This is a genomic window from Flavobacterium sp. FlaQc-30 (assembly GCF_044005885.1).
Taxonomy (GTDB): Bacteria; Bacteroidota; Bacteroidia; order Flavobacteriales; family Flavobacteriaceae; genus Flavobacterium.
In genome coordinates this window covers 114,956-172,626 of record NZ_JBIPCO010000010.1, presented here as the reverse complement: position 1 = coordinate 172,626, position 57,671 = coordinate 114,956, and the positions used below count along the sequence as shown (strand labels likewise).

56 protein-coding genes (2 of these 56 running past the window's edge) are annotated in these 57,671 nt (G+C 32.8%); 27 read left to right on the top strand and 29 right to left on the bottom strand.

Going from position 1 to position 57,671, the window contains the following annotated elements; all coding sequences use genetic code 11:
• Positions 1-71: the end of a biopolymer transporter ExbD gene (locus ACHRV0_RS20325; protein ID WP_089055379.1), read on the top strand. 325 nt of this gene lie to the left of the window's left edge; 71 of the gene's 396 nt are visible here — the last part of the coding sequence; the start codon falls outside the window, past its left edge; it ends in the stop codon at positions 69-71.
• A gap of 404 nt (positions 72-475) precedes the next feature.
• Here the strand turns inward: ACHRV0_RS20325 and ACHRV0_RS20320 are convergent, their stop codons facing one another.
• From ACHRV0_RS20320 to ACHRV0_RS20310, 3 genes are all read right to left on the bottom strand, one after another.
• Complete coding sequence (locus tag ACHRV0_RS20320; protein WP_395442248.1) at positions 476-1,381, bottom strand: energy transducer TonB; 906 nt, start codon at positions 1,379-1,381, stop codon at positions 476-478.
• Positions 1,382-1,742: 361 nt separating this feature from the next.
• Complete coding sequence (locus ACHRV0_RS20315) at positions 1,743-2,969, bottom strand: Glu/Leu/Phe/Val dehydrogenase dimerization domain-containing protein (RefSeq protein ID WP_395442247.1); 1,227 nt, start codon at positions 2,967-2,969, stop codon at positions 1,743-1,745.
• A gap of 142 nt (positions 2,970-3,111) precedes the next feature.
• Entirely contained in the window at positions 3,112-3,687 is a 576-nt protein-coding gene (locus ACHRV0_RS20310; protein ID WP_089055376.1) for a chalcone isomerase family protein, read from the bottom strand.
• Positions 3,688-4,155: 468 nt separating this feature from the next.
• Here ACHRV0_RS20310 and ACHRV0_RS20305 point away from each other — a divergent pair, with 468 nt between their 5' ends.
• The 11 genes from ACHRV0_RS20305 (at position 4,156) to ACHRV0_RS20255 (ending at position 12,461) form a co-directional block, all read left to right on the top strand.
• Positions 4,156-5,298 carry an acyl-CoA dehydrogenase gene (locus ACHRV0_RS20305; protein ID WP_395442246.1) on the top strand — a complete coding sequence of 381 codons (1,143 nt, stop codon included), beginning with the start codon at positions 4,156-4,158 and terminating at the stop codon, positions 5,296-5,298.
• 96 nt (positions 5,299-5,394) lie between these two features.
• Positions 5,395-6,072, top strand: coding sequence for a Crp/Fnr family transcriptional regulator (locus tag ACHRV0_RS20300; RefSeq protein WP_395442245.1), 678 nt, complete (start codon positions 5,395-5,397; stop codon positions 6,070-6,072).
• Between the two features lie 91 nt (positions 6,073-6,163).
• The gene (locus tag ACHRV0_RS20295) at positions 6,164-6,760 is read left to right on the top strand and encodes a peroxiredoxin-like family protein (protein WP_395442244.1); all 597 of its coding nucleotides are present in this window, start codon (positions 6,164-6,166) and stop codon (positions 6,758-6,760) included.
• A gap of 7 nt (positions 6,761-6,767) precedes the next feature.
• Entirely contained in the window at positions 6,768-7,226 is a 459-nt protein-coding gene (locus ACHRV0_RS20290) for a YHS domain-containing (seleno)protein (RefSeq protein WP_395442243.1), read from the top strand.
• A 2-nt stretch (positions 7,227-7,228) separates the two neighbouring features.
• Complete coding sequence (locus tag ACHRV0_RS20285) at positions 7,229-7,603, top strand: DoxX family protein (RefSeq protein ID WP_395442242.1); 375 nt, start codon at positions 7,229-7,231, stop codon at positions 7,601-7,603.
• A 20-nt stretch (positions 7,604-7,623) separates the two neighbouring features.
• A complete protein-coding gene (locus ACHRV0_RS20280; RefSeq protein WP_395442241.1) occupies positions 7,624-8,112 on the top strand; it encodes a DinB family protein in 489 nt (162 codons plus the stop codon).
• Positions 8,100-8,810: an NRDE family protein gene (locus ACHRV0_RS20275; RefSeq protein ID WP_395442240.1), complete on the top strand. Its 711-nt coding sequence runs from the start codon at positions 8,100-8,102 to the stop codon at positions 8,808-8,810. The genes ACHRV0_RS20280 and ACHRV0_RS20275 overlap by 13 nt, the downstream gene beginning before the upstream one ends.
• 10 nt (positions 8,811-8,820) lie before the next feature.
• Positions 8,821-9,855: a D-alanine--D-alanine ligase gene (locus ACHRV0_RS20270; protein ID WP_395442239.1), complete on the top strand. Its 1,035-nt coding sequence runs from the start codon at positions 8,821-8,823 to the stop codon at positions 9,853-9,855.
• Positions 9,856-10,103: 248 nt separating this feature from the next.
• Positions 10,104-11,075, top strand: coding sequence for a M20/M25/M40 family metallo-hydrolase (locus ACHRV0_RS20265; RefSeq protein ID WP_129025201.1), 972 nt, complete (start codon positions 10,104-10,106; stop codon positions 11,073-11,075).
• A 35-nt stretch (positions 11,076-11,110) separates the two neighbouring features.
• Positions 11,111-11,788, top strand: coding sequence for an SDR family NAD(P)-dependent oxidoreductase (locus tag ACHRV0_RS20260; protein WP_395442238.1), 678 nt, complete (start codon positions 11,111-11,113; stop codon positions 11,786-11,788).
• Between the two features lie 76 nt (positions 11,789-11,864).
• Entirely contained in the window at positions 11,865-12,461 is a 597-nt protein-coding gene (locus tag ACHRV0_RS20255; protein WP_395442237.1) for a SprT-like domain-containing protein, read from the top strand.
• 85 nt (positions 12,462-12,546) lie between these two features.
• On the opposite strand, the gene ACHRV0_RS20250 is transcribed toward ACHRV0_RS20255, so the two are convergent.
• From ACHRV0_RS20250 to gcvP, 6 genes are all read right to left on the bottom strand, one after another.
• On the bottom strand, positions 12,547-13,308 hold the full coding sequence (locus ACHRV0_RS20250; RefSeq protein WP_129025205.1) for an ABC transporter ATP-binding protein: 762 nt from the start codon (positions 13,306-13,308) through the stop codon (positions 12,547-12,549).
• On the bottom strand, positions 13,308-14,054 hold the full coding sequence (locus tag ACHRV0_RS20245) for an ABC transporter permease (RefSeq protein ID WP_089056976.1): 747 nt from the start codon (positions 14,052-14,054) through the stop codon (positions 13,308-13,310). The genes ACHRV0_RS20250 and ACHRV0_RS20245 overlap by 1 nt, the downstream gene beginning before the upstream one ends.
• A 78-nt stretch (positions 14,055-14,132) precedes the next feature.
• Positions 14,133-14,981 (bottom strand): glycosyltransferase, encoded by an 849-nt coding sequence (locus ACHRV0_RS20240; RefSeq protein WP_395442236.1) that lies wholly within the window; start codon positions 14,979-14,981, stop codon positions 14,133-14,135.
• A gap of 94 nt (positions 14,982-15,075) precedes the next feature.
• Positions 15,076-15,603, bottom strand: a complete 528-nt coding sequence (locus ACHRV0_RS20235) for a methyltransferase (RefSeq protein ID WP_129025209.1) — start codon at positions 15,601-15,603, stop codon at positions 15,076-15,078.
• Positions 15,604-15,738: 135 nt separating this feature from the next.
• Positions 15,739-16,797, bottom strand: a complete 1,059-nt coding sequence (locus ACHRV0_RS20230) for a 3-oxoacyl-ACP synthase III family protein (RefSeq protein WP_129054189.1) — start codon at positions 16,795-16,797, stop codon at positions 15,739-15,741.
• Between the two features lie 309 nt (positions 16,798-17,106).
• On the bottom strand, positions 17,107-19,956 hold the full coding sequence (gene gcvP / locus ACHRV0_RS20225; RefSeq protein WP_395442235.1) for an aminomethyl-transferring glycine dehydrogenase: 2,850 nt from the start codon (positions 19,954-19,956) through the stop codon (positions 17,107-17,109).
• Between the two features lie 225 nt (positions 19,957-20,181).
• Here gcvP and ACHRV0_RS20220 point away from each other — a divergent pair, with 225 nt between their 5' ends.
• The gene (locus ACHRV0_RS20220; protein ID WP_395442234.1) at positions 20,182-20,994 is read left to right on the top strand and encodes a hypothetical protein; all 813 of its coding nucleotides are present in this window, start codon (positions 20,182-20,184) and stop codon (positions 20,992-20,994) included.
• Positions 20,995-21,030: 36 nt separating this feature from the next.
• Here ACHRV0_RS20220 and ACHRV0_RS20215 read toward each other — a convergent pair whose 3' ends face one another.
• The 8 genes from ACHRV0_RS20215 to ACHRV0_RS20180 form a co-directional block, all read right to left on the bottom strand.
• Positions 21,031-21,426, bottom strand: coding sequence for a DUF1090 family protein (locus ACHRV0_RS20215; protein WP_395442233.1), 396 nt, complete (start codon positions 21,424-21,426; stop codon positions 21,031-21,033).
• Positions 21,427-21,478: 52 nt separating this feature from the next.
• The gene (locus tag ACHRV0_RS20210) at positions 21,479-21,940 is read right to left on the bottom strand and encodes a cell division protein (RefSeq protein WP_395442232.1); all 462 of its coding nucleotides are present in this window, start codon (positions 21,938-21,940) and stop codon (positions 21,479-21,481) included.
• A gap of 63 nt (positions 21,941-22,003) precedes the next feature.
• A complete protein-coding gene (locus tag ACHRV0_RS20205) occupies positions 22,004-22,909 on the bottom strand; it encodes a TIGR01777 family oxidoreductase (RefSeq protein ID WP_395442231.1) in 906 nt (301 codons plus the stop codon).
• A 136-nt stretch (positions 22,910-23,045) separates the two neighbouring features.
• Positions 23,046-23,432, bottom strand: a complete 387-nt coding sequence (locus ACHRV0_RS20200; protein ID WP_129025221.1) for a hypothetical protein — start codon at positions 23,430-23,432, stop codon at positions 23,046-23,048.
• 18 nt (positions 23,433-23,450) lie between these two features.
• A complete protein-coding gene (locus ACHRV0_RS20195; protein ID WP_395442230.1) occupies positions 23,451-23,798 on the bottom strand; it encodes a hypothetical protein in 348 nt (115 codons plus the stop codon).
• A gap of 35 nt (positions 23,799-23,833) precedes the next feature.
• Complete coding sequence (locus ACHRV0_RS20190) at positions 23,834-24,571, bottom strand: YqjF family protein (RefSeq protein ID WP_395442229.1); 738 nt, start codon at positions 24,569-24,571, stop codon at positions 23,834-23,836.
• Positions 24,568-24,903, bottom strand: a complete 336-nt coding sequence (locus ACHRV0_RS20185) for a hypothetical protein (RefSeq protein WP_395442228.1) — start codon at positions 24,901-24,903, stop codon at positions 24,568-24,570. Before ACHRV0_RS20185 ends, ACHRV0_RS20190 begins: the two co-directional genes overlap by 4 nt.
• 55 nt (positions 24,904-24,958) lie before the next feature.
• Entirely contained in the window at positions 24,959-25,462 is a 504-nt protein-coding gene (locus tag ACHRV0_RS20180; protein ID WP_129025227.1) for a GbsR/MarR family transcriptional regulator, read from the bottom strand.
• Positions 25,463-25,599: 137 nt separating this feature from the next.
• On the opposite strand from ACHRV0_RS20180, the gene ACHRV0_RS20175 reads away from it, so the two are divergent.
• From ACHRV0_RS20175 to ACHRV0_RS20165, 3 genes are all read left to right on the top strand, one after another.
• Positions 25,600-26,862 (top strand): cation:proton antiporter, encoded by a 1,263-nt coding sequence (locus ACHRV0_RS20175; protein WP_395442227.1) that lies wholly within the window; start codon positions 25,600-25,602, stop codon positions 26,860-26,862.
• 216 nt (positions 26,863-27,078) lie between these two features.
• The gene (locus tag ACHRV0_RS20170; protein ID WP_395442226.1) at positions 27,079-27,321 is read left to right on the top strand and encodes a type II toxin-antitoxin system HicA family toxin; all 243 of its coding nucleotides are present in this window, start codon (positions 27,079-27,081) and stop codon (positions 27,319-27,321) included.
• A gap of 1 nt (position 27,322) precedes the next feature.
• Positions 27,323-27,673: a type II toxin-antitoxin system HicB family antitoxin gene (locus ACHRV0_RS20165; RefSeq protein ID WP_129023579.1), complete on the top strand. Its 351-nt coding sequence runs from the start codon at positions 27,323-27,325 to the stop codon at positions 27,671-27,673.
• A gap of 31 nt (positions 27,674-27,704) precedes the next feature.
• Here the strand turns inward: ACHRV0_RS20165 and ACHRV0_RS20160 are convergent, their stop codons facing one another.
• The 5 genes from ACHRV0_RS20160 to ACHRV0_RS20140 form a co-directional block, all read right to left on the bottom strand.
• Positions 27,705-28,364 (bottom strand): vancomycin high temperature exclusion protein, encoded by a 660-nt coding sequence (locus tag ACHRV0_RS20160; protein ID WP_395442225.1) that lies wholly within the window; start codon positions 28,362-28,364, stop codon positions 27,705-27,707.
• 132 nt (positions 28,365-28,496) lie between these two features.
• On the bottom strand, positions 28,497-30,524 hold the full coding sequence (locus ACHRV0_RS20155; protein WP_395442224.1) for a M3 family metallopeptidase: 2,028 nt from the start codon (positions 30,522-30,524) through the stop codon (positions 28,497-28,499).
• Positions 30,525-30,625: 101 nt separating this feature from the next.
• Positions 30,626-31,111, bottom strand: coding sequence for a 5-(carboxyamino)imidazole ribonucleotide mutase (gene purE, locus ACHRV0_RS20150; protein ID WP_068843754.1), 486 nt, complete (start codon positions 31,109-31,111; stop codon positions 30,626-30,628).
• A 103-nt stretch (positions 31,112-31,214) separates the two neighbouring features.
• On the bottom strand, positions 31,215-32,369 hold the full coding sequence (locus tag ACHRV0_RS20145) for a 5-(carboxyamino)imidazole ribonucleotide synthase (RefSeq protein ID WP_395442223.1): 1,155 nt from the start codon (positions 32,367-32,369) through the stop codon (positions 31,215-31,217).
• Positions 32,370-32,629: 260 nt separating this feature from the next.
• Positions 32,630-33,181 (bottom strand): hypothetical protein, encoded by a 552-nt coding sequence (locus ACHRV0_RS20140; protein WP_370433664.1) that lies wholly within the window; start codon positions 33,179-33,181, stop codon positions 32,630-32,632.
• A gap of 97 nt (positions 33,182-33,278) precedes the next feature.
• On the opposite strand from ACHRV0_RS20140, the gene hpt reads away from it, so the two are divergent.
• From hpt to ACHRV0_RS20115, 5 genes are all read left to right on the top strand, one after another.
• The gene (hpt, locus tag ACHRV0_RS20135) at positions 33,279-33,809 is read left to right on the top strand and encodes a hypoxanthine phosphoribosyltransferase (protein WP_089055345.1); all 531 of its coding nucleotides are present in this window, start codon (positions 33,279-33,281) and stop codon (positions 33,807-33,809) included.
• Between the two features lie 74 nt (positions 33,810-33,883).
• Complete coding sequence (locus ACHRV0_RS20130; RefSeq protein ID WP_089055344.1) at positions 33,884-34,456, top strand: adenylate kinase; 573 nt, start codon at positions 33,884-33,886, stop codon at positions 34,454-34,456.
• Between the two features lie 206 nt (positions 34,457-34,662).
• Positions 34,663-35,937, top strand: coding sequence for a hemolysin family protein (locus tag ACHRV0_RS20125; protein ID WP_395442222.1), 1,275 nt, complete (start codon positions 34,663-34,665; stop codon positions 35,935-35,937).
• A 212-nt stretch (positions 35,938-36,149) separates the two neighbouring features.
• Positions 36,150-37,151 carry a GTPase ObgE gene (gene obgE, locus ACHRV0_RS20120; protein ID WP_089055342.1) on the top strand — a complete coding sequence of 334 codons (1,002 nt, stop codon included), beginning with the start codon at positions 36,150-36,152 and terminating at the stop codon, positions 37,149-37,151.
• A 175-nt stretch (positions 37,152-37,326) separates the two neighbouring features.
• Positions 37,327-39,471 carry a S46 family peptidase gene (locus ACHRV0_RS20115; protein WP_395442221.1) on the top strand — a complete coding sequence of 715 codons (2,145 nt, stop codon included), beginning with the start codon at positions 37,327-37,329 and terminating at the stop codon, positions 39,469-39,471.
• Positions 39,472-39,547: 76 nt separating this feature from the next.
• Here ACHRV0_RS20115 and ACHRV0_RS20110 read toward each other — a convergent pair whose 3' ends face one another.
• A complete protein-coding gene (locus ACHRV0_RS20110; RefSeq protein WP_395442220.1) occupies positions 39,548-46,033 on the bottom strand; it encodes an MG2 domain-containing protein in 6,486 nt (2,161 codons plus the stop codon).
• Positions 46,034-46,247: 214 nt separating this feature from the next.
• On the opposite strand from ACHRV0_RS20110, the gene murC reads away from it, so the two are divergent.
• Entirely contained in the window at positions 46,248-47,603 is a 1,356-nt protein-coding gene (gene murC, locus ACHRV0_RS20105) for a UDP-N-acetylmuramate--L-alanine ligase (RefSeq protein ID WP_395442219.1), read from the top strand.
• A gap of 104 nt (positions 47,604-47,707) precedes the next feature.
• Here murC and ACHRV0_RS20100 read toward each other — a convergent pair whose 3' ends face one another.
• Positions 47,708-48,340 (bottom strand): DUF1287 domain-containing protein, encoded by a 633-nt coding sequence (locus tag ACHRV0_RS20100; protein ID WP_395442218.1) that lies wholly within the window; start codon positions 48,338-48,340, stop codon positions 47,708-47,710.
• Positions 48,341-48,496: 156 nt separating this feature from the next.
• Here ACHRV0_RS20100 and radC point away from each other — a divergent pair, with 156 nt between their 5' ends.
• The 3 genes from radC to ACHRV0_RS20085 are packed head-to-tail and all read left to right on the top strand — an operon-like array spanning position 48,497 to position 50,625.
• Positions 48,497-49,186, top strand: a complete 690-nt coding sequence (gene radC, locus ACHRV0_RS20095; RefSeq protein WP_129054155.1) for a DNA repair protein RadC — start codon at positions 48,497-48,499, stop codon at positions 49,184-49,186.
• A gap of 3 nt (positions 49,187-49,189) precedes the next feature.
• Positions 49,190-49,876, top strand: coding sequence for a YjjG family noncanonical pyrimidine nucleotidase (locus ACHRV0_RS20090; protein ID WP_395442216.1), 687 nt, complete (start codon positions 49,190-49,192; stop codon positions 49,874-49,876).
• Between the two features lie 2 nt (positions 49,877-49,878).
• Entirely contained in the window at positions 49,879-50,625 is a 747-nt protein-coding gene (locus ACHRV0_RS20085) for a hypothetical protein (protein WP_395442215.1), read from the top strand.
• A 13-nt stretch (positions 50,626-50,638) separates the two neighbouring features.
• On the opposite strand, the gene ACHRV0_RS20080 is transcribed toward ACHRV0_RS20085, so the two are convergent.
• Positions 50,639-51,916 (bottom strand): replication-associated recombination protein A, encoded by a 1,278-nt coding sequence (locus ACHRV0_RS20080; RefSeq protein ID WP_129054148.1) that lies wholly within the window; start codon positions 51,914-51,916, stop codon positions 50,639-50,641.
• A 159-nt stretch (positions 51,917-52,075) separates the two neighbouring features.
• On the opposite strand from ACHRV0_RS20080, the gene ACHRV0_RS20075 reads away from it, so the two are divergent.
• A complete protein-coding gene (locus ACHRV0_RS20075) occupies positions 52,076-52,852 on the top strand; it encodes a rhomboid family intramembrane serine protease (protein ID WP_395442214.1) in 777 nt (258 codons plus the stop codon).
• A gap of 52 nt (positions 52,853-52,904) precedes the next feature.
• Positions 52,905-53,408, top strand: coding sequence for a hypothetical protein (locus tag ACHRV0_RS20070; protein ID WP_395442213.1), 504 nt, complete (start codon positions 52,905-52,907; stop codon positions 53,406-53,408).
• A gap of 2 nt (positions 53,409-53,410) precedes the next feature.
• On the opposite strand, the gene ACHRV0_RS20065 is transcribed toward ACHRV0_RS20070, so the two are convergent.
• From ACHRV0_RS20065 to ACHRV0_RS20050, 4 genes are all read right to left on the bottom strand, one after another.
• Entirely contained in the window at positions 53,411-54,211 is an 801-nt protein-coding gene (locus ACHRV0_RS20065) for a DUF2490 domain-containing protein (RefSeq protein ID WP_395442212.1), read from the bottom strand.
• Between the two features lie 41 nt (positions 54,212-54,252).
• Positions 54,253-54,987, bottom strand: a complete 735-nt coding sequence (gene rlmB, locus ACHRV0_RS20060; protein ID WP_129023593.1) for a 23S rRNA (guanosine(2251)-2'-O)-methyltransferase RlmB — start codon at positions 54,985-54,987, stop codon at positions 54,253-54,255.
• 84 nt (positions 54,988-55,071) lie between these two features.
• A complete protein-coding gene (locus ACHRV0_RS20055) occupies positions 55,072-56,466 on the bottom strand; it encodes a SusD/RagB family nutrient-binding outer membrane lipoprotein (RefSeq protein WP_129023594.1) in 1,395 nt (464 codons plus the stop codon).
• Between the two features lie 17 nt (positions 56,467-56,483).
• A protein-coding gene (locus ACHRV0_RS20050; RefSeq protein WP_395442211.1) for a SusC/RagA family TonB-linked outer membrane protein crosses the window boundary here: on the bottom strand, positions 56,484-57,671 show its 3' end. Its footprint extends 1,878 nt past the window's final position; the window shows 1,188 of its 3,066 coding nt (coding positions 1,879-3,066); its start codon lies off the right edge, out of view — the gene reads right to left on this strand; it ends in the stop codon at positions 56,484-56,486.

The window sequence follows — 57,671 nt, the reverse complement described above, 5'->3', positions numbered from 1 at the left end:
ATTTAGTTGATGTTTTGCAAATAGGAGTAAAGAACAATTTGAAGTTTGTAATTGCTACTAGTCCGAAGTAGATTTAGTATTAGGGCGTGACCACAATAAAAAAATGGGCCAATCAGCATAACGTTGATTCGCCCATTTTTTTATTGCGGTCGGGCTATTCGCGCTACTTCGGTAGCCTGCTGCTATCCCTCACGCGAAAGATAAAAAACAAACTAATCATTGCGATGAGTCAAGAAATCTCACGTATAACACAATCTTGTCATTTCGACCGAGGGGAGAAATCTTCGTTAGTAGCTCCTCAAAGTAAATGCCAATCTTTGTAGAGTTTCTTGCGAAGATTTCTCCCCTCGGTCGAAATGACAAACTGGACGATAAAAAAGGCTTTCTGAAATCATCAGAAAGCCTTTTTTATATAAAAGTTATTCGTGTAAATCCGTGACTCGAGCGAAGCGAACAGACGAAGTAAATCCGTGTTTTAATTCAAACTGAAATTATAAATGATTTTTCCAACCTGCTTTACAGGGGCATCATTATCAGATTCCCATTTGGTATTCATTGCAGCAATTCGTGCTTGATCAAGTAAACATTTCGCTGTATTCGTTGTACCCTTAATTCCTGCAGTTGCACTTATTGTTTTTCCATTTTGATCAACACTTACTTCAACAACAACTTTTCCTTCTTCGTTACAAGTGTATTTTGGTGCAGGTTTAGATAAAGCTTTTCTGTTTCCGAGAGAATAACCAGATCCTCCTCCAGAACCGCCGCCGCTTCCTGCTCCGTAACCGCTTCCGGTTCCTATGCCGTTTCCAGTTCCGTTACCGCCTCCAGTTCCTCCGCCAGAACCACCAGTTCCGTAATATCCATTAGAACCTAAACTTCCGCCTGCTTTTCCTTTGTTTCCTGCAACTTTATCATCGCCGTCGCCTCCTTTATTAGATCCTTTTAAAATACTTGATAAAGCATCATTTGTAGAATTTGAAACTTTTGGTTTTTCAGGTACTGGTTTTTGTATTGGTTTTTCAACAGGAACAGGTTTCTTAGGTTTTTCTTTTGTTGGAATAATAACATCTGCTTTGTCAGATACTGAGTTTTCCTGAGTAATAATAGCTTCTTCTTCCGGAGTTGCTTTTGCAGGTGCCTGTTTTACATTATTTTTTACCTCAAGAACTTCACTTTTGTAATTAGCACCAGAACCTAAATCGCTGTCGCCAAAATTTACAGTAACACCGCCTCCGCCTCCGCCGCTGGCAAGAGCAACATTGTTATCTGGATTATAAGGAGGCCAAAAACGTATGAAAAACAGTAATATTAAAATTACCGCATATATAGCTGTCGTGAAGAGTAAGGATTTCTTTTGATCTGAAGAAATAGTGAAACTCATTTTAATTCTGAATTTTGAAATGTATAATTTTAAAAACGTTTAAAAGTAGTAAAAATTGTTTAGAATGAAAGAGAGAATTTAATGCAATCCCGATAGCGATCGGGAGTAAAGGTTTTATGTAAAGAATACAAATATTTTTTAAACATTGTTTAAAACCGTACTGTTTGTCATTTTGACGAAGGAGAAATCACACTAGAAGCTCGACAAAGATTGGAGATTCTGTTGTAGATTTACGAGTGTGATTTCTCCTTCGTCGAAATGACATAAAATGAGAGAAAGCTTCGTGAACTTTACGGTTAGATCTAAATAAAAAGCGAGCTAAGTAATTTAGCCCGCTTTAGAAATAAAGTATAAAATGAGATTATACTAATTGTTTCAATGCAATTTCAAAAGCCGTTGCACTAATATTTGTTTTAGACGAATTTAAAGCGTGAGCTTTTACAATCGCATTTTTTATAGTTTCAGAAGTATCGTTAAAGATCGCTTCATCTGTCATTTGAACTTTTTTCTCCATGAAGTAAGCAAAAACTCTTGCCATTCCGCAGTTTGAGATAAAATCTGGAATCAAACTTACTTTATGATCCACATCTTCCATAATAGGACCGAAGAAAATTGCTGCGTCGGCAAAAGGAACGTTTGCACCACACGAAATAACTTCAAGTCCGTTTGAAATTAAACTGTCAATTTGATTTTGAGTAACCAATCTTGAAGCCGCACAAGGTGTAAAAATTTCAGCACCAATTGTCCAGATTTTAGTGTTAATTTCCTCAAACGGAATCATATTTTCGGCAACTAATTTATTTCCGTCTTTATTTAAAAACAAAGTTCTGATTTCTTCAAAAGAAAAACCATCTTCTTTGATTAGTCCGCCATCGCGATCAATAATTCCAATTACTTTTGCGCCCATTTCGGCTAAATAAAAAGCAGCTGCAGAACCAACATTTCCAAAACCTTGTACAATTGCTTTTTTACCTTTTATTTCTCCGCCATAAGTTGCATAAAAATGACGAACAGCTTCAGCAACGCCAAAACCAGTAATCATATCCGCAACAGTATATTTTCTAGTTACGTCTGGAGAGAATTTTGGGTTTTCGATAACCTTGATAACACCCTGACGTAATTGCCCGATTCTATTAATTTTATCTGCTTCTGTTGGTTTAAAATGACCGTTGAAAACGCCTTCTTGCGGATGCCAAACACCACATTCTTCTGTCATTGGAATTACTTCATGAATTTCATCAACATTTAAATCGCCTCCAGTTCCATAATAACTTTTTAATAATGGAGAAACTGCTTTATACCAGCGTTGTAAAACTCCTTTTTTGCGAGGATCATTTGGATCAAAGTTTATTCCAGATTTAGCACCTCCAATAGCAGGGCCGGAAACAGAGAATTTTACCTCCATTGTTTTTGCCAATGATAAAACTTCGTTCATATCTAAGCCTTTTCTCATTCTAGTTCCTCCGCCGGCAGCTCCGCCTCGCAGTGAGTTAATCACGGTCCATCCTTCAGCCTCTGTTTCAGAATCTTTCCAGTTAAAAACAATTTCAGGTGCTTTATTTTCAAATTGCTGTAATAAATCTTTCATTTTGTTGAGATATGTTTAGTTTGCGTAAAAGTATAAAATAGAATAATGCGAATAATGTATTTTGTTTCAAATTTATTAAAACAAAAAAGAAAGCCGAAAACTATAAGGTTTTCGGCTTTCGAATATGGTAAAGAATTAAGAATTATATCCCTAATAAATGCTTTTTTAATGTTTCGTCAACCGGCTTGTCTGAAAGCCAAATGCCAAATAATGCTTTTTTGAAATCAAATCCTTGAATTTTTCCTTTTAAAACCTCATTTTTATAAACATTGATTGTTTGGTCAAGCGGATTATAAAATAAAATGAATACATCTTTTTCTGTAATTGCATCACTTAAGTATGTTTTAAACTGCTCAATTCGAGGGCGTAACTGCTCAAGGTTACTTCCAGCAGATTTTTCGAATCCAGTATTCATTGCTTTTGTTAATTTATTAGAAGAAACCATAGATGAGGTAATTTCAATTCTAATAGCCATTTCAGTATCACTGTCAATAATAAATTGTGGATCTTGGCTTAATTGCGATAAGTACAAAGCCTGCACATAAACTTCCAACCACATTTTTGATCTTCCGCCGGCACCGTTAAGCTGCAAGGATTTGCTTTGAAATTCTATTTTTCTTGGAACGGTAACACCATTTACTTCTAATTGAGTTTGTGCCGAAACTGTAGAAAATTGCAGACTTAAAAGGAGTGTAAGCAATAGTAAAATCTTTTTCATATTCTATCAATTATATATTTTTTGAGCAAAAATAATGTTAATTTATCAAAATTTTACGTTCTATTATGAACTTTTTTTCTGAGATTTTTTGCGTATTGTTTTAGAAATCAAATTAGTAGGACTAGTTTTACGTAGATTTATATCTTTTATAAGTAATATGACTTTTTTAGAGTAAGAATTGTGCTTAGAATTTAAATTCTCTTATTTTTTATCTGCATTTTTAATCTTAAAATTTAGAAAAAAAGCTGCATGATTATTGTTACTTCGTCAAAAAAGCTAAATATTAACGAAAACGTTATCGTAAATATTGCTGATCTCTCAAATTTATATGCGCGCATTGTAAATTTCACATTTAAAATTTATCTTTGAAAGCCTTTTTGCGTAAAAAAGGACTTCAAGAAAAACAAAAAAACAAACCAGCCACAGTGCGTTGTCATTTGATGGTAAAAAACAATAATTAAAAAAACTATGGATTTTAATCTTACCGAAGAACATTTAATGATTCAGCAAGCAGCAAGAGATTTCGCTCAGAATGAATTGTTACCAGGAGTTATTGAACGTGATGAAAAACAAATTTTTCCAACTGAACAAGTTAAGAAAATGGGTGAACTTGGATTCATGGGAATGATGGTTGATCCTAAATATGGCGGAAGCGGTCTTGATGCGATTTCGTACGTACTTGCAATGGAAGAAATTTCGAAAGTTGATGCTTCAGCTTCTGTGGTAATGTCGGTAAATAATTCTTTAGTTTGCTGGGGATTACAAGAATTTGGAACAGAAGAACAAAAACAAAAATATTTACCAGGTTTAGCTTCAGGTCAAATTCACGGTGCTTTTTGTCTAAGTGAACCAGAAGCGGGAAGTGACGCAACTTCGCAAAAAACTACCGCTATTGATATGGGCGACCACTATTTGGTAAACGGAACAAAAAACTGGATTACAAACGGAAATACGGCATCTGTATATTTAGTTATTGCTCAAACGCACCCAGAATTAAAGCACAAAGGAATTAATGCTTTGATTATGACTAAAGATATGCCAGGTTTTTCAATTGGCCCAAAAGAACAAAAAATGGGAATTCGTGGTTCAGATACACACTCTTTAATGTTTAGCGATGTAAAAGTTCCAAAAGAAAATAGAATTGGAGAAGATGGTTTCGGATTTAAATTTGCCATGAAAACACTTGCAGGAGGACGCATTGGTATTGCTTCTCAAGCATTAGGTATTGCTTCTGGAGCGTATGAATTGGCTTTAAAATACTCTAAAGAGCGTAAAGCTTTTGGAACTGAAATCTGCAATCATCAGGCAATTGCTTTCAAATTGGCAGATATGGCAGTTAATATCGAAGCAGCTCGTCATTTATGTATGAAAGCAGCTTGGGATAAAGATCAGCATAAAAACTATGATGTAAGCGGTGCAATGGCAAAATTATTTGCTTCGCAGGTTGCAATGGATACTGCGGTTGAAGCTGTTCAAATTCACGGTGGAAACGGTTATGTAAAAGAATACCATGTTGAACGTTTTATGCGTGATGCAAAAATCACTCAAATTTATGAAGGAACTTCTGAAATTCAGAAAATTGTAATTTCAAGATCAGTTATCGCAGGATAATAGATTTGTAATATTTTCAGTAAAACCCTTTTAGGCTTCTTGGTCTGAAAGGGTTTTCTTTTTTAATTGGTTATCTTTACTAAAAGAAAGTTTTTTATGTACGAAGATTTAAAATATTGGTATTTGCGAGATCATAAACTGTTTCGAACTTTGAGTTATGCTCAAATCAAACAGTTGTGCATTATTACCGGTTTTAAAAAAGCATCAAAAGGCGAAATTATTTATTTCTCGACTTCAGATCTGCCGCGTATATTTTTACTTAAAAAAGGCAATATTAAAATTGTTGCTGTTGATGATGAAGGCAATGAAACTATAAAAGACATTATTCAGAAAGGTGATTTGTTTGGCGAATTGACTTTGGAATCGGATGATAAAAATGAAGAATATGCAAAAGTCCTTTCAGACGATGTGACAATTTGCAGTTTTTTAATGTCTGACTTTGAAGATTTATTGCTTAAAAATCCCACGCTGGCACTCTCGTATACAAAATTCGTAGGCTTGAAAATGAAACGAATAAAAAACAGCTATGCCAATTTAATTTCTAAAGATGCAAAAACAAGGTTGTGTCAGTTTCTAAAAAACTGGGCAGAACAAGAAGGAAGTAAAAAAGGAAATGTTGTTACGATCGAAAATTATCTGACACAAAATGATATTGCACAAATTATTTGTACTTCTAGGCAGACCGCCACACAATTATTGAATGAAATGGAATCTAATAATTTATTAAGTTATAACAGAAAAGAAATTATAATTCAGGATATCACCAAAATATAACTTTTTTAAGCTAAGTGTAAATTAGCCGACATTTTGCTTTTTCAGACTAAAGTAATTTTACAATATCGAATAAGATGTAAAATTAAAAATTATGAAAAAGTTCTTTTTTATGGTGTTAGCAGTTATAACTTCAACTGTTAATGCTCAAAATACTGTTCCAAAAACAGCATTAGATATTGCTCCTTTATTGATAGGAGAAAAAATACCAAACGCTACTTTAAAAACATCTGAGAATACAGATGTAAAGATTTCGGATTTACTTAAAAAGAAAAAAACAGTTTTAGTTTTTTATCGCGGCGGCTGGTGTCCGTATTGTAATATGCATTTGCAAGCATTGGCTGAAGCCGAAAAAGAAATACTGGATTTAGGATACCAAATCGCCGCAGTCAGCCCAGACGCACCTAAAAATTTAAAATCAATAGAGGAAAAAGATAAGGTAGAGTACACACTGCTTTCTGATTCAAAAGGAGAACTTACAAACGCCATGGGAATTGCATTTCAAGTCCCAGAAAACTATAAATCAGTAATTAATGCAAATTCTAATGGAGAAAACAAAAGTTTTCTGCCAGTTCCATCTGTATTTATCGTCAATCAAGAAGGCGAGATTTTATTCGAATATATTTCTCCAAATTTCAAACATCGTATATCAAATGAATTGCTTGTTTCGGTACTGAAAACGATTAAATAAAAGGAAAATGAAAAAGACAGCAATACTACTATTGATTTTAGTTTGGGGTATTTCATTTGCGCAAAACGATGCAAGACGAATGGATCAGTTTAATCTCAAAAATAAAATTGCAATTCAGGGTTATGATCCAGTTGGGTATTTTAATGAGGGAAAAGCAATTAAAGGAAAAAATGATTTGGCAGTTTCTTATCAAGGAGTTATTTATAAATTTTCATCCATTCAAAATAAAGAAACATTCTTGAAAAATCCTTCTAAATATGAACCTCAATATGGAGGATGGTGTGCATACGCAATGGGAAGCAGTGGAGAAAAGGTTGAAATAAATCCTGAAACTTTTAAAATTGTTGAAGGCAGACTTTACTTGTTTTACAACGCTTATTTTAATAATACATTAAAAAGCTGGAACAAAGACCAAACAAGTTTGATGGCTAAAGCGGATAATAATTGGAGAAAAATAAATAAATAAGAATGATGATGAAACTGGAAAAAACAACATGGATTTTAAGAATTATTGCTGCAGCAATTTTACTGCAGACACTATTTTTTAAATTCGGAGGAGCAGCAGAAAGTATTTATATTTTTTCGACTTTAGGAGTAGAACCTTACGGAAGAATTGGTTCTGGAATAGCAGAGTTAATTGTCGTAATTTTAATTCTAGTTCCCAAAACAACATTTATTGGCGCTTTGGGCGGATGCATAATTATGATCGCGGCGATTTTGTCGCATTTATTTATACTAGGCATAGAAGTACAAAATGACAACGGTTTTCTTTTTATACTTGCCATTATTACATTAATATGCTGCGCAGGACTGCTTTACTTCAATAACAAACAGAATATTTAATTTTCTAAAATGTAAAAACTATGTTATTAAAATCGATACAGAACAGTTTAGACGAATTAATTTATCTCTTAGATCAACTTTCAGATAAAGAATATTCTAAATCTTGCATCGCTTTAAGTAATGCAACAATTGGCGAGCATACCAGACACATTATCGAAATGTTTCAGTGTCTCGAAAATGGTTATGATTGCGGTGTTTTGAATTATGATAATAGAGAAAGAAACACCAAAATTCAAACTCAAACCGCATTTGCAAAGCAATCAATTATTGAAATAAAATCAAAATTGAAAAGCGAAAACAAAATCATTTACTTAGAACACAAAAGTGAGGAGTCTGCTCTTAGTATTCAGAGTACTTATTACCGAGAATTACTGTATAATCTAGAACATTGCATTCATCATCAAGCTTTGATAAAAGTGGCTGTTTTACAATTTGAGAATATTTTGATTGATGAAAATTTTGGTGTAGCTCGTTCAACCATTGAATATAGAAAACAATGTGCACAGTAAGTTATGTAAATAATAATGGAGTTGTGATAATAACTTCAAATCGAGACGAGAAGGTGATTCGGCCAGAAGCAATTTCGCCTAGAAATTATTACCACAACGGTAAAAATATCACGTACCCAAAAGATCCTAAAGCTGGAGGAACTTGGTTTGCTGTAGATGAATGCGGAAATGTTTTAGTACTCTTAAACGGAGGTCTTAAAAAACATACTTCCTCGTTTGCTTATCGAAAAAGCAGGGGATTAATTGCTTTGGAGATTATTTCTAACGCATCACCAAAGGATTTTTGGAAACAGATTGATCTTGAAAATATAGAACCTTTTACCTTGATTCTGTGTCAGCAGCACAAATTGTATGAGTTAATCTGGGATGGTTTGAAGAAAAGAACAACGCAATTAAATGAATTGCAAAATTATATCTGGTCATCTGCAACTTTATATTCAGATCAAACTAGAAAAGAAAGAGCTTCTTGGTTTTTTGATTTTTTGAGTAAGACAAATCAAGTTTCAGCTTCAGAAATTTTTGGTTTTCATCGTTATACAAAACGGGATGATTCTAGAAATGGTTTGATTATCAATAGAGAAAATACAATAAAAACACTGAGTGTAACACAAGTGATTATCATAAAAAATAAAGGAACAATCAGGTATTGTGATTTAGTAAACGCACAAGATTTTTCGACCTCATTTATAAGTATTTAAAAATATAAAGATGAAACTCTTTTTTCATAAAATTACCAATTGGGAGTATTGGCCGTTTCAGGTGCTCTATTTTCCTATATATTTTCTTTGGGCATATTATGCTTTAAAAGCAAGATCTATTTTCTTCTTTAATGCCTCAAATCCTAGAATTAAAAACGGTGGTTTTTTGATGGAAAGCAAAAAGAGAATTTATGATTTACTTCCTAAAAAGCATTATCCCAAAACAATTTTAATTAAAGAAAATACAGATTTAAAAAAGATTGTAAGTACTATAATCGAACATGAAATTTGTTTTCCCTTAATTGCCAAACCAGATATTGGTCTTCGTGGTTCTGGAGTAAAATTGATTAAAACGGTTTCTGAATTGAAAAGATATGCAGATAAAGCAAACTTTGATTTTTTAATTCAAGATTTAATTCCATTTAAAAATGAAGTTGGGATTTTTTATGTGCGTTATCCATCACAAAAGAAAGGAAAAATAACCGGAATTGTTTCTAAAGAATTTTTGAATGTTACCGGCGATGGAGTTTCGACGATTGAAGAGTTAATATGTAAAACGCCAAGATTTCAGATTCAATTTGAATTTTTAAAAGAAGAATATGGCGAGCAGCTGCAGCGCATTTTACAAAATGGAGAAGTCGCAAATTTAGTTCCGTTTGGCAACCACGCTCGAGGGGCTAAATTTCTTGACGGAAGTGATTTAATCACGCCAAAATTAACCGAAATGATTAATGAAATTGCAGACCAGATTCCAGAGTTTTATTATGGGCGTTTTGATATTATGTACAACACATTTGAAGAGTTAGAAAGAGGCGAAAAATTTCGGATAGTAGAACTTAATGGAGCCGCAAGTGAGCCGACTCATATTTACGATCCTAAACATTCAGTTTGGTTTGCCTGGAGAGAACTTGCCAAACATATTACCTATATGTACGAAATAAGTGCTCAGAATCATAAAATGGGAGTTCCATATTTAGATTATAAAGTTGGAATGCGAGAATACAAACTTCATGTGCTTCAGAATAATAAGATCGTAAATTTTTGAAATCGATCTGAATTTATATTTGCTTAACAGAAAGTAGATTGCAATTGAAAAAAAGTTAAAATAGTATTATATTGCAGGAACTTTGAAAGCTGCTTTTTGAAACGCTTGTTTGATTGTAATTTTACAAATTTAATTTCAAAATGCAGGTCAATTTTCAAAGTATGCAATATCGTTTTTTGTCTTAAAAAAAGCACTAGATATTAAAAAACTATTTTAACCAGTCTTCTATAGAAATCTAAATCATTATTATGAAAAAACTCTACTTTCTTTTACCGTTTATTTTTTTTGCCTGTAAAACAAACCCTACTGCAGTAAGCGAAAAAAAATCAAATTCTAAACCTATTGAAGTTACTTATAAAGTCAATCAAAATGAAGTTTCGAATTTTTTAGAATATCTTTCTTCAGATGAACTAGAAGGACGTGAAACTGGTACAAAAGGAATCGAAAAAGCGGCTGTTTTTTTAGAGGATTTTTTAAAGAAGAACAATGTCAAGCCTTATTTTAAAACATATCGAGATACATTAACCAATTTTAAATCTCCAGCTTTTAATATTGTCGGCGTTCTTGAAGGAACAGATCCAACTTTAAAAAATGAATATGTTGTTCTAAGTGCGCATTACGATCATATTGGCATCGAGAAAAAACAGCAAGCAGACGTTATAAATAATGGCGCAAATGATGATGCTTCTGGTGTAACTGCTGTTGCTCAAATGGCTAAATACTTTGCCGAAACAAAATCGAATAAAAGAAGCATTTTAATTGTGTTTTTTGCTGGAGAAGAAAAAGGACTGTTGGGTTCAAAAAGTTTAGTTCAAAAACTGAAAAAGCAAAATTTCAATCTCTACACGCAATTAAATATAGAAATGATTGGAGTTCCTATGAAACGCGATTATTTGGCTTATGTTACCGGTTTTGATAAATCAAATATGGCAGAGAAAATCAATCAATATACGGGTAAAAAAACAATTGGATTCCTTCCAAAAGAAGCTGAATACGAATTATTCTATAGATCAGATAACTACTCATTTTATGAAGTTTTCAAGAAGCCATGCCAATCTATAAGTACTTTTGATTTTGAAAATTTTGAGTTTTATCACCACGTTTCTGATGAGTTCAAAGTAATGGATATTCCTCATATTACTTCATTTATTCAAGAGTTTTTGCCTGCTGTAACAAAAATTGCAGTAACTCCAAGTCAAGAAATTACAATGAATAAATAGTCTTTCTTTCTATTGTATTTGTTTATTTTTGCTTTATGAAAAATATTATTGTTACAGGAACGAGTAGAGGAATTGGTTATGAACTTGCTTTGCAGTTTGCAAATGCTGGAAATCAGGTTTTAGCTATTTCTAGAAAAACACCAAAAACGCTTTTAGAACATAAAAATGTAACCTGCTTATCAATCGACTTAGCAGATGAAAGTGCTTTGCACGAAGTTGAGCATTTTATTGCTTCGACATGGAAAAAAGTCGATGCCTTAGTTCATAATGCAGGAGCTTTATTATTGAAGCCTTTTGCAGAAACTACTCAAGCTGATTTTGAAAGTATTTATAAAGTAAATGTTTTTGCAGTTGCAAACCTTACAAGAGTTTGTCTGCCTTATTTGCAAAAAGGAAGTCACGTTGTAACCATCAGTTCAATTGGCGGCGTTAGAGGAAGTCTTAAGTTTGCTGGTTTGGCCGCTTATAGTTCCAGTAAAGGTGCCGTAATTACTTTAACAGAATTATTAGCTGAAGAATATAAAGAACGCGGTATTTCATTCAATGTACTGGCTTTAGGTTCTGTTCAAACAGAAATGTTGAACGACGCTTTCCCAGGTTATCAAGCGCCAATTTCTGCCGAAGGAATGGCAACTTATATTTATGATTTTACACTCAGCGGAAATAAGTATTTTAACGGAAAGGTATTGGAGGTTTCTTCAACTAATCCATAAGAAAATTTCAATAGTTAAATTCCAGATTCAAATAGAAATGAACTTTTGACGTTTAACAAATAACATTTAACCTAAATTGAGCGAAACTTTAGCAAAATATATTCCAGAGCATGCTGTAAAGCCTGTTTTTGATTTGATTGTATCCAATCAGGTTCATTTGAAAATTGTAAATGAACGTCAAACGCGGCATGGAGATTACAGACGCGGGCCTAGTGGTAAACATGAAATCACAGTTAACGCAAGTTTAAACAAATACAGGTTTTTGATTACCTTAATTCATGAGATTTCGCATTTGGTTGCATTCGAAAAATTTGGGCGAAATATAAAACCACACGGCAACGAATGGAAATACACCTTTCAAAGAACGATGGTTCCATTTATCAGACCAGAGATATTTCCAAGTCAATTACTGCCGTTATTAGCCAGACATTTTAAAAATCCATCAGCAAGCAGCGATACAGACACTACTTTGTCTTTGGCTTTAAAACAATATGATTCTGCGACGGATAAAAATTATGTTTTTGAAATACCGTACGGAAGCGTTTTTCGAATAAAAAATGGTAAAATCTTTAAGAAACTTGCCGTTAGAACCAAACGTTTTGAATGCATAGAAATAAGCTCCGGAAAGACTTATCTTTTTAATCCAAATGCCGAAGTAGAGCTGATAGATTAAGAATTTGGATGAAAAAAGGAAATCCCAAATTCCAATTTTAAATAGTTAGGAATTTGGGATTTTATATTTTTATAATGTGAAGCTTTTAGCCTTTCAAATAAGCTTCTCTTACTTTTTTAAATAGATTAGAAGAGTACACAAACTTGACAATATCTTTATTGTCCGTTCTAAAAATTTCTTCTTTAGTTCCCTGCCACGCTTTTAATCCTTTTTTTAAGAAAACAATATTCTCGCCAATTTCCATCACCGAGTTCATATCGTGTGTATTAATTACAGTTGTAATATTATACTCCTCCGTAATTTCCTTAATCAAATTATCAATCAAAGTTGAGGTATTTGGATCTAAACCTGAATTAGGTTCATCACAAAATAAATATTTCGGATTGTTTACAATAGCGCGTGCAATAGCTACACGTTTCTGCATTCCTCCAGAAATTTCAGAAGGTAATTTTTTATGAGCATCGACTAAGTTTACTCTTTCTAAAACAAAATCAACACGTTCTTGGATTTGCGCTTTGTTATTGTTGGTGAACATTTTTAGCGGGAAAGCAACATTTTCCTCAACAGTCATCGAGTCAAATAATGCGCTTCCTTGAAATACCATTCCGATTTCAGTTCTTAATTCACGTTTTTCATCTTTGTCTAAATCAGAATAAACTCTTCCGTCAAATTCAATTGTTCCAGAGTCTGGTGTATGAATTCCTAACAAGGTTTTTAATAAAACGGTCTTTCCAGATCCACTTTGTCCAATAATCAAGTTGGTTTTTCCAGTTTCAAATACCGTCGAAACGCCTTTTAAAACTTTGCTGTCACCAAATGATTTTTCTATATTTTTTACTTCTATCATTATCCTAGTAATAATTGAGTTAATATATAATTTAGAAGAATTATGGTAACAGATGTCCATACGAACGATGTTGTACTTGCTTTACCAACTTCTAATGCCCCGCCTTTCATATAATATCCATGAAAAGACGGAATTGTTGCCAATAGCATGGCAAAGATTAAAGTTTTGATAAATGCATAAGTAATATGAAAGGGTATGAAATCTTTTTGAGCTCCCATGATAAAATCATCACCAGTTGAAAATCCTCCGTATGCGCACGCAAGCCATCCACCAAAAATTCCTAAAAACATACTAATACCAATTACAAAAGGGTACATTAATAAAGCTATGATTTTTGGAAAAATAAGATAATTTACGGAGTTAACTCCCATAACTTCTAAAGCATCAATCTGTTCTGTAACACGCATCGTTCCTATACTAGAAGTGATGTAAGATCCCATTTTTCCAGCCATAATTACCGAAATAAAAGTAGGAGCAAACTCCAAAACTACAGATTGACGTGTAGCAAAACCAATTAAATATTTTGGAATTAAGGGATTGGTTAAATTTAGTGCTGTTTGAATGGCTACAACTCCACCAATGAAGAAAGATATAAAGCAGACAATTCCAAGAGAGTCAATAATCAAATCATCAATTTCTTTGTAAATTAAATTTTTCATAACAGGCCATTTGGTCTGTTTATTGAAAATTTCTTTCAGCATTAAAAAATATTTCCCTATTTGAGATAAATAACGAATTAGCATCATAAGTTTTAAATATTGGCTAAATTAAGGATTAGTTTACAGTTTATCGTTTCAGTTTGCAGTTTTTAATTTTTTTTAAGATTAAAAAAGCTTCTGTTTCATTTTTTGAAAACGATAACTTCTAATAAATTTAGCTTGTTCAGGGGTAACTAATAAAGGAGTTTTGGCGTTTTTGGCTTTCCAGAATCCTTTGATATAATCTAAAAAGAGAAACGGCTTTTTCTTCATCATAGCCAATTTTGCCGAAGCAATTGCTGTGATCCAAAAACCATAACCTAAAGTATAAAAAGCTTCTCCTTGTTTGTATCTAGCTGTTTTGTTGTAGTTTGCGCCAGTTGGCTTTAAGTGTTTTACGTGTAAAGATTCGTCAGTAACAATTTTCCAATCGTAATATTTACATAATAATTCATCAACTGTGTCCCAGCCCATAGCAGGTTTTAAACCTCCAATTTGCTGATAAGTTTCCTTGCGATATGCTTTTAGGGCCCCGCGAATATGATCTTTGTCGGTTAGGTTTTCTAAAACCCATTCACCATTTTTATAGATGTAGCAAAATCCGCCAGCCATTCCTATTTTAGGATCAGATTCGAAATGTTTGATTACAGTTTCAAAATAGTTAGGAGGAAAAATTAAATCGCCGTCTATTTTTACAATAATGTCATAATTAGAATCCAAAGTTTCAAAACCTTTTTGAAACGCCTGAATTACTTTGCTTCCCGGTAAATGAATAGCGTCTGAAGTTTTATTTACAATAGAAATATACGGGTTTTCCTTTGCAAAACTCAATACAACTTCTTCTGTTTTATCTGTAGAATTGTCGTTTACAACCACAACTTTTGAAGGTAAAACAGTTTGAGAAATTAAAGATTGTAAAGTCAAGCCAATTAAATCCTGTTCATTATGTGCGGGAATGACGATGTAGTATTTCATGTGAAAAATTTTAGTCCCGAAGCCTCGGGATTAGATTTTAGATTTTAGATTATTTGGAAGTCATCTAAAAATCAAAAAACGTTAATCTGCAATCTTAATTCTTAACTCTTTCCGCTGCAACAATATAGTATCTTGGAGTGAAATATCTTAATAAGGGTCTAAAACCAAACTTTTTTACCGGATGTGTAAACTGCAGACGATCCGTTATTTTCCATCCTGTTTTTTCTAAAAGCCAGTCTAACTGCCAATCTTCGAATTCGTGATAATGTCTGTCCCACATATCCGTTTTAGAACGATATGCTGGAGAAAACCATAAACGTAACGGAATTGAAATTAACAATTTGTCGCATTTTACATTTTGTAAAATTGTGTATGGATTTAGTAAATGTTCGAAAATTTCAAATGCAGTAAAAACAGTGTATTCTTCAGTTTGCAAAGCAGTTTGATCGTTGTCTAAATCTTCGCCTTTTGTGTTTTTTACAGTATAGCCATTTTCTTCCATTATTTTAGAAAACGGATTTGGTACACCAAAATCAAAAATGGTTTCTGATGTGTTAACGTGCTTTTGTAAAAACTCTAAGGTAAGTTTGAATCTTTTATTCGGAAATGTTTTTTCGTACATTATATATGTTTTAAACAACAAAGGCGCAAATATACTAAAAAAGTCCGCATCTTATAGTGCGGACTTTTTTAGTTTTGCAGTGTTCAGTTACAGTTTTGAGTCTGGAAACTAATTACTGCGAGTGTAAACGGAATACTAATATCTGTATACAAAAGCATTAACGTTCATTCCTGCTCCAACAGAAGCAAAAATTACAACATCGCCTTTATTAATAGTGTGATTTTCGATTTTTCCTTGAAGAATTAAATCGTATAAAGTAGGAACCGTTGCAACACTGCTGTTTCCTAAATCGTGAATACTCATTGGCATAATGTCTTTAGGAGCAGTTTTGTCGTATAGTTTATAAAAACGTTCGATAATTGCTTCGTCCATTTTTTCATTTGCCTGATGAATCAGGATTTTCTTTACTTCATCAATTGAAATGCCGCTTTTGTCTAAACAGCTTTTCATAGCACAAGGAACATTGCTTAAAGCAAATTCGTAAATTTTACGTCCGTACATTTTAATGTACTTAATATCTGGATCTAAATCAGGATTATATGATTTTCCGAAGAAAAGGAAATTAGCTTCATCATTAGCAAAAGTGGCACTTTCGTAAGATAAAAGTCCAGCTTCGTCTGTTGAAGCTTCTAAGATTGAAGCACCGGCTCCATCAGAATAAATCATCGAATCACGATCGTGATCATCGACAACTCTTGAAAGAGTTTCTGCTCCAATTACTAAAACTCTTTTTGCCATTCCAGATTTGATAAAAGCATTTGCTTGAAGCACTCCTTCAATCCAGCCTGGGCATCCAAAAAGAATATCGTAAGCAACACATTTAGGGTTTTTAATGCCTAATTTATGTTTAACACGTGTTGCTAAACTTGGTAAAATATCAGATTGTGAAGTACCTGATTTTACATCACCAAAATTATGGGCGAAAATGATATAGTCTAAAGTTTCAGCATCGATTCCTGCATTTGCAATTGCTTTTTCAGCTGCGAAAAAGGCTAAGTCTGAAGCGGTATGATTTTTTTCGGCATAACGGCGATTTTCGATTCCGGTAATACCTTTAAATTTTTTAATAACGACTTCATTCGGGTAACCAAAAGGAGTTCCATCTTCATTCAAAAAAATATGCTTGTCAAAGTCCGTGTTTTTTACTTCTAAATTAGGAATATAACTCCCAATGCCAATTATTTTTATTTTCATTTTTCCTTTAATTATCCGATAAATTTATTGCTAAAGTATAAATAAAATCATGATAACTATCATAAAAAATACTATGCATGCATATAATTGTGGAATAATTGTTTTTTGAGTGATATATTGATTATTTTTTAATGATTTTTTAATTTTATAGAGATTTCAAACGTTTGAGATCACTTTTGGAATCTATTTTTATTTTGTCTCAATATTTTAAAGTGTTATAAAAAGCAACAAACTTTTTAAGAATGTTATAAAAAAATAAAACCCGATAACTGTAATGTTATCGGGTTTGTTTTATGAAATAATCTATGATTAATTTTCCATGTAAGCTTCAATAGGAGCACAGCTGCAAACTAAGTTTCTGTCACCGTAAGCATCGTCTACACGACGAACTGATGGCCAGAATTTATTGTCAGCAATGTATTCTAATGGATAAGCCGCTTTTTCTCTAGTGTATGGGAAATCCCAAGAATCTGTAGTTAACATTGCCAATGTATGAGGTGCATTTTTCAATACGTTGTTTTTGTCATCGGCAGTTGCAGCTTCAATCTCTTTTCTGATTGAGATAAGAGCGTCACAAAAACGGTCTAACTCAGCTAGATCTTCAGACTCTGTAGGTTCGATCATTAAAGTTCCAGCTACTGGGAAAGAAACCGTAGGAGCGTGGAAACCGTAATCCATTAAACGTTTTGCTATATCACCAACTTCAATTCCGTTTTCTTTGAATGAACGACAATCTAAAATCATTTCGTGCGCTGCTCTTCCACATTCTCCTGTATAAAGAATTGGGTAGTGACCTTCGAAACGAGATTTCATATAATTAGCATTCAAGATCGCATGTTCAGTAGCGCTTTTTAATCCATCAGCACCCATCATTGTGATATAACCGTAAGAAATTAAACATACTAAAGCAGATCCGTAAGGTGCAGATGAAATTGCTGTAATCGCTTGTTCTCCGCCTACTTTTAAGATTGGGTTTGTTGGTAAGAACGGAACTAATTTTTCGTTCACACAAATTGGTCCAACTCCAGGTCCACCACCACCGTGAGGAATAGCGAATGTTTTGTGTAAGTTTAAGTGACAAACGTCAGCGCCAATTGTAGCAGGATTTGTTAATCCAACTTGCGCATTCATGTTTGCACCATCCATATATACCAATCCGCCGTTGTCGTGGATTAATTTAGTGATTTCAATAATTGAAGATTCGTAAACTCCATGAGTAGAAGGATATGTTACCATTAAACAAGATAAATCATCTTTATGCTCAATTGCTTTTTCTCTTAAATCTTCTACGTCAATGTTTCCTTCTGGAGTCGTTTTTGTAACGATGATTTTCATTCCAGCCATCGCTGCAGAAGCAGGATTTGTTCCGTGAGCTGATGAAGGAATTAAACATACATTACGGTGACCTTCGTTTCTTGATAAATGGTAAGCACGAATCGCCATTAAACCTGCATATTCTCCTTGAGCTCCAGAGTTTGGCTGTAAAGTTGTTCCAGCAAAACCTGTAATTACATTTAATTGCTGCTCTAATTTTTTAAGCATCGTGATGTAACCTTCAGCTTGTTCAACTGGTGCAAATGGGTGAATGCTGTTCCAGTTTGGCATTGAAAGAGGCAACATTTCTGAAGCTGCATTTAATTTCATCGTACAAGAACCTAATGAAATCATAGAGTGATTCAATGATAAATCTTTACGCTCTAATTTTTTGATGTAACGCATTAACTGACTTTCTGAATGATGATTGTTGAATACATCATGCGTTAAGAAAGAAGATGTTCTTTCTAATGAAGCAGGTAATTGACTAGCTTCAGTTAATTCAGAAACAGAAACAGTTTCTTTTCCTAAAGCTTCAGCAAAAATCGCAATGATTTGGTTGATGTCAGCAATAGAAGTTGTTTCGTTGAACGAAATAGAAATCGTATCAGCATCAACATAGAAGAAGTTTACTTCGTTTTTCTCAGCAATAGCTTTTATTTTTTGAGCATCTGCTTTTACTAAAATAGTATCAAAGTAAGCTGTGTTAGTTTGGTAAACACCTAATTTATTTAAAGCTTCAGCAGTAGTAACCGCCGATGCGTGAACTTTGTTTGCAATATATTGTAAACCTTTTGGTCCGTGGTAAACGGCATACATTCCAGCCATAACTGCCAATAAAACCTGAGCAGTACAAATGTTTGAAGTTGCTTTTTCACGTTTGATGTGCTGCTCACGAGTTCCTAAAGCCATACGCAAAGCGCGGTTTCCATTTGTATCAACAGAAACTCCAATGATACGACCCGGCATAGATCGTTTGTACTCGTCTTTAGTTGCAAAAAATGCAGCGTGAGGACCACCGTAACCCATAGGTACACCAAAACGTTGTGTAGTTCCAACAACTACTGCAGCTCCCATTTCTCCTGGAGAAGTTAAAGCAGCAAGTGATAAAATATCAGCAGCAAAGGCAACTTTGATTTCGTTTTCTTTTGCTTTAGCAACAAAAGCGCTGTAATCATTTACCTGACCATATTTTCCAGGGTATTGTAAAATAGCTCCGAAGAATTCATTTGAAAAATCAAATGTTTCGTGGTTTCCAACAACTAATTCAATTCCAATTGGAGTTGAACGTGTTTGAAGTACAGATAAAGTTTGTGGTAAAATTTCTTCTGAAACGAAGAATTTATGTGTATTGTTTTTCTTTTGATCTCTTGTACGAACGTCAAATAATAACGCCATAGCTTCAGCAGCAGCAGTTCCTTCATCTAGTAAAGAAGCATTTGCGATTTCCATTCCTGTTAATTCGATAACCGTAGTTTGGAAATTTAAAATTGCTTCAAGACGACCTTGTGCAATTTCTGCTTGGTAAGGAGTGTACGCTGTGTACCATCCTGGATTTTCAAAGATATTTCTTTGAATTGGAGCCGGAACAATAGTTGGGTGATAACCCAAACCAATGTATGATTTGAATACTTTGTTTTTCTTTCCTAATTCCTGAATGTGGTTTGCGAATTCGTACTCTGTCATTGCAGGATCCAAATTCAAAGGCGCTTTTAAACGAATATCGTCCGGAAGGGTTTCATAAACTAGTTGTTCAATCGAGTCAACACCAATGGTTTGTAACATGTGTTGAAGATCTGTTTCTCTTGGACCAATGTGTCTTAAAGCAAAAGCATCTGTTTTCATTTGTAGCAGTCTATTTTTTAAAGATCAAAACGCAATTTGCCGAGTGTTTTTATTTGAGCTAATCTCATGTAACACAAGGTTTATTACATTTTATAGTAAATGTGTTGTTTTTTTGTGGGGCAAAATTAAGTATTATTAATAATTTAATAGGTATTTTTAACTTCAATTTTTATCAATTTTATAACTAAAGAGTTGATTTGTTACCAATTGATTAGATTTGGATATATGAAACTTCTAAAACAAATTTTCGATTTTTATTTAAACAGCAGTATTCACGTGGCTTTATCGTGTTATGCTTTGGTGCAAATTACGTTTCATGTGTTTCATATTCAGTATGATGAACCAATGGCGTTGTTTGTTTTTTTCGGAACAATTGTAGGGTATAATTTTGTGAAATATGATGCTTTGGTTCGAGTAAAGAAAAATCCGATCGGAAATCAGCTAAAGATTATTGCTTTTTTGAGTCTCGTTTCGGTGGTTCTGGTGGGGTATTATTTTTTCCATTTACAACGAATTACACAAATTGTTTCGGTAGGAATTTTTGCGATAACCGCGCTTTATACTTTGCCTTTTTTCCCAAACAGAAAAAACGCTCGAAATTGGGCTGGAGTAAAAATTTATATTGTGGCGCTTTGCTGGGTTGGCGCGACTTTGGTTTTACCGCTAATTAATGCCGGAATTCCGTTTACAACAGATTTCTTTATAAAATGTATTCAGCGTTTTATTCTAGTTTTTGTTTTGATTTTGGTTTTCGAAATAATTGATCTGGCAAATGATGATCCGCATCTTCAAACTGTACCGCAGACTATTGGCGTGAAATGGACAAAATATTTAGGATTACTTCTTTTAGTGCCATTTTGTTCTTTGGAACTTCTCATTTCAACATTTAATGTTCATGATCTTTTTATTAGCTTGGTGATGTTAATTACTTTGATGTTGTTTATAGTTTTTGCCAATCCCAATAGGTCCAAATATTATACCTCTTTTTGGGTCGAAAGCGTACCCATTTTTTGGTGGCTGATGGTGATTTTTTTATAAAAAAAACCGAAGCATTAGCATCGGTTTGGATTGAATTTATTTTGTTTTCTGTTCAGCTAAAGCTTTATTCAAATCAGCCTTAGCTTCATCTAATTTTTTTCTTTTTTTATCGATCTTTTCTTTGCTTTCTTTTTCTTTGACGGCTTCATTCAAATCGGCGGTTCTTTCGTTGACTTTTTGCTGTTTCTCTTTTACTTTTTTGTCAAGATCATTATTAACTGTTTTTGTGGTGCAATTTTTCTTGGTTTGTGAGATTGCATCTTGAACGCCTTTGATTTGATTTTGATTTCCAGCTTTTTTAGCTGCAGCTAATTTTACGTTCAATTCACATAATTTTCTTTCACATCCTTTCAAATCTTTGCAGTTGCTTTGTGCAAATCCCATAAAAGAAAAAGTGAATAGGAGGGTTGATATTATAACTTTCAATTTCATATTTTAATTTTTTAGTTCTCTTTAAGGTTTATTTTATTTAAAAGTAGGAAATTTATTTTAAATGTTTTTTTTCTGAAACTTCTTTTAAAACTTTATTTCGTTCTAAAAGAAAGTTAGTAAGGTGCTTTTTGAGAAGTAAAACATCGAATAGTTTTCCTAGAATTCCAAACGGCGTTTCATACTGTAATTTATCTTTCATGATTGTAATTCCATTTTCTTCCTCAAAAAAGTGTTCATGTTTAAAAAAATTGAAATTACCTTCCTCCATTTCATCTACAAAATAATCGTAGAGATTCATTGCCGGAATTCTGCTTTTGTGCGTGAGATAAAAGCCAAAATGTCTGCCACGCCAAGTTACCGTTTCATTTAGGTTTATTAATCCTGATGTTACACCAGCAATTGCTTTTTCTTTTGACGGACTTGCTGATTGCTGATGAATATCAATGTTTCGTGAAGCGTCAAAAACGATTTGTTTTGGTGCGTTTATTTTGGTTGTGAGATTTATTGTTGTCATTGTTTTGCATTTTATTTTTGCACAATCTTGTCATCTCGACGGAGGAGAAATGACACAAAATGCTTAAATTAAATCTTTCAGTGCTTTTTCTAAATTGCCAAACTTAAATTGAAAACCATTTTCTAAAAGACGTTTCGGAATTACGTTTCTACTTTTCAAAATTAACTCAGGTTCTGTTCGAATAAAAAATGCTCCAATTTCAAGAAAGAGTTTATTCAATGGAATTCCAAACGGAAAACCAGCGGCCTTTCTCAATTTTCGCATAAAAAGAGCATTTTGAATTGGCTTTGGTGAAACGATATTGATAACGCCAGTCATTTCTTTTTCAATAATAAAATCAATAGCTTTTGCAAAATCGTCTTCATGAATCCAACTTACAAACTGATTGCCGCTTCCTTGTTTTCCTCCAAAACCAGTTTTTGCCAAATTTTTTAGCGGAATAAATGCACCTCCTTTTTTTCCTAAAACAATTGAAGTTCTTAAAGCGGTTTTCATTGTCTTTGGCGTTTCAGTTTTAAAGAATGCTTTTTCCCAAGAAAGCGCTACGTTTATAGAAAAATCATTTCCGATTTCGCCGTCAACTTCATCCATTTGTTTGTCAAGAGAAAATCTGTAAATAGTAGCCGTTGAAGAATTCAGCCAATGTTTCGGCGGGTTTTGGCAATTCAAAACCGCTTTGTTTAGTATTTTTGTGCTTTCAATTCTTGATAAAAGAATTTCTTTTTTGTTTTCTTTGGTATAACGACAATCAACCGATTTTCCTGCAAGATTAATTAAAACGGCTGCATTTTCTAATTCACTTTCCCAACCCGAAAGAGTTTTTGCATTCCAGTTTACATATTTAATTCCGTTAACTATCTGCGATTTTCCACGTGTTAGAATGACAATTTCTTCAAATTTATTTTTGAAATGATTGACTAAAACTTGTCCAAGAAAACCTGTTCCTGCTGCGATTATGAGTTTTTTCATTTGAGTTTTTTATAGCCATGAATTGCACGAATTTTCACGAATTTAAAAATGAATAAAGGCAATTTGAAAATTAATTCGTGAAAATTTGTGCGATTGCTTCGCCTGTTCGCTATCGCTCGAGTCGTGGCAAACTATTTTAAGCTTTAAAAACTAATCTTTCTTCTCTTTGTGCTTCTTTTGCTTTTCTTTTTCCTCTAAAAAAGAAATACAAATTAAAGAATAACATGACGCCAAGATAAATAGAAAATCCTCCAATTTTATAACTTAAATTTTCAATTAATTCTTGATAGCTGTTGCTGTATAATTGCAATTTTAAAATCATTAATGCAAAACCAATGTTTAAAAGATAAAAACCAGTTTCAAAAAGCTTGTTGGTTGCCTGCGCAATATCTTCACGGCCTTTAAATATATCAAGCATAAAGATTTTTCCGTTTTTGAAAAGAGTTTTAGAAACATAATAGGTAAGAAATAAAGCAACTGGTAAATAAATTCCGTAACCGATTAAGATTTTTGTAGTTTCCATGATATTTGAATTTAGTTGTTATTTGATTAATTTATGAATGTACTTTGTTAAAATTATAATGTTGAGATAATGTAAAGTCGATATGATAAATATGATAACGGCCGTTTTTGTGCCAATAATTTCTATTAATTGAGTTGATGAGGTAATTTTAATCCAGGAAATTAGTGTCATGGCACAATAACCAATATTTAAAAGGTAATATCCTAAAAGTAAAATTTGATTGATTTTTTGACAAATGTCTGCATGATTTGGGATTAGTTCTAAAACAAAAACATTTCCGTTTTTATAACAGATTTTCCCCACTTTTAGAATAATGAAAATCGTAATGCTGAGATAAATAAAATATCCTGTAATATTAAAGTTCATAATTGCCGATTTATAAATTATTAGTTGAAAAACTATTATGTCATTTTTTCTAAAACGCTTACTGATTCTAATTTTCTTTTATTCATAACAGTGATTTTTGATCCTTTGGCTAAGAAAACTGATGATGGTTTTATGTTTTGAAGAAATCCAAAATCACTTCCATAAGTTTTTTCAAAATCAATTTCAATGTTATGATCTAAAACCTCAAATTGTTCCCATCTTGGATGTGTCACTTCGTATTCAAAAGTGGTATGTTCATCAATTTTTGTGTAACCAAAATAATGTTCTGTAATAAATTCTGCTTCAGAATCAATCTCAATTTCTATTGGATTCTTTTTAGTTTCTATTTGAATTGTATTCCACTTTTTGTCGTTTTTCCATTGATAAATAAAAGTATTGGTGTTTTCATCTTCAATAATTTCATGTTTCATTTTTTGAGTTTCGTAATGTTCCTGATACAAAGTATTCGCAATAAAAGTGATCGCTTTTTTAGGAACAATTTCTTTAATAAAAACTACACCGCGTTTCCATTCGCCATTTTCAAATCGTTTTACATAGAATCTCAAATTCACTTCTTCGAAATTGATATGAAATGGGATTTTAAATCCTAGAACTTTCGTGTTTTTAAACATAAATCCAACTAGACTGATGTAACATTTGTTATTCCAAATATCAATCTCAGTTCCTGATGGGAGATATTTTTCTAATATTTGAGCATCAACTTCATAATTGAAAAGAGCTAAATTTTTCCATTCGGCTTTTAAGAAGTTCATTTGTTTGCTTTTTTATAGATTAATAATGAAATATAAAATGCCAGTATTGTTGGTATTCCCATTCCGAAATAAGTTTTGAAATCATTAGATGAAAAAGGATCGATGTAAATCGTAACAAAATAGAAAACAACTCCTATGATGTACAATTGAAGATATTTGTTTTGAGGTTCGTTAAATAACATATACCCACTAATAATAATTTGAAATAATCCCAAAAGTATAATGGACAATAAGCCGAACACTGTTAAATCTATAATTTTTAAGGAAGCTAATAGAAAAAGGATTATAGGTATTCCAAGAAGAAAAGTATTGATGTAGTTTATTGTTTTCATACTTATTGATTTTTTTAAACTTTCAGAAAAAAATGAAAGTTTTGATTAAATTTTTTTACTTCATCATTTTCATAACCAATTTACCCAACCAGTTATCATTAAACTCAGTCATTTTGTCTAACATATTGTCTGCTTTTAAAACGAAATCGTACAATTTGGTAGTCTGATCTACAAAGTGTTTTTCTTCGGCCGAATCTTTAGCCTTGATTGTCGAAACTTCTTTTAAGATTTTCAGCGTTGGCTTAATTTCTCTTTTGCTTCTCTCTCTGGAGATTTTTACTGCTAATTCGTCTAAATCTTTTTCTGCAGTGAAAAATTCTTTTCTTTCTCCCGCTTTATATTCTTTATAGACAATTCCCCAATCCATTAAACCTCTAAGGTTCATGCTGGCATTACCGCGAGAAATTTGTAATTCTTCCATAATGTCTTCCATAGAAACAGGTTCGTTCGAAACCATTAATAAAGCGTGGATTTGTGCCATCGTTTTATTAATTCCCCATTGAGAACCTAATGCCCCCCAGGTTTGTACAAACTTATTTTTTGCTTCTTTGAATTCCATAGATCAAATGTAAGTAAAAGTTTTTAAACTTTCAAAAATAATTGAAAGATATTTAACAAATTATAAAGTTATGTTAATTCAAGCCTCGAAATTTTCGATTAAATAATGATACAGCTATTTTTGTAAAAATCATATTTATGGAATTATACTACACTTTTTCGGTACTTATTGTACTAGCTTCTTTCTTCGCCTATTTAAATTTAAGATTTTTAAAACTTCCGGGAACGATCGGAATCATGATTATTGCCATGTTGGTTTCAGTAGGAATTCGTCTTCTAGGAGATTCTTATTTTCCTGCTACGACAAAGCATTTTTTTGAGTTAATAAAGGAATTTGATTTCAACGAAATCCTAATGGGAGCGATGTTGAATTTTCTTTTGTTTGCTGGAGCACTTCACGTAAATATGTCTGATCTGAAAGAACAAAAAGTTCCTATTATGATTTATTCTACAGTGAGTGTAGTATTGTCTGCATTAATTGTTTCTACACTGCTTTATTATATAGCGCCGTTTTTAGGAATAAATATTCCGTATATATTTTGTTTGGTTTTTGGAACATTAATCTCTCCTACAGATCCAATCGTGGTTTTAGGAGTTCTAAAAGAGGCTAAAGTTCCTAAAAGGATAGAGACTAAAATTGTTGGAGAATCATTGTTTAACGATGGTGTTGCGGTAGTAATGTTTGCTGTTGTTTTAAAAATGGCAACTGATCCAACATTTGATGCCACTTTTGGCTCTATTTCTTGGTTGTTTATTAAAGAAGGAGTTGGCGGGCTTTTATTAGGAGCTGTTTTCGGATTTACTGCATCTAAGGTTATGAAGAGAATTGACGATTATAAAGTTTCGGTTTTGATTACGCTTTCTATCGTAATGGGAGGTTTTTTGATTGCGCAAAGTTTACACGTTTCAAGTCCTTTGGCAATGGTAGTTGCGGGATTAATTATTGGTAATTATGGTAAAAAAGTCGCAATGAGCGAGGAAACCAAGGATTATTTAGAAAAGTTTTGGGAACTTATTGATGAAATTCTGAATGCTATTTTGTTTTTATTTATTGGTTTTGAATTGTTATTGCTGCCAGATTTAAACAAACAATTGCTGACTGGTTTTGTGGCTATTTTTATAGTTCTTTTTTCAAGATTAACAGCTATAGTTCTGCCTTGGAAATTCTTTGATATATTTAAGTTCTTTGGAATTAAATCGGCTTACAACAAAGGCTCTTTAATGGTTTTAGTTTGGGGAGGAATTCGTGGAGGAGTTTCGATTGCGCTGGTACTTTCTATGCCTGAAGGCGAATATAAAAACCTGCTTTTGGAAGTAACTTATATTGTGGTATTATTTTCAATTGTAGTTCAAGGACTGACTGTTGGAAAATTAGCAAAGAGAGTTTTAGAGAAAGAGTAAAAAGAATGTAGAAAATAGAGTCAAGAATAAAGATTTTATTTTAAAATCATGTGTGAAAGACCTGCAAGAATATTTGCAGGTCTTTTTTTTAATTTGCCTTTTTTTGATATTTTGAACTTAAGTTGCTTTTTTTGAAAGATTATTCTTATTTTTATATATTGATTTAGTATGTAACTATTATTTAGTTGCAAATTGAAAATTTAATGATAAATTTGTATGAGTAAGATTGATAAACTTATTGAAAAGTTAAAATCAAAACCAAAAGATTTTTCTTGGGATGAAATGGTGAAAGTTCTGAATCATTTTGGTTATAATCAGATTTCACAAGGAAAAACAGGTGGTTCAAGAAGAAAATTTGTGAATGTAAATAAGCAGATTATAAGTTTACATGAACCACATCCGCAAAGAGTTTTGAAGGGGTATCAACTTGATATTATTATTGAACATTTGGAATTATAAAATGAAAAACTATTTAGAATATAACGGCTATATTGGTACATTAGAATTTTCTGCAGATGATAAAATATTCTTTGGAAAAATTCACGGTATAAATGATTTAGTAACTTTTGAAGGTTCTTCAGTTACAGAATTGGAAGAATCTTTTAAAGAATCTGTAAATGATTACTTAGAGACATGTAAACTATTGAATAAAGTACCTGATAAAACGTATAAAGGTTCTTTTAATGTTAGAGTATCTCAGGAGTTGCATCAAAAAATAGCACTCTTAGCTACTAAAAAAGGATTAAACTTGAATGAAGTTGTAAAAGAAGCTTTGTCTTATGTTGTCAAACATGAAGAAATTTTAAATTAAAAAATCCGAAACATTTCTGTTTCGGATTTTTTTATCGTTTATCTTCTTTAGAATAATTAGATTCTCCATTAATATTAATTTCTCCGCCTAGAAAACGAGTTTCTCTATTTCTGAAAACATCAAAAAAGGATTTGAAAATCGAACCATATTCTCTAAAAGTCACATATTTATAACCCAAATATTCTCCTTTATTTGCAGAATATCCAACTGATTTAATTCCCAGTTTTTGACCGATATAAATCGCACGATTCAAATGATATTCCTGAGAAATTAAAGTGGCTTTTTTGATTTTGAAAATGTGTTTAGCGCGATACATTGTAGAATACGTATCGAAACCTGCATAATCAATAAATATTTTGGTGGTATCAACTCCGTGATTGAAACAATAGTTTTTCATAACCGTTAATTCATCATATTCATCACGACCATTATCTCCCGAAAGCAAAATTTTATTAATGCGTTTTGCTTTCCAAAGCATAATTCCTGCGTCTAAGCGATCTTTTAAATATTTGCTCGGCTGATCTCCATTTATTCCTGCGCCAAAAATAATTCCAACATCATTTTTAGGAAACCTTTTAATCGAATAATAGATGTTCTTTTTAGTTGAAGATTTCACATAATAATTTACCGATACAATGGCAATCAGTCCAATAATTAAAAGGTAAAATGCTATTTTAAAATATTTTTTCACGGCTTGTATTTGTAAGATTAAGATTTAAAAATACGAAGATAGTTAAAGTAAAACCAAATAAAAAACCGAAGCAGGAAAGCTTCGGTTTCAAAAATATCTAACAGTCTAAGAAGTCTAAAAATCTAAGAAAGTCTAAAGTAATCCTGCTCTCTTCAATAAAGCTTCAGGTTTTGGTTCTTGACCTCTAAAACGTTTGTATAAAGTCATAGGATGTTCTGTTCCTCCTTTAGAAAGTACGTTATCTTTAAATTTCTTTGCTACTTCTGTATTGAAGATTCCTTTTTCTTGGAAGTATTCAAAAGCATCAGCATCTAAAACTTCTGCCCATTTGTAGCTGTAATATCCTGAAGAATATCCGCCCTGAAAAATATGAGAGAAAGCTGTACTCATCGCATTTTCTTTTACATCAGGATACAATTGTGTGTTGGCAAATTGTTCTGTTTCAAAAGCTTTTAAATCTGTGATAGAAGTTGGATCTTGTCCGTGCCAAGCCATATCTAATAATCCGAAACTTAACTGACGCAATGTTGCTAGACCTTCCTGAAAACTCGCACTTTCTTTAATTTTCTGTACATACTCAATCGGAATGATTTCTCCCGTTTCATAATGATTCGCAAACAAAGCCAAAGCTTCTGGTTCGTAACACCAGTTTTCCATAATCTGACTTGGTAATTCTACGAAATCCCAAAAAACAGAAGTTCCAGATAAACTTGGATAAACCGTATCAGCCAGCATTCCGTGTAAACCGTGACCAAATTCGTGGAACAAAGTGGTAACTTCATTAAAAGTCAATAATGACGGTTTTGTTTCTGTTGGTTTTGTAAAATTACAAACGTTCGAAATGTGCGGTCTTTCGTTTACGCCGTTTTTTACATATTGTGATTTAAATGAAGTCATCCACGCGCCGTTTCTTTTTCCTTTTCTTGGAAAGAAATCCGCATAAAAAATCGAAACTAAATTGTTTTCAGCATCGTGAACTTCGTAAGTAGTAACTTCTTCGTGGTATTTGTCTATGTCAAATACTTCGGTAAAAGTTAAACCGTATAATTTTTTGGCAACTGTAAATGCACCGTCTAAAACTTTTTCTAATTGAAAATAAGGTTTCAGTTTTTCATCGTCTAAATTAAAAAGTTGCTGCTTTAATTTTTCAGAATAATAGGCGCCGTCCCATTTTTCAAGTTGTTCGATTCCGTCTAATTCTTTAGCGAAAGCAGTTAACTCAGCAAATTCTTTTTGAGCTGCCGGTTTTGCTTTTGCTAATAAATCATTCAAGAAAGAAAAAACTTTTTCTGGACTTTCGGCCATTCTTTCTTCTAAAACAAAATGTGCGTGTGTTTTGTAACCTAATAAATTAGCTCTTTCAAAACGCAGTTTGGCAATTTTTAAAACATTTTCCTGATTATCGAATTCGTTATTTTGAAATGCTTTTGCGCCAAAAGCAATTGCCATTTTTTTACGTAATTCGCGATTATCAGCATAAGTTAAAAACGGAACGTAACTTGGATGATCTAAAGTGAAAATCCAACCTTCTTTTTCTTGATTTTTGGCTAATAATCTTGCTGCTTCGATTGTTCCTTCCGGTAAACCAGATAAATCTTTTTCGTCTGTTAAATGCAATTCGAAAGCATTCGTTTCTGCCAAAACATTTTCGCCAAACTGTAAACTCAATTTTGATAATTCTTTGTCGATTTCTCTCAATTGATCTTTCTTGTCTTCAGGTAAATTGGCTCCGTTTCTAGAGAAGCTTTTGTACTTTTTGTCTAAAAGAGTTGTTTGCTCCGGGTTTAGATTCAAACTTTCTTTTTGATCGTAAACGGCTTTTATTTTGGCAAATAAAGCTGCGTTCAGCGTAATGTCATTTCCAAATTCAGATAATAAAGGCGAAACTTCCTGAGCAATTTTCTGCATTTCGTCATTCGTTTCAGCTGAATTTAAGTTGAAGAAAATACTCGAAAGGCGGTCTAAAATATCGCCCGAAAAGTCCATAGCAACAACAGTATTTTCAAAAGTCGGCGCATCTGGATTATTTACGATAGCATCAATTTCGGCTTTAGCCAAAGCAATTCCTTCGTTAAAAGCAGGAACATAATCTTCGATTTTAATTTGCGAAAAAGGTGCAGTATTATGTTTGGTATTGAAATATTGGGTTAAGACGCTCATAAGTAGAGTTTTTTTAAAGTAGTCAGTGGTCCGTTTTTTAGTATTCAGTAGTTGTCTTTATGAGAACTGAATACTAAAAAACGGACCACTGATCACTAAATTTATTTATTAAGACCTTCCGCAGCTTTATTAACCGCAGCTTTTAATTCTTCTTTATAAGAAATAATAGTGTCAAGGACTTTTTTATCATGGCTTCCGATGATTTGTGCGGCTAAGATTCCCGCATTTTTTGCTCCGTTTAGCGCCACAGTTGCAACTGGAACACCGCCTGGCATTTGAAGAATCGATAAAACTGAGTCCCATCCATCAATCGAATTGCTTGATTTTACAGGAACTCCAATTACTGGAAGCGGAGACATTGAAGCTACCATTCCAGGTAAATGTGCTGCACCGCCTGCGCCTGCAATAATTACCGAAATTCCGCGAGTATGTGCATTTTTACTGAAATCGAATAATTTTTCCGGCGTTCTGTGTGCCGAAACGATATCTACTTCAACTTCTACATTAAATTGTTTTAATATGTCGATTGCATCCTGCATAACTGGCATGTCTGAGATGCTTCCCATTATAATAGCTACTTTGCTCATTGCTTTATTGTTTGTTTTATTTCAAGTTTCAAGTTTTGCTGGACTAAAACTCTGCGACTGGAAATTGTTTGTTTAGTTTAAAATTGCGACTAATCACTAATTACTATTCACTAATCACCTTAATAGTGTTCTTAACTTCTTGCGCAATTCGTCTTGCTTCCGCCATATCTTCATTTACAATAGTAACGTGACCCATTTTTCTGAACGGGCGAGTTTGTTTTTTTCCGTAAATATGTGGAGTAACACCATTCCATCCTAAAATGGTTTCGATGTTTTGATATACTACATTTCCAGAAAAACCTTCGGCACCCACTAAATTTACCATAATTCCGGCAACTTTGCTGTCTGTGTTTCCTAACGGAAGATCTAAAATAGCGCGTAAATGATTTTCGAATTGTGAAGTGTAACTTGCTTCGATAGAGTAATGTCCTGAATTGTGCGGGCGAGGAGCGACTTCGTTCACTAAAATTTCATCATCTTGAGTTTGGAACATCTCAACGGCCAAAAGTCCAACGTGATTGAATTTTTGAGAAACATTCAAAGCAATTGCTCTTGCTTTTTCGGCCACTTTATCATCAATTCTTGCTGGGCAGATTACGTATTCAACTTGGTTTGCTTCCGGATGAAATTCCATTTCTACAACCGGATATGTTTTTATTTCTCCTGACGGATTTCTTACCACGATTACCGCTAATTCATTTTTAAACGGAACCATAGTTTCTGCAATACATTCGACATTTGGAAGAGTATCTAAATCAGAAACCTGACGAATAACTTTTACGCCATTTCCGTCATAACCAAATTCAGTACATTTCCATACAAACGGCATCTCGACTTCGCTCGATGTGACAGCAGATTTCAGTTCGTCTAAATTTTCAAATCTTTCAAAAGGAGCAGTTGGGATATTATTTTTAGCGTAAAATTCTTTTTGAACGCCTTTATTCTGAATTCCTTTTAGAGTTTTTGGCGAAGGATATATTTTTAAACCTTCATTTTCTAATTGTGTCAATGCTTCAAGATTGACTAATTCGATTTCAAAAGTAAGAACATCAACTTGTTTACCAAAGTTATAAACCGTTTCATAATCCATTAAATCACCTTGAAAAAATTTGTTGCAGGCAATTTTACTCGGCGCTTCGTCGCTTGGATCAAGAACATAAGTTTGTATGTCAAATTTTCTGGTGTCAAACAAAAGCATTTTGCCTAATTGTCCTCCACCTAAGATTCCTAATTTAAAATCAGAAGAAAAATAATTCATTTTGTGTTGTGTTTTTGCAAAGATACCTTTTAATCTTTTTTTAGCCAAAATTTAGTTTTTTGCCACAAATTAAAAAGATTAGAATGATTTTTTTGTTTGCCACGAATTACACCAATTTTCACGAATTTGTTTATAACTCAGTTTTAGAATTAATTAGTGAAAATTGGTGTAATTGCTTCGCCTGTCACTATCACACGGGTCATGGCAAAAAGATAGAAACGGAAAATCTATTTACTCTTTTTAATCTGTGGCTAAGAAAACTATTCAATTTTTTTCAAAACTTCTCGAGCGACGGCTTTGTAAGCTGCGGAATGATCTCCGTAATCTTTGTTTAAAATTATTTGAAGTTCGGGATGAATCCAATCGTAATGATTTCCCAAAACATATAAAGTTCGTATTGAATATGCTTTTGCAGCCACTTTTACATCATTTATAAGCCAATCGAAACTTGCTTCGATGCAATCTTGCAGATTTTCTTCGGACATAGAAATGCTGTTTTCGTCTTTTTTATAATGTGATTTTACTAGAAGTTGTGTCACTTTTGCAATTGGCCGAATGGAACTTTCATCTTTAAGTACTTTTAAATTTGAACAGAAAAAATCAAGATGAGGTTGAAGCCAAAGCAGCTCTTCGTAAGACACAAATTCGAGAATCCAACAGGCTTTGTGATTGTTTTTGTCTTCGGGAGTAAAACAAATAGAAACTAATTCGTTAAAAAATTGAGGGCTTTCAAGAATGAACTGAGCGCACTTTAAGCGATTTTCTCTATGAGCCGTAACATAATCCAGTTTTTCTTGCAGTTCGGAAAGCATTTTTTTGAATTTGATTTAAAAATACAAATTTAGGCTCAATTTTCGGTTCTCAAATTCGAAATCTGTATCTTTGTCCATTATTTTAAATTTAAAAATAATGATACAACTTCACGATAAACAATTTGTTCCGTTTATTTCGGCTAAAGAAATTGATTTTGCTTTGACTAAATTAGCTGCGCAGGTAGAAGATGATTTTGGAGATGATACTCCAATTTTTATTGGAGTTTTGAATGGCGCTTTTATGGTCGTAGCCGATTTTTTGAAAAAATATAAAAAACCTTGCGAGGTTTCGTTCATTAAAATGGCCTCTTATGAAGGTACTGAAACAACAAATTCGGTTAAAGAATTAATCGGAATCAATCAGGATTTGACTGGCAGAAGTGTTGTTGTTATTGAGGATATTATTGATACCGGAAATACTCTGGAAGAATTAAAACATTTGTTTAAAGCACAAAATGTAAAACATTTTAAAGTGGCAACTTTGTTTTTTAAGCCTGAAGCTTATAAAAAAGATATAAAAATAGATTACATCGGAATCAGAATCCCGAATAAATTTATTGTAGGTTACGGATTAGACTATGATGGTTTAGGACGAAATCTTGGCGAAGTATACAAATTAGCAGAATAATTTTAAAGACACACAACTATATATTCATTTTAAACTTCTTCGAAAATTAAGAAGTCACACAACTCACACGTATTATGATTAACATTGTTTTATTTGGAAAGCCGGGAGCAGGAAAAGGAACTCAGGCAGAATTTTTAAAAGAAAAATACAATTTAACACATCTTTCGACTGGAGATATTTTTCGTTTTAATTTAAAAAATGATACAGACTTAGGTAAAAAAGCAAGAGTATTTATGGACAATGGAGAATTGGTTCCTTGCGAAGTTACTACTGCAATGTTAATAGATGAAGTAAATAAACATCCTAATACAGCAGGATTTTTGTTCGACGGTTACCCAAGAACAATTGATCAAGCTGAGGCTTTAGATAAATTTTTGCCAACAATTGGTTCAAGCGTAACAGCAACAATTGCTTTAGAGGCTGATGACGAGATTTTGGTAGCACGTTTACTAGAAAGAGGAAAAACAAGCGGAAGAGCAGATGATCAGGACGAAGAGAAAATTCGTGTAAGATATCAGGAGTACAATGAAAAAACGGCTCCATTGATTGGTTATTATAAAGAACAAAATAAATTCCATGCCGTAAATGGTATTGGAACTATTGAAGAAATTACAGAGCGATTAACATCAGTTATAGATAATTTGTAGAAACTGATTGAGCTGAGAATTTATCCCGATAGTTATCGGGACACTAAAAAAACTATTTTTCTTTTCCATAAAACGAGCTTCTCCTGATGCTTTGGGAGTTAACTGTTTTCTGGCGGGAAAAATTAGTTTTTTTAGCTTCGGGCTAAAAGAATACCAAGATTACAATAAAAATTAAATAACCAGACAAGTAACGAATCTACAAAACATTGGAAATACTAATAATATTTTTTCTAATACTATTAAACGGAGTTTTCTCGATGTCAGAAATTGCATTGATTTCGGCTAGAAAAAACAGACTGGAAACGGCAGCGAAAAAAGGGAACAATAGTGCCAAAATTGCGTTGGATCTGGCTAATTCTCCAAATAAGTTTTTATCAACTGTACAAATCGGAATTACCTTAATTGGAATTTTGACGGGTATTTACAGTGGTGATAAAATCACAATGGATGTAGAAGTTTTTGTAAGCGGATTTGAAGTTTTAAAACCTTATGCACATTCTATAGCAGTTGGAATTGTAGTTGTTGTTTTGACTTTTTTCTCTCTTGTTTTGGGTGAGCTATTGCCAAAACGTATTGGATTGAATTATCCAGAGGCGATTGCAAAAATGGTTGCGATGCCAATGAAAATAGTTTCTATTATCACGGCACCTTTTATTTGGCTCTTAACAACGTCTACTGATTTTTTACTGAATGTTTTACAGATAAAACCAACAGCTGACGGAAAAGTTACGGAGGAAGAAATTAAGGCAATTATAAAAGAAGGAACTGAGGTTGGAGAAGTTCAGGAGATTGAACAAGATATTGTGGAGCGTGTTTTTCATATTGGAGACAGAAAAGTAAGTTCTTTGATGACACACCGAAAATCTGTTGATATGCTGCCTTTGAATGCAGATAAAATCAAAGTTAAAGAGTTGGTCGTTCAGGATTTACATGCCGTTTATCCAGTATATAATGAGAATTATGATGATATTGCTGGAGTTGTTACTTTAAAAAATATTTTTGCCAATATTGAAAAGGATAATTTCGATTTACGAGCTATAATGATAGATGCACCATATTTAATGGAGCAAACTACTGCTTACAAAGCATTAGAGAATTTCAAAAAAACAGGAGTTCACTATGCTTTGGTTTCAGATGAATACGGAGTTTTTCAAGGATTGATTACTTTAAATGATATTTTAGAAGCTTTAGTTGGTGATGCATCAGAGTTTTATAAAGATGAGTTTCAGCTTATAGAGAGAGAAGATGGTTCATGGCTGGTTGACGGACATTATTCATTGCATGATTTTTTAACTTATTTTGAATTGGATGAGTTAACAAATGATTACGAAGTAAATACGGTAAGCGGAATGATTATGACGGAACTCTCTCATATTCCAAAAGAAGGAGAAAAACTAATTTGGCAGAAATTTGTCTTAGAAGTTATCGACATGGATGGAGTAAAGATTGATAAAGTGCTTGTAAAAACGCTTAAAGAGTAAGGGAAATTGTTTCAAGTTTCAAGTTTGAAGTTGTGTTGTGTAACGCATAACTTGAAACCTGAAAGTCTGAAACACAAAAAAATAGCTTTCAGTGGCAATGTACGGCTGTAATTTGTACTGAAAAGCGAGACTAAGTATTTAAAATAATAGAGTTTAGAAATAGAGTTTAGTACAATCTAAAATCTAAAATCTAAAATCTGAAATTCAAAAAAATGACAGAAGGGAATTTTGTAGATTACGTTAAGATATATGTTTCTTCCGGAAAGGGAGGAAAGGGATCTACGCATTTACATAGAGAGAAATTTATTGAAAAAGGAGGTCCTGACGGTGGTGATGGAGGCCGTGGCGGACACGTATATTTAGTTGGGAATAAAGGTCTTTGGACACTTTTTCATTTAAAATTTGCGCGTCATATTAAAGCTGGACACGGTGGAGACGGTGGAGGAGATCGCAGTACAGGAGCAGATGGTGAAGATAAATTTATCGAGGTGCCGTTAGGGACTGTTGTAAAAGACAAAGAAACTGGAGAAACTCTTTTTGAAGTTACTGAACACGGAGAAAAAAGAATTCTTTCTAAAGGAGGAAAAGGAGGTTTAGGAAACTGGCATTTTAGAAGTTCTACTAATCAAACGCCAAGATATGCTCAACCGGGTTTACCAGGTGTTGAGATGGATGTTATTCTAGAACTTAAAGTTTTGGCTGATGTTGGTTTAGTTGGTTTTCCTAATGCTGGAAAATCAACATTGTTGTCTGTTTTGACTTCGGCTAAACCAAAAATTGCCGATTACCCTTTTACAACTTTAAAACCGAATTTAGGAATTGTGGCTTACAGAGATTTTCAATCTTTTGTAATTGCTGATATTCCTGGAATTATTGAAGGTGCGGCAGAAGGTAAAGGTCTTGGACATTATTTCTTGCGTCACATTGAGCGTAATTCGACATTGCTGTTTTTAGTTCCAGTTGATACGCCAGACATTAAAGCGGAATATGATATTTTGGTAAATGAATTAACAAAATACAATCCTGAAATGTTAGATAAAGAACGTCTTTTAGTAATCTCAAAATGTGATATGCTGGATGATGAGCTTAAAGCAGAATTAAAAGCAGAATTGGACGTGTCTTTTAAAGATGTTCCATATATGTTTATTTCATCTGTTGCACAACAAGGTTTAACTGATTTGAAGGATAAACTTTGGAAAATGCTTAATGAGTAATTTATATTTTTAAATAAGTAAGAAAGGCGTTCTAGAAATAGAGCGCCTTTTTGTTTTTATAATGTTAAATTCGTAATAAATGAGTGCAAAATTGATATCATGTTCAATTTTGGTATTCTTTAAGATGAAATAATTGTCGAAATGAATTATATTCGCAGAACTTAAACAAAATAACATGAAAAAAGTAGTTTTATTCTTGACCATGTGCCTAATGGCTTTTCCTGTAAGAGCTGATGAGGGAATGTGGTTTTTGATGTTTATCGAAAGATTGAACCATAGAGATATGGAAAAAATGGGCTTGCAATTAACAGCCGAAGAAATTTACAGCATTAATCACCATAGTTTAAAAGATGCTATTGTACAATTTAATGGAGGTTGTACAGCTGAAATCGTTTCAAACAGCGGTTTGGTACTTACTAATCACCACTGTGGATATAGTGCGATTGCTGAACTTTCGACTGCAGAACAAAATCATTTGAAAAATGGATTTTGGGCAAAGCAAAGAAGTGCTGAGTTGAAACCAAAATCATTGTATGTTCGTTTCTTTGTTCGTATGGATGATGTTTCAAAAAGGATTTTGTCAAAAGTAAATGATCAAATGACTGAAGCTGAAAGAAACAAAATCATTCAGCAAGAAATTGCTTTGATCGAAAAGGAAAATAATGAAGGCGGAAAATACACTGTTTCTGTTCGTCCTTTCTTTCAAGGAAATGAATATTACTATTTCGTTTACCAAGATTATACAGATGTTCGTTTAGTTGGAACGCCGCCAGAAAGTGTTGGTAAATTTGGTGGAGATACAGACAACTGGGAATGGCCTCGTCAAACAGGAGATTTCTCTATGTTTAGAGTATACGCTGATAAAAACGGAAATCCTGCTGCATATTCTAAAGACAATGTGCCATTACAGCCAAAACATTACTTACCTGTAAGTCTTAAAGGTGTAAAAGAGAATGATTTTGCTATGATTTTAGGTTATCCTGGGCGTACAAACCGTTGGATGCCGGCTGGCGGAATCGAGCAAAACATTAAGTTTGCTTATCCTGCATGGGTTGAAGGTGCTAAAACTGGAATGGATGTAATGAAAAAATATATGGACAAAGATGCAACAGTTCGTTTGCAATATGCGTCTAAATATGCTTCTACTGCCAACTATTGGAAAAACCGTCAAGGTATGATTGATGCTTTAACAAAAGCGGGAACAGTAGCAACAAAAACAGAACAAGAAGATAAGTTCTACGAGTGGGCAACTAAACCTGCTAATAAAGAAAAGTATGAGAATGTAATTCCGACTATCAATGATTATTACAGAGAAACAAATTTAAAAGCGACTCATGATAATTATCTTACACAACTTTTGCGTACTTCAAGTTATGCAACTGGACCAGCTAATTTAGGAAATGCTTTAATTGCATATTATAATGAAAATGATGCAAAAAAAGCGGAAATGCTTCCTAAGATAAACGCAATGATTGATAATATCTATGGCGAATTTTATGCTCCATTAGAGAAAGATGTATTGACTGCACAATTGAATCTATATTCTTCTAAAGCGGCTGAATATGGTTTAGCTCCACAAATAGCTAAAATGAAATCTGAAAATAACGGAGACTTTACTAATGATGTTGCTAAAGCGACTGAAATCAGTTATTTTACAACTAAAGAAAAAGTATTAGCATTTATGGCTAATCCAAAACCATTAGCGATCGTACATGATCCTTTGTATATCATCTCTAATGATTTATTGACAAAATACCGTGCTAAAACTGACGATCAAGCTAAGGCTGATGATGGTTTTGCAATTGCTTTCCGCAAATTAGTTGAAGGTTTAAGAGAATCAAAATTAAATGCGATTCAATATCCTGATGCAAACTCTACTTTGAGATTGACTTACGGAAAAGTTCGTGCTTTACCTGCAGATCCTCGTAACGATGCTAAAATAAACAACTATACTACAATGGAAAGTATGGTTAAGAAATATAAAGCAGGAGATCAAGAGTTTGATTTACCAGCTCGTTTGTTAGAGTTAAACAAGAAGAAAGATTTTGGACAATATGCTGATAAAGCAGGATACATGCCGGTAAACTTTTTGACTGACAATGATATTACAGGAGGTAACTCGGGTTCTCCAGTTATTAACGGAAAAGGAGAATTAATTGGAATTGCTTTTGATGGTAACATCGAAGCTATGGCTGGAGATGTTATTTTTGATCCTAAATTGCAAAGAACTATCAATGTTGATATTCGTTATGTACTTTGGATTATAGATAAATACGCTGGAGCTAAAAACATTATTGACGAATTGACGATTGTGAAATAATCTCAATTTATTTATAAAAGTAAACCCGATAGATTTTAATCTGTCGGGTTTTTTTCTGCCTATTTTTTTAGAACTTCTACTGAACTTTCACTCGAATTCCTTTAGTATGACTTGCAAATTCTGGAGCATACATACTTTGAATTGTTGTAATTCCGTTAGAGAATTCGCCGCTATTATTTACCCGAATATCATATTCTATAACATAAGTTCCTTTATCAATTCTATCAAAGAAAAAATGTGTTGCAGCATCTTTTGTGCTTGTGTAATATCCTAAACGATCTTTGTATTGATATTTAGAAAGTACATTTATAGGTTCAAAGCAAGAAGCGCGCATGTCTTTTAAATGAATATATTCTGTGTCTTCTTTCGAAATAATGATTAATCGAACGGTAACTAAGTCGCCAACTTTTAAAGCATTTTTTGAAGTGATTTTTTCTAATTGATCTCCTTTTAATGTGTTTTTCTTTAAATACAATTCTTTCGAAACTGATAGAACAGATCCTGAATTATTTTTAATTTTATCCAAATCTTCAAAGTATTGCCAATAAACGCCTCCAAATCCAGGAGCTTTAGATTTGTTTTGAATGTTTATTGATGCCATTTCTTTTTTAACTTCTTTGGCTTTCCAGTTTAATTTGATATAACCCGTTTCGGCTTCTTTTTCATTTTCTGCCAGTTTTTTAGTTACGATTTTTTCGTCTCCTAATTTTATAACCGTATTGTCTTTTATAGAAAGCCAGTCCGTACCTTGTGTTAATAAAGCATAAACAGCTTCAGTTGTCGATTTAGTTGTTGGCCAGTTTTTGGTTTGTTTATTTTTTAACAGCCATACTTTCATTGCGTCGATAGATTTTTTGTCGTTATTCACTTCGGCGAAAGCCTCAATTAATAACGCCTGCGTTTCTATTGGAGATTGGTACCAATACCAGCCTGATTTGTTAGCAATCCAATACATTCCCGAATCTTCATTGCTAGATGCCGTTTCTTTTAGACTTTCTATGATTTTCTTAGCAGTTTCTTTTTCGTCAAAGCGATTCAAAGTTAATGCAGCTAATCCTTTCTCGTAAATAGAATAATTTAGCCAATCATTTTTAGCAGTTTCCAGATAAAGTTTGACTGCCTTTTTTAAAGTATCTGAAAGAGGATATTTTTCTAAATAAAAACTTCTTGTATACAAATAATGAAGATTAGAATAGGGACTGCCCCAAATTATTTTCTCCGAAAGTTTTAAATCTTTGGTTCTGTTTTTATAATCTTCTATAAATTTAGTATCTAGAAAAGGAATTCCTGTTTTTGCAATTTGGTCCGTTTTATTATTGCTATCAGTGGTTTTAGTCAATTTTGATAAATGCCCCAAACCAGCCAGGATATGTCTGGTAATATATTCGCTTTCTTCACTTCCGTCAAACCATGAGAATCCTCCCGAAGCTTTTTGTTTTTGTTTTAATTTTTCGAAGGCAGCTTCTTGCGAAGTTTTCATTTTTTCTAAATCAAATAAAAGAGCCAGATTTTTTTTCTTTTGATCTTCGCTTTGAGCATCATTCAGCCAAGGCGTTTCTGCAAGAAGTATTGATTTTAGTTCTTCGTTTTCTTCTAGTTTAGAGATTGGTGTTCCGTTTTTTCTCCAATTTTCAAAAACAGTTGCAACCTTCGGATTATTTGAAATAATTTCTGAAGCTAAAGCATTGGCATAAAAACGCGCAAAAGTCTGTTCAGAACATTCGTGTTCATACTCCATTAAATACGGTAATGATTGAATGGCAATCCAAGTTGGGTTAGAAGTATATTCTAATGTAAGTTGATGATTTTTTAGAGTTGAAGAAGTATTGTTTTTTAAGTTCTCGAACGTGTATTGTTTTGTGGAATTTTCACGTACCCAAATAGGAATGCTTTCTGTAACGAGCATATTGTTTGTTAGAACTGGAATAATGTTTTCTTCTCCATCAGAAAAATGACCTGATTTTGCTACTATTTTATATTGAATACCTTGCAGATTTTCAGGAATAGAAATTTTCCAAGTTACTGTTGTGTTTCCAAAAGCGCCGGCAGTGAAGTTTTTGATGTTTTTTGCATTGCTCATTTTAACATCAATTGGTGTCATGGTAACGGCATCAAAAAATTGTAAACTGGCAATTCCTGTTTTTGCTTCGGCAGTAACATTCGAAATTTTGGCGCTGATTACAATAGTATCATTTTCTCTAAAAAAGCGAGGGAAATTTGGCAGAATCATCAGCTCTTTTTGCGTAATTACATTTTTTTCCAAGTAACCAGAAACTGCTTCTTTATTATGAGCCAATAAACGAAGTTTCCAAGCTGTTAAAGCTTCGGGTGAAGTAAAATTGAAGCTTACTTTTCCTTTAGAATCTGTTTTTAGATTTGGCAGAAAGAATGCGGTTTCAGATAGGTTTTTTCTAGCTTTTACTTGATTTAAAGCTTGAATAGCTTTCTTGGTAGTTATAAGTATTACCCCGTTTGCACCTTTGGCACCGTATTGTGCTCTGAAATCTTTATCTTTTACAATTTCAATTTCAACAATATCATTTGAATCTAGATTTTGAACTTCATTTTGTGTTACCGTTTCTCCATCAAGAATGTATAGAGGCGCTGGTGCATTTCTAAACTCATAGTTTTTAATTTTGTTATCTTTTGTTTTTCCAAGTTCTAAAGCGATATCAATTCCTGCAGTATTGTAAACGCTGTTATCTTCTTCTACAAGAGTCTCATTAGGTAATGGTTTTTTTGATCGTAATGCACTATATCCAACTTCTACAATTTCATTTAAATGATTTGTATCTTGTATAAGTTTGATATTTATGTTTTTTTTATCTTCAAGAAAGATCAATTGCTGTTTGAAACCAAGGCTGCTAAAGATTAGTTCTTCATTTGATCCAGCTTCTATTTCATAATAACCATCATTATCTGAGATTTGAATTCGCTGTGTTCCTTTAACTTGAACTGATGCTTTTGGGATTGGTGAATTTTCAGCGTCAGTAATTATTCCAAAAACCAGTTTAGTATTAGATGGTTTCTTTATTTTTTTATTCAATTCTTTTTGATATTCCCTTTGCTGGTAAGCTGTAAACGAGTCATTAAAGTTAAAACCAAACCACATTAGTTTGGGGTTGCTTTCGTTGTTCAATTCAATTTTAGTCTCAATTGGATTTAAATTTTGTAAAATATTTGATGTGATACCAGAAGCGATGTCACTTTTAAAAGTACCGCTGCTGTAGTTTAAGTGGTAAAATTGTAAAAGCGTCCATTTCTGTTCGCTAAATTGATCTAAGGAACTGTCGTACATCGAAGCTAAAACTTCAGCTTCATTTGAGGTGTTAAGAGCGCTTAATTTAAATGACCAATTTTCATTTTTTCCTGGATCTATTTTACTTCTAAAAGTTTCGATATCTAGCTCTAATTTTTTTTCCTCAGCTTTTAGAGGAATATCTATTTGACCGCTGTGTAATTGATTCTCATAAACACTTTCGAAACTTATGTTCATTGCATTTTCAAAATGATTTTTTATGGGAACTTTAATAGTGTATTGATTGTTCTGTAAATTGATATTATCTTCATAATAAGAGATATTATGATAACTGCCGTAGATATTAATAAAGAGATTTGGTATTGCTGAGGTTAGTTTTACAATTGCGAAACCATCCTTTTTGGCATCTGTATTGATTTGCTGCGCAGTAATCAGCATCGAAGAATTAAGTTTATCTTTACTTTGAAAAAGTGAGAATTTGGACTTACAATCGATTTTGTTTTTTAGAGTATCGAAGGCTTCTAGTACAACAACATAATCTCCGGATTTGTATTCGGACATAAAGTCTAAAGGGATTTCCTTGTCCTTTTCTGTATTGAATTCCCTGCTGTAAACTAAAGTTCCAAGTTCGTCTGTTTTTATATTTTCTTTTTTTTCAAACGGAAATAATTTTTCAAATTCCTCTTTTGAGATTGTTTCTATTTCTGGTTGCTGAAATATTCTTTCTTTGAATTTATTTGAAAATGGGTTGGTTAAATATATTTTAAGATGTCCTTTGGCAGGAATAAACTCGCCATTTAAATTGGTACTTGTTATCTTAATTTTGTTCTCATTTTTAGTTACTATATAGTAAGGTACAGAAGCGTTTAAGACAAGTTCATGATAACCTACTTTTATCGTTGTTTTAGCCGTTTGAGTTTCGCCATTAATATCGGTTACAGTAGTTTTAATGATGTACTCTAAAATTGGTAAATCTTCTTTAGAAAGAGCTTCAATAGTTTTGGCAATAAAATTAATTTCAAATTTTCCTGACGAATCTGTTTGTGTTTTTCCTTCAGAAATGGGTTCAATTCTTCCATTTCTATGATAATATCTACCATGGTTAAGAACGTAAGACTTTGCGCTGATTTGGTATTCAACTTTTGCATTAGAAATAGAACTACCTGCAAATGCTTTTGCTAAGCCTGTTAGTTTGACTTCTTTTTCAATTTGAAAAGTTTCTTTTATAGGATTAAATTTAATTTCGAATTTAGGTCGTTTATATTCTTCAACCTTAAAATCAGTTTGCGAATATTCAAAATCGGCATTGTTCCAAAATGCATATTCTTGCTTTTTTGCATCATATTCAAAACCGTATTGATAGTCTTTAGGAGAAGCAATTTTTAGGGTGAAATTACCAGTTCTTCCATTTTTTGGTAAAAGAAATTCACCCGAAAAAGAACCAAATTCATTGCTGGTAACTTCAAATTCTTTAAGTTTTTTATAGTTAGGATCAATTATTACAATTTTAAAAAACGTGTTTTTTACAACAGAAGTTATGTTTTTGTCTTTTTGAAAAGCAATCCCTTTAAAATAAATCGTTTGTCCGGGTCTATAGATAGCTCTGTCTAAATATAGTTTTACATTTCCTTTGGGTTTTTCCTCTAGATTATTATTTGAACCATAGAGATCGTTTAACGATCTTTTTTCAATTGAAAGCGTATCGTTTGAGGTTGAAAATTGTATATAATCATCGTTATAATAATTTTGTGCCGTTTTGTCTGCAAATGCTAAACCATTTTTGTCGGTTTTAATAGTTTGGGTTGGCAGTTTTATCGTTACATTTTCTAGAGGCATTCCTGTTTTTCTATCGAGAGTTTGTAACAAGTCCTTAGAAGCTCCTTTCTTGGCTGCAACTGTAATATTGGTGATGTTTATAAAATCAGCAGAGAAAGCTTTTTGTGCTTTTGTGTCAGAATCACTTTCGATAAATGCGACATAAGAGCCTTTTTCTAATGGTGGTAAAAGTACTTCTGTTGAATACTGAAAATAATCTTTTTTCTCAGGAAGAATATAATCTTGCGTAACAACTGGTTTTTTATTTTCGAGTATTTTATGCGAACGAATATCTACGTTATAAGGGAAACTTTTTAATTCTGATAATTGATTTTGATTGATTTTATAAAAGGATATTTTTAATTTATTGATATTGTTGTAATAAATAAGCGTTCTTGTGTTTTCGCCTATGTAGCTGTTTTTTTGAAGTTGAACTAATAAATACTTAGCTTGTATTTCTGCTTTTTGTTGCAAGGCAAGTTTGTATGTATTCGAATGAATATTTGATGATAAAATACTGTCAAGTAAAGCGACAGCTTTAATTTTATAATCTGGATGGCTTTTTTTAGAAGCAAACTGTGCATAAAACAAGGCTTTTTCTAATTGGATTTTTTTAATTAAGTTTTGATTGTCAGTGTTTTTTTGAAAATTATTTAAAAAAGAGAGATAATTATTGTCGTAAGCAATCATGTATTTTTTACAAAACTGTATTCTATTCCACTGATTTTCTAGTGTTGAACTTGCTTTTTCTAGTTTTTGATATAGTGATAATACATTTTTCAGTTTTACATTTTTTATAAAATCTAAATTTAGATTTACAAAATCGCTTGTACTGCCTAATAATTCTTTTTTATAGGTATAATATTCGCTCTTTGAAATTTCCCATTCATAAATTTTAGCTGAAAAATAATTTATATTTTCAGTTAAAGCATAGTCATATAAAGTTTGATTTTTAAAATCATGTATAGTCGAATAATCAAAAATAGTTTCATAATCTGTAAGTGGAGTATTTTTTAAAATGGTTTCATTTTCTAATGAATTCATATAACAATTTATGATTTGGCTGATAAGAAAAGCGTCGGTCCAAGTTTTAAAATTGTCTTCTTGAAAAGTAGTATCGGTTCTATTGTATGAAAAGTAGGGTTCTTTTTTGTGAAAATCACTAAGACATTTTGCATATACCAAATTCAGAATTGCTTTTGATGGTATTGAAACTCGATTAATATCCGTTTTTAGATTGTTTAAAATTTTAGTTTGCGCATTTTCGTCAACAACCTGTAAAAATTTAGATTGATAGAAAAAGCATTTTATCATTTGAACTTCGTCTTTTTCGGCAACTGATTTTTTGTAAATTTTGTTAACGATCGAATAAGCAGATTTTACTTTGCCTTCTTTTTCAAAAGCAATAACCTTATCCCATTTTTTGTCATTTTGCTGTCCAAAAAGTATAGAGGAAATCAATAAGAATACAAATAGTATGTTTTTCATGGAAGAGTTTTAATCTATAAATGTTCAAATTTTAGGTAAGCTTGTTAATGGTTCAAATTATTTAAAGATAATTTTCGCACAAATTAGCAATTTATCTTCAAAACCAAATTATACAATCTATATTTCCTTATTTTTGAAGAATAATAATTGAGTTTTATTAGTTACTTGCTATTTCGATTAACCAATGAAACAGTTTAACGATTAAACATTTTAAATGAAAACACATTTCATCGCTATTGGCGGGAGCGCTATGCATAATCTTGCATTGGCATTACATAATAAAGGATATCAGGTTACAGGAAGTGACGATGCTATTTTTGAACCTTCAAAATCAAGATTAGAAAAGAAAGGAATTCTTCCTGCAGAAATGGGCTGGTTTCCTGAGAAAATAACTTCTGATATTGATGCCATCATTTTAGGAATGCATGCAAAAGCGGATAACCCTGAATTGTTGAAAGCGCAGGAATTAGGGTTGAAAATTTATTCGTATCCTGAGTTTTTATACGAGCAGTCTAAAAACAAAACGCGTGTCGTTATTGGTGGTTCACACGGAAAAACTACAATTACTTCGATGATTTTACATGTAATGCATTATCATAATATCGAGGTAGATTATATGGTAGGAGCACAGTTAGAAGGTTTTGATACTATGGTTCATTTAACTGAAGAAAATGATTTTATGGTTTTAGAGGGTGATGAGTATTTGTCTTCTCCAATAGATCGTCGTCCGAAGTTTCATTTATATCAACCAAATATTGCTTTAATTTCTGGAATTGCCTGGGATCATATTAATGTTTTTCCAACATATGAAAACTATGTAGAACAGTTTGAGATTTTTATTTCGAAGATTACCAATGGCGGAATTTTAGTATATAATGAAAATGATCCTGAAGTAAAAAGAGTTTCAGAAGCAGCAACAAACCCAATTCGTAAAATGGCTTATCATACTCCAGAATATTCTGTTGCTGATGGTGTAACGCTTTTAAAAACACCTGAAGGCGATATGCCAATTGAAGTTTTTGGTGCGCACAATTTAAATAATTTGGCTGGAGCAAAATGGATTTGCCAAAACATGGGTGTTGACGAAGCTGATTTTTACGAAGCAATTGCAAGTTTTAAAGGCGCTTCTAAACGTTTAGAGAAAATTGCTGAAGGAAAAGGAAAAGTGGCTTATAAAGATTTTGCGCATTCGCCAAGTAAAGTGGCTGCGACGACAAAAGCAGTAAAAGAACAATATCCAAATAGAACTTTGGTTGCTTGTTTAGAATTGCATACTTACAGCAGTCTTAATGCAGAGTTTTTAAAAGAATATGAAGGAGCACTTGAGTATGCTGATGTTGCTGTTGTTTTTTATTCTCCAGATGCTGTGAAAATTAAGCAATTAGAAGAAGTGACTTACGAGCAGATTGCAACTTCGTTTAATAGAAAAGATCTAATTATTTATACTAATCCAGCTGAATTTAAAGAGTATTTGTTTAGCTTAAACCTTGATAATTCAGCACTTTTATTAATGAGCTCTGGAAATTACGGAGGCTTAAATTTTGATGAAGTAAAAGGGTTGATTAATTAGATAATATGTCAATTAGTCAATTTGATAATGAGATATTTTGCCGATTGTTTTACAATCGGCTTTTTTTTTGAGCTTAATTTTTAATTATCAAATTGACATTTTATCTAATTTTCCAATTGAAATTTATAATGTCCTACAATTTTATATTCAAACAAACAATCTTCTAGAACTTGTCCGCCGCCAACGTTGTGAACGATTAAATTTCGTTCCCCGTCTTTTGATTTTTTATTGGTTATGATTCCAATATGCGGCAGCTTGTTATTGATCATCCATGTTACAATTTCTCCCGTTTTATAATCAGAGGGATTTTGAGTTACTGGCAATTTTATTCCTTTTCTTTCAAAAAACACTTCAAGGTTGGGTACTCTTCTATGATCAATATTAGTATCTGTTTTAGTCATTCCCCATCTTTTTAAATTGGGATATAGTTTAAAATTTTCAATCATATCTTCGTGCACTTCTTTCTGAAGGTCTATTCCTAATTTTCTATACGAACGTATTACCACATCAGTACAAACTCCTTTGTTTGCCGGGACATCTCCATTTGGATATTGAATAGCAAAATAGGCAGGATCGTAATCTATTGACGAATCAACGATAGATAGTGCAGCACTTGATAATCTTTGTTCGAAAGTTTTCGCTGTTTCTTGTGAATTTTCAGATGTTAATAGGCCTGTTTGCTTTTGGTTGCATGATAAAAAAACAAATAAGATTATGATGGTATAAAATGATTTCATTTTGAAAAAGTTGGTTTAAGTTAAAGCGATCTAAAAATAAGCAATAAATAAATAGAATAATTTTTTATGAATGATTTTTCTTATTTTTTAATATATTCGTCCTCCTGAAAAATTAGCTGATTTAGTTTTTCAGTTAATGATAAATAATGCTTTTTTATGAAATCAAATCATTTTCCTATTAAAGATTGGTCAGATGATGATAAGCCACGCGAAAAATTAATGCTGAAAGGGAAAGATGCTTTGAGTGATGCTGAGTTGTTGGCCATTTTAATTGGTTCTGGAAGTCGTAATGAATCGGCGGTTGCTTTGAGTAAACGTATTTTAGCGAGTGTTGACAATCTTAATTCATTAGGAAAGTTGGATATTTCTCAATTAATTAACTTTCGAGGTATTGGAGAGGCAAAAGCGATTACCATTATTGCAGCTTTAGAGTTAGGACGCAGGCGCAGGGCAGAGGATACTGTTGAGTTAAAAAAGATTACTTCAAGTAAAATTGCTTTCGAAATTATGCGGCCTATTATTGGAGAATTACCTCACGAGGAGTTTTGGGTACTTTTTCTGAATAATTCAAATAAAGTAATTTCTAAAACACAATTAAGTAAAGGCGGGATTTCCGGAACAATTGTCGATACTCGATTAGTTTTTAGACTGGCATTAGAAAATAGAGCTACCGGCTTGATTTTGTGTCATAATCATCCTTCGGGCAATCTGATCCCAAGTGATGCTGATAAAGATATAACGCGACGAATAAAAACTGCTGGAGCGATTTTAGATGTTAAAATTTTAGACCATTTGATTATTACTGAAACAAAATATTATAGTTTTGTAGATGAAGGAATATTTTAATTTATGAATACCACTATTACAGACATTTTTTTTGACTTAGACCATACGCTTTGGGATTTTGATAAAAACTCAGAAATGGCTTTTGACCGAATTTTTAGCGAGAAGTATTCTGAAGTTAGAGTCGAAGATTTTATTGAAAAATATGCTCCTATTAATCAGGCTTGTTGGAAATTATATCAAGAGGATAAAATTACACATCAAGAATTGCGTTATAATAGATTGAAGCTTTCTTTTGAAGCGCTAGATTATACAATTTCTGACGATAACATCAATCAGATTGCTAATGATTATATAGCATTTTTGCCAGATAATAATCATCTTTTTGATGGAACTATTGAGGTTCTAGAATATCTAAAACCAAAGTATAAGCTTCATATCATAACAAATGGTTTTGCAAACGTACAAGATAGAAAGATTAATAATGCGGCCTTAGGCGGTTATTTTGCTACCATTACAAATTCAGAATCAGCAGGTGTTAAAAAACCAAATAGTATTATCTTTGATTATGCAGTCAATTTGGCACAAACATCAAAGGAGAAAAGTATAATGATTGGTGATGATTTTGATGCTGATGTAAACGGTGCATTGAATGCTGGTCTAGATGCTATTTTTTTTAATGTTAAAAACATTGAAATACCTGAAAAATATAAACAAATTAATCATTTATTAGAACTTAAAAAATATTTATAATTATGAAATTAAAAGTTTTGTTGACTTTGCTTCTTTGTTCAGTCCTTGGATTTTCGCAATCGATTAACGATTATAAGGCTGTTATTATACCGCTTAAATATGATTTTATTAAAACAGATAATCAGTACAGATTAGCCACAATGACTAAAACGAATTTAGTTAAAGCGGGCTTTCAGGCTTTTTATGTAAACGAAGAAATTCCTGCAGGTTTTAGTGATAGATGCGATCTTTTGTATATTGATGTAAAAAGAGATAATGCATTTTTAGTAACTAAACTTTTTATTGAGTTTAAGGATTGTTACGGAAAAGTAATTTACACATCTGAAACAGGAAGAAGCAAAGAAAAAGACTATGAATTGGCATATAAGGAAAGTTTAGAAGATGCTTTTAAATCTGTTAATGCTTTGCACTATAAATATAGTGGTAAATCGGCAGCGCCTGTTTCTAATAAAGCACAAACAGTTATAGCGGCAACATCTTTAGTTCCTGCTGTGCAAATTGCTGCAACACCAACTGCAGATGTTTCTGATCCTAATTTATTGTACGCACAGCCAATGGAAAACGGATATCAGTTAATAGACAAAACTCCAAAAGTTGTTATGAAACTTTTAAAAACGTCACGCCCAGATTCGTTTATTGCAATTAAAAATGGTGTTCAAGGAAGTTTGAACGCAAAAGACAATCAATGGTATTTTGAATATTATCAAAACGACAAATTAGTTTCTGAAAAAGTTTCAGTAAAATTTTAAATAAATTGATGGTTTAATAACCATATTTATCTTTCCAACGGTTCTTTAAGAATTCACGGTTGCTATTCTCTCTTGAATTGTTTCCTGGATTATAAAGAACCGTTTGTTTTATGGCATCAGGCAAAAATTCTTGTTCAGCAAAGTTATTTGCATAATCGTGCGAATATTTATAATCGTCACCATAACCTAACTCTTTCATAAGTTTGGTTGGAGCATTTCGCAGATGAATAGGAACGGGTAAATCTCCTGTTTGTTTTACCAATTGCTGTGCGTTTCCTATTGCCATATAAGAGGCATTACTTTTTGGAGAAGTAGCGAGATAAATAGCACATTGACTAAGGATTATTCGACTTTCAGGATATCCAATAGTAGTTACAGCCTGAAAGGTGTTGTTTGCCATAATAAACGCCGTTGGATTTGCATTTCCAATGTCTTCACTTGATAGAATCAACATTCTGCGCGCAATAAATTTTACATCTTCACCACCTTCAATCATTCTTGCCAGCCAGTAAACAGCTCCATTAGGATCGCTTCCTCGAATTGATTTTATAAAGGCAGAAACAATATCATAATGTTGTTCTCCGCTTTTGTCATACAGAACTGTATTTTGTTGGACTAACTCAAACACGCGGTCATTTGTAATAACAACTTCTTCGGTGGCTGCGGCATTGATTACAAGTTCGAAAATGTTTAACAATTTTCGACCGTCACCACCAGAAAGACGTAGTAATGCTTCTGTTTCTTTTAGTACAATATTTTTTGACGCTAAGTATTTGTCACTTTTTAGTGCGCGGTGTAATAATGCTTCTAAATCTGATTTTGTAAAAGCATTAAGAATGTAAACTTGACAACGTGACAGTAATGCAGGTATAACTTCAAAACTTGGATTTTCGGTGGTCGCGCCAACCAAAGTAATCCAGCCTCTTTCAACAGCAGCTAAAAGGGAGTCTTGCTGAGATTTACTAAATCTATGAATCTCATCGATAAACAAAATGGGGTTTTTGGCTGTAAATAAGCCGCCGCTTTGCTTAGCTTTCTCAATTACATCACGAATGTCCTTTACTCCAGAATTAATAGCACTTAAGATGTAAAACGGGCGTTTTGATTCTTGAGCTATAATTTGTGCTAAGGTAGTTTTACCAGTTCCCGGCGGTCCCCATAAAATTAGAGAGGGAATTATTCCTTTAGAAATTTGTTGCGTTAATGAACCATTAGGTCCTACTAAGTGGCTCTGGCTAATGTAATCTTCTAGTTTCTGTGGGCGAATACGCTCGGCTAACGGTGCTTCCATTTTGTAAAATTACTATTTTCAAATGTATTTCTTATTATTTAGAGGTTCGGAACTTGGTAAGAAGTAAGTTTTAAGAAGTTTTTGCTGACTGACAAATTATCAGTAAATTGTAACTGGATAGTTTTTTGATGTAAATTATTAGACTATAATTTGACATAGATGAATGATAACCATTTTAAGTTTTCTAATGCTGTTATTGGCCTTCCAGTAATTTTTGTCCTCTTGTTGTGGATTGTTTATTGGGTTCAGATTAGATTTGATTTCGATTTTTATAAGAATGGAATTTATCCACGAGATTTTTATGGATTACAAGGCGTTTTCTTTAGTCCATTTATTCATGAAAATTTAGAGCATTTATACAATAATTCCATTCCTCTTTTGGTTTTGTTGGCCGCATTACAATATTTTTATCCTAAACAAACCATTCCTGTTATTGGTTATGGTATTTTGTTTTCGGGATTAATTACATGGATTATAGGTCGCGAAAATTTTCATATAGGTGCAAGCGGTTTAATTTATGTTTTGGTAAGTTTTATTTTCTTTAAAGGAATTCAAACAAAATATTATCGATTGGTTGCACTTTCATTGTCGGTGATTTTACTTTATGGAGGAATGATTTGGTATGTTTTTCCTGATGTTGATGCCAAGGTTTCTTGGGAAGGTCATTTGGCAGGTCTTTTAACGGGATTTGCACTCAGTTTATTTTATAAAACACCTGAATATTCGAAACCTATTGTTTATGAATGGCAGAAGCCCGATTTTAATCCTCTTGAAGATCCATTTATGAAACATTTTGATGAGAATGGAAATTTTGTAAATATTGAAAAGGATGAAGATGAGATGAATGAGGTTCAATCTTATTTTCATTCTGATATTAATGTGTATTATGTTATAACTAAATCGGAATCAGTAGATAATCAGGAAAAGGATAATTGATTTTCGTGGAAATTAGTTATTTTTGTTTTAGTGCATTTATTAATTTGAGGTTATGAGAAAAGTATTATTTGCTGTCTTGGTTTTGCTGTTTTGCAGTTCTAATTTTTATGCGCAGTGCGATGTTAAAAATAAGGTGCTGGCCGATGGATCTATGGTATATTATTTTGATCCGGCAGTTTTTTATACAACGAAGTCTAAATCTCTAAAAATTAATATTGTTACAGATAAAGAGAGTTATTTTGTGGCGCTTCAGCCAACTCCTTTTCCGTTAAAAAAAGAAGGAAAAAAAATTAAGGATGATCTAGTTATTCAGCTGGCGGATCATAAAGAGTATAAGTTGACTCATTTTGATACACAGTATTTAGAGAATGATTCTATTATGCAGGTTTTATATCTAATAGACAATAAAGATTTGGAGGCGTTTTCTAAATTTGAAGCCGTTGTAGCAACAATCAATATGAAGGGAACTGAATTTGTTCGAGATTATAATTTTAAACTTCATAAAGATGCAATCATGAAGCAGCTTGCTTGCTTTTTGAAAAAAGAGGAGAAGTGAGGTTAGTCTTCGTGTGGAGCCTCAGGCTTGTGTAAAATCTTTTTATTTATATTCTTTAGCAGGTTGTTGAACGTTAGGGTTAATGATACTGCATTTACAATTTGATTATTGTCATTTCTTGGCAGGTATTCATTAGCATAAGTTAGTTCAATTTGTGTATCTTCTGTAAATAGGTATCCTGCACCTATATTTAATCTGTTTCTGTCAAAGAAACTTTGCCCGGTTACTTTTGTGCCCGATTTGAAAAAAACTTCATCGGATGCAATTGCGTATATGACACCTTCGCGTAAAACTTTGCTGTTAATTGGTTTGATATATTTAATTTGCTGTCTGTATCGTAATACATTTTCAAAAGTATCATCTTGATTTTTCATATGACGAAGCTCAGTTCTTAAGCGTGTACTGAGAGTATAGCCTGTTTTATGAAAATAATAAATACCCTGTAGAGCAAATCTCCATTCAGGTGATTGAAATTGACCTATTTCTGGTACATCTTTGTTGTTATAATATGCAACGAATGAAGATAGTTTCCAGCGTGGCGAAAGGTAATAATGCGCCCATCCTCGAAGAGATCTTTGTGTGTTTTGGTCAAATATATTGGGAGAAGATTCTGTACTGCTATAACTCGTTCCGATGTTTAGTTCTGTAGACCATTTTTCACTGAGCGTTCTGTTAAATTGAACTTCGCCCCAAAATTGATTGTATTTTGTGGTTTGTCCATAGTTAATTGTTGCAGTTAGGAATACTGCAACAATTAAGCAGAGTTTGTTAAATATTATTTTATAAACAGGTTTTAAAGACATTCAATGTTGTATTAAGTTGCCACCCTATTTCAAAATTTTTTTTAGCTTCTTTGGCGAACGGCTTCATATAAAAAAGCACCGCAGGCAACAGATACATTTAGTGATCCTATTGATCCAAACATTGGTAATTTTGCTTTTTCATCAACAATCTTAAGCACAGATGGATTGATTCCTCTGTCTTCAGATCCCATGATAATCGCTACAGGCTCATTTAATGATATATCATAAATGTTTTGATCTGTTTTTTCGGTTGCCGCCACAGTTTTAATTCCTGACCCTTGAAGATAGAATATTGCATCTTTAATATGTTCTACTTTGCAGATAGGAACATTAAAAACAGCACCAGCTGATGTTTTAACAGTATCGCCATTTACGGGAGCAGAACCAGCTTTTTGTACTATAATTCCGTTTACACCAGTACATTCGGCTGTTCTAATAATAGCGCCAAAATTTCTGGCATCCGAGATTTGATCCAGTATTAAAAATAATGGTTTAGAACCCGAAGCAATTGTTGATTCTACAAGGTGTTCTATATCTATGAACCCAATAGGTGAAATAGTTGCTACAGCACCTTGGTGATTGTTTGGAGTTAGTCGGTTTAGTTTTTCAACAGGTACATAAGAAAAATTAATGTTAGCACGTTTCATTACCTTCATTAAGTCTTTCATTAATTCACCAGAAATATCTTTTTGTATAAATACTTTATCTACTTCCTGACCTGCTTGTATTGCTTCTATAATGGCTCTAATGCCAAATATTTGATGTTCTTTTTCCATAGGACAAATATAGGTATATTGTTTATATAAAAAAACCACTCTGAATGAACAGAGTGGTTTAGTGTATTTACTTGTTGAAATAAATTAGTCTTTATCCCACCATACCTTAGTTGTTACATTACTAACAACTGTTGCGTTTGGATTGTAATTTCTTTCGTCCGAAGGAGTTGGGAATCTTACAGGAATAGTTTTAGTATTTGATGATTGGTTTGGGACCAATGCAGGCAATCCTGTTCTTCTGTAATCATTATATGGCTCCATTGTTAAGAAAAGAGACAAGTACTTTTGCTGAATAATGTTTGCCAAAGTAACAGTTGTAGCTGCTGTAGCTAAGAATGCCGGTGTTGCTGGAGTTCCTGTAACTTTTAAAACAGATGCAGCAACAGCAGCTTCTAAAGCTGGTTGAGCATTTTGACCTAATCTAAATTTAGCTTCTGCTTCAATAAATTTAGCTTCTGCATAAGTTACCATTCCAACAGGTGAAGTGGCACTTGCGTAGGCAGATCCGATATATGAAGAATAAGTCGTTTCTAAATCTTCAGGTGCGTTACCTATATATGTTGGTACTGGCACCTCTGCTGAAGGAGTACTCAGGGCAATAGAAAATTTTAATCTTGGGTCAGTGGTATTTTTTAAAGAGTTAACAAAATAAGCTCCCGTTTTAAGATAGTTTTTACGGCTGTTATCAAAAGCATACCATTGATTTAGTGTGTTTGCAGTTGAAAAGAAAATTGCATTAGCGTCATCAGTATTTGCAGTCATTCCAGCAGCAGTAATGTAATCTAATGCTTTTTGGGCTGCACCTGTATCAACTTGCGTTAATCTTAATGCATATCTTGCTTTTAATACGTAAGCAACTTTAATCCATTTTGCGGTGTTTCCAGCAAAAATAAAATCGTCAGCTCCTGGTCTAGTTTCATTGCTAGCTGCAGGTTTTTTTAAGTTTACAATAGCTTCATCAAGTATTGTTTGTAATCTTTGATAGATTTCCTGCTGTGTATTGTATTTTGGAGCTCTGTTTCCTTCTTCGGCTCTAAAAGCTTCATCGTAAGGAACATCTCCCCAAACGTCTGTTGCGTATCCTAAGTTTAAGGCTGTTAATACTTGTCCAATACCATTATAGTAAGGGAATTTATCAGCAAAATCACGATTTAAAATGTGACCACTAATTAAAGTAGTTCCATAAACTGTGTTCCATTCGTTATTTACGTCTTGTTCTGTTAGAATATAACGTTGAATATCTCCTAATTGTCCAACGCTAGTACCAGCCAAGTGTTGGTCAAAAATATTCGAAGTTCTGATTAGACCACTTGTGTGTGTTGAAAATGTCGAAACTTCCATAGCAGACAACAATAAAGTTGGTGTGGTTGTTATAGGAGAGTTTGGGTTTTCATTAAAGGTGTCTAATTCTGTCTGGCAGCTGGTAAGTAAACTAGCACCAACAGCTGTAAGAATTATACTTTTTATATATTTTTTCATTTTTATTTGTTTTAAATTTAAAAGCCGACTTTAAGAGTCATGATAAATGACTTACTTCCTGGATTATTAAAGTAATCTAATCCGTTAATTCTTGAACCAGCACCAGTTAAACTTGTTTCAGGATCTACACCTTCATAATTTGTGTTTAACCATAAGTTTCTTCCGGTAAATGATATTTGAGCTGAGTTGATTGCTGTAAATCTTTTTACATCAAAGTCATAGCTTAAAGTCACATCACGTAATCTGATCCAGTTAACGTCTGTTACAGCTTCTTCAGCAGCTCCACCACCATCACCTAGGTATTTTTGGTAGTAGTTTTTAGCTGTAATTGCAATGTCATTTTTAGAGCCGTCAGCTTTAACACCATCAATTATGTATGTGCGCTCTCTGTCAGCAGATGCCTCAGAAACACCAAAGTTATGAAGTCTTGCCAAGGTACCGTTGTAAACAACTCCACCATGTCTAAAATCTAATAAACCTGATAATGTTACTCTTTTGTATGTGAAAGTGTTTCTTAGACCTCCCGTCCATTTCGGTGCAGAGTTTCCTAAGTTACCAGTTTCTCCATCGATAATTGCTAAACCATCACTTCCGATAAGTTTATTTCCGTTTGCATCACGTGCCCATCTAGTTCCGTAGAAGCTTCCTAATGGTTGACCTTTAACAGCATAATATCCAATTGATCCAAAAGCTGCTTCAATTTGAATATCATTTAAGCTTCCTGAAATATCAGTTACTTCATTTTCGTTTTTGGCCCAGTTTGCATTGATATTCCATTGGAAAGGATTGCTTTTGCTGAAAATATCATATCCTAATTCAACTTCTAATCCTTTGTTAACTAACTCGGCAGCATTTTGGTAAACTGATTGGAAACCGCTTGATGCTGGTAATGGTAAAGTGATTAATAAATCTTTAGATGTTTTGTAGTATGCGTTTACGTCAAATGATAAACGGTTGTTTAAGAATTTAGCACTTAAACCTAATTCATGACCTAATACTCTTTCAGGTTTTAAATCTTGGTTTCCTAAACTTCCAGCAACTGTCATTCCATTAATTCCATTGTAAGGGAAACTTAGACCATCTGTAAAACCGTCAGTCATAAATGGTTGGGTGTAAGTAGTAATTGTTCTGTATGGAGCAGGAGCGATACCTACTTCACCGTAGCCATAGGTTAGTTTTGCAAAACTAATTGCTTCTGGTAAATC

Coding starts and splice junctions, on each gene's coding strand:
- ACHRV0_RS20320 (WP_395442248.1), bottom strand. CDS start 1,381: ATGAGTTTCACTATTTCTTCAGATCAAAAGAAATCCTTACTCTTCACG.
- ACHRV0_RS20315 (WP_395442247.1), bottom strand. CDS start 2,969: ATGAAAGATTTATTACAGCAATTTGAAAATAAAGCACCTGAAATTGTT.
- ACHRV0_RS20310 (WP_089055376.1), bottom strand. CDS start 3,687: ATGAAAAAGATTTTACTATTGCTTACACTCCTTTTAAGTCTGCAATTT.
- ACHRV0_RS20305 (WP_395442246.1), top strand. CDS start 4,156: ATGGATTTTAATCTTACCGAAGAACATTTAATGATTCAGCAAGCAGCA.
- ACHRV0_RS20300 (WP_395442245.1), top strand. CDS start 5,395: ATGTACGAAGATTTAAAATATTGGTATTTGCGAGATCATAAACTGTTT.
- ACHRV0_RS20295 (WP_395442244.1), top strand. CDS start 6,164: ATGAAAAAGTTCTTTTTTATGGTGTTAGCAGTTATAACTTCAACTGTT.
- ACHRV0_RS20290 (WP_395442243.1), top strand. CDS start 6,768: ATGAAAAAGACAGCAATACTACTATTGATTTTAGTTTGGGGTATTTCA.
- ACHRV0_RS20285 (WP_395442242.1), top strand. CDS start 7,229: ATGATGATGAAACTGGAAAAAACAACATGGATTTTAAGAATTATTGCT.
- ACHRV0_RS20280 (WP_395442241.1), top strand. CDS start 7,624: ATGTTATTAAAATCGATACAGAACAGTTTAGACGAATTAATTTATCTC.
- ACHRV0_RS20275 (WP_395442240.1), top strand. CDS start 8,100: ATGTGCACAGTAAGTTATGTAAATAATAATGGAGTTGTGATAATAACT.
- ACHRV0_RS20270 (WP_395442239.1), top strand. CDS start 8,821: ATGAAACTCTTTTTTCATAAAATTACCAATTGGGAGTATTGGCCGTTT.
- ACHRV0_RS20265 (WP_129025201.1), top strand. CDS start 10,104: ATGAAAAAACTCTACTTTCTTTTACCGTTTATTTTTTTTGCCTGTAAA.
- ACHRV0_RS20260 (WP_395442238.1), top strand. CDS start 11,111: ATGAAAAATATTATTGTTACAGGAACGAGTAGAGGAATTGGTTATGAA.
- ACHRV0_RS20250 (WP_129025205.1), bottom strand. CDS start 13,308: ATGATAGAAGTAAAAAATATAGAAAAATCATTTGGTGACAGCAAAGTT.
- ACHRV0_RS20245 (WP_089056976.1), bottom strand. CDS start 14,054: ATGATGCTAATTCGTTATTTATCTCAAATAGGGAAATATTTTTTAATG.
- ACHRV0_RS20240 (WP_395442236.1), bottom strand. CDS start 14,981: ATGAAATACTACATCGTCATTCCCGCACATAATGAACAGGATTTAATT.
- ACHRV0_RS20235 (WP_129025209.1), bottom strand. CDS start 15,603: ATGTACGAAAAAACATTTCCGAATAAAAGATTCAAACTTACCTTAGAG.
- ACHRV0_RS20230 (WP_129054189.1), bottom strand. CDS start 16,797: ATGAAAATAAAAATAATTGGCATTGGGAGTTATATTCCTAATTTAGAA.
- gcvP (WP_395442235.1), bottom strand. CDS start 19,956: ATGAAAACAGATGCTTTTGCTTTAAGACACATTGGTCCAAGAGAAACA.
- ACHRV0_RS20220 (WP_395442234.1), top strand. CDS start 20,182: ATGAAACTTCTAAAACAAATTTTCGATTTTTATTTAAACAGCAGTATT.
- ACHRV0_RS20215 (WP_395442233.1), bottom strand. CDS start 21,426: ATGAAATTGAAAGTTATAATATCAACCCTCCTATTCACTTTTTCTTTT.
- ACHRV0_RS20210 (WP_395442232.1), bottom strand. CDS start 21,940: ATGACAACAATAAATCTCACAACCAAAATAAACGCACCAAAACAAATC.
- ACHRV0_RS20205 (WP_395442231.1), bottom strand. CDS start 22,909: ATGAAAAAACTCATAATCGCAGCAGGAACAGGTTTTCTTGGACAAGTT.
- ACHRV0_RS20200 (WP_129025221.1), bottom strand. CDS start 23,432: ATGGAAACTACAAAAATCTTAATCGGTTACGGAATTTATTTACCAGTT.
- ACHRV0_RS20195 (WP_395442230.1), bottom strand. CDS start 23,798: ATGAACTTTAATATTACAGGATATTTTATTTATCTCAGCATTACGATT.
- ACHRV0_RS20190 (WP_395442229.1), bottom strand. CDS start 24,571: ATGAACTTCTTAAAAGCCGAATGGAAAAATTTAGCTCTTTTCAATTAT.
- ACHRV0_RS20185 (WP_395442228.1), bottom strand. CDS start 24,903: ATGAAAACAATAAACTACATCAATACTTTTCTTCTTGGAATACCTATA.
- ACHRV0_RS20180 (WP_129025227.1), bottom strand. CDS start 25,462: ATGGAATTCAAAGAAGCAAAAAATAAGTTTGTACAAACCTGGGGGGCA.
- ACHRV0_RS20175 (WP_395442227.1), top strand. CDS start 25,600: ATGGAATTATACTACACTTTTTCGGTACTTATTGTACTAGCTTCTTTC.
- ACHRV0_RS20170 (WP_395442226.1), top strand. CDS start 27,079: ATGAGTAAGATTGATAAACTTATTGAAAAGTTAAAATCAAAACCAAAA.
- ACHRV0_RS20165 (WP_129023579.1), top strand. CDS start 27,323: ATGAAAAACTATTTAGAATATAACGGCTATATTGGTACATTAGAATTT.
- ACHRV0_RS20155 (WP_395442224.1), bottom strand. CDS start 30,524: ATGAGCGTCTTAACCCAATATTTCAATACCAAACATAATACTGCACCT.
- purE (WP_068843754.1), bottom strand. CDS start 31,111: ATGAGCAAAGTAGCTATTATAATGGGAAGCATCTCAGACATGCCAGTT.
- ACHRV0_RS20145 (WP_395442223.1), bottom strand. CDS start 32,369: ATGAATTATTTTTCTTCTGATTTTAAATTAGGAATCTTAGGTGGAGGA.
- ACHRV0_RS20140 (WP_370433664.1), bottom strand. CDS start 33,181: ATGCTTTCCGAACTGCAAGAAAAACTGGATTATGTTACGGCTCATAGA.
- hpt (WP_089055345.1), top strand. CDS start 33,279: ATGATACAACTTCACGATAAACAATTTGTTCCGTTTATTTCGGCTAAA.
- ACHRV0_RS20130 (WP_089055344.1), top strand. CDS start 33,884: ATGATTAACATTGTTTTATTTGGAAAGCCGGGAGCAGGAAAAGGAACT.
- obgE (WP_089055342.1), top strand. CDS start 36,150: ATGACAGAAGGGAATTTTGTAGATTACGTTAAGATATATGTTTCTTCC.
- ACHRV0_RS20115 (WP_395442221.1), top strand. CDS start 37,327: ATGAAAAAAGTAGTTTTATTCTTGACCATGTGCCTAATGGCTTTTCCT.
- ACHRV0_RS20110 (WP_395442220.1), bottom strand. CDS start 46,033: ATGAAAAACATACTATTTGTATTCTTATTGATTTCCTCTATACTTTTT.
- murC (WP_395442219.1), top strand. CDS start 46,248: ATGAAAACACATTTCATCGCTATTGGCGGGAGCGCTATGCATAATCTT.
- ACHRV0_RS20100 (WP_395442218.1), bottom strand. CDS start 48,340: ATGAAATCATTTTATACCATCATAATCTTATTTGTTTTTTTATCATGC.
- radC (WP_129054155.1), top strand. CDS start 48,497: ATGAAATCAAATCATTTTCCTATTAAAGATTGGTCAGATGATGATAAG.
- ACHRV0_RS20090 (WP_395442216.1), top strand. CDS start 49,190: ATGAATACCACTATTACAGACATTTTTTTTGACTTAGACCATACGCTT.
- ACHRV0_RS20085 (WP_395442215.1), top strand. CDS start 49,879: ATGAAATTAAAAGTTTTGTTGACTTTGCTTCTTTGTTCAGTCCTTGGA.
- ACHRV0_RS20080 (WP_129054148.1), bottom strand. CDS start 51,916: ATGGAAGCACCGTTAGCCGAGCGTATTCGCCCACAGAAACTAGAAGAT.
- ACHRV0_RS20075 (WP_395442214.1), top strand. CDS start 52,076: ATGAATGATAACCATTTTAAGTTTTCTAATGCTGTTATTGGCCTTCCA.
- ACHRV0_RS20070 (WP_395442213.1), top strand. CDS start 52,905: ATGAGAAAAGTATTATTTGCTGTCTTGGTTTTGCTGTTTTGCAGTTCT.
- ACHRV0_RS20065 (WP_395442212.1), bottom strand. CDS start 54,211: ATGTCTTTAAAACCTGTTTATAAAATAATATTTAACAAACTCTGCTTA.
- rlmB (WP_129023593.1), bottom strand. CDS start 54,987: ATGGAAAAAGAACATCAAATATTTGGCATTAGAGCCATTATAGAAGCA.
- ACHRV0_RS20055 (WP_129023594.1), bottom strand. CDS start 56,466: ATGAAAAAATATATAAAAAGTATAATTCTTACAGCTGTTGGTGCTAGT.